Origin of the sequence: Paraburkholderia rhizosphaerae (assembly GCF_004366595.1) — a bacterium.
In the GTDB taxonomy this organism is placed as follows: domain Bacteria; phylum Pseudomonadota; class Gammaproteobacteria; order Burkholderiales; family Burkholderiaceae; genus Paraburkholderia; species Paraburkholderia rhizosphaerae.
Map to the genome: position 1 here is coordinate 1 of NZ_SORE01000010.1, position 57,671 is coordinate 57,671.

Consider the following 57,671-nt stretch of genomic DNA (forward strand, 5'->3'; position numbering starts at 1 on the left):
AAATCGACGCCGAACGGGCTGGCTGCGTGGAGCCGCTATCCGTTGCAGGTGAAGGCTGCCACCGAGCCGGTAAACGGCCGCCTGCTGATCCTGCCGCGCACACAGCTGGATGGACTCGACGGCGATGTTCGTGCAATCGACGACCACGGCGTGCGCTGGTGGCGAGTGCAGGCGATACCGGCCAACGGCGAGTACCAATCGGGCTGGGTCTGTGAAAAGGATCATCCGGGCACGCAGTGGGAGAGCCCGTGGGCGTGGCCCGGTTTCGAACTGGTGGATGCGACCGGTATCCAGTTGACCGATGCGTTCCTGCGCAATCTGTCGGTGACCGATTCGGCGAACTCCGAGGAGAAGCGCAAATTCGCACCTTCGACGGAAGCGGTAAATAACAGTGTGCTGCTGCGCCGACTCGAAGAGATCGTCGCGCGTTCGCCGGTGCCGGGCGGAGGCACTCAGCCACCCGACGAGGACGGTCGCATCGCGGTGACGGCGGTGAAGCTGCAGCGGGCGACCAGCCAGCCGGGCCTTGGCAGCGAACTTGCGCATCTCGTCTTGCGCTACGAAAGCGAGTGGGGCGGCAACATGGCGCGTTGGGAAGCGATCACGCCGCTGATGCGCAATGCGCGTGAGAACTGGGAGTGCGAACTTCAGCGGATCAAAAAGCTGCAGTGGTGGGATGACGTGAAGGGCAAGGTCGATGGCTTTCCGGATAGTCCGGTGGTGCATCACATTCATCCGGTTGCGCTGGTGGCGAATTTTTCGAGAAGGCCGACCGTCACCACAACAATGCTCAGAAAGATATGGACCAACTCCGACGTGCCAGTTGAAACGCTGTCCGAGCTCGCAGGCGAGATCAATTCCAACATGTCGGGTTATCGCCTGGATACTGAATTCCGGCTTGCACACTTTTTCGCGCAGGTAAGGGAGGAAACAGGCTCTTTGTTCCGGCTAGAAGAAGTGCTGGACTATGTGCCCAATGCTTTGAAAAGCAATTTCTCTTACTTTCGCAATCATCCGTCCGAGTCAGAAATGTATGGCCGAACGTCGCTTCACGCAGCGGATCAACAAGAGATAGCAAACCGTGCTTATAACGGAATAAGTGGTGTCACCAGTCTGGGAAACGGCTCCATTGAAAGCCGAGATGGATGGCGATATAGAGGCCGTGGGTTAAAGCAAACGACTGGAAGATATAACTATACAGCATTCAATGCCGCTTATCCGGACATATGGCCGGGCGAAAATGTCGATTTTGTAAAAAACCCCGAGCTTCTCAGTCAGATGAAATACGCCGTTCGAGCGGGCGTATTTTTCTGGTTGAACGCAAAGCTTTATGAGATCGCCGACGAGACGGATATGAGCAGCTTGGATGGAAAGGTTGATGACATTACTCGGGTGATAAATAAATCGACGAGTAGTTACGCGGCGCGTCGAAGCCACTTCCGTAACATATTGAATAACATGATTTTCTCGGAATTTGCGGAATGAAGCTAGTTTTCCTTGCCTTGACGTTCCTCTGTGTTAGTCGATGTGCACTTGCTTGTGGTGAACATGCGGAAGAAATCGCAATTGCTTTGAAGGAGAATATTCAAGCCGCTAAAAACAGCGTTAATTTTGTCAGGGATTTTGGTCCGGCGTATGTTTGCAAAACATGGCCACAAAGATCGGATTTGACCATTATTGCCGTCCCGTATAGACATGCTGTTTCAGAAAAATTTGGCAATATGGAATATTTTGGACTTATGTTGGCTGTTGTTAATGAAAGGCGAAATATCGTACTCGGCAAGCTCGATGAACCCAGGCTCGAAGTGGTAGACGCAATCATACCAACCGGCGTAAAGATCGATACTGCCGACTACAAGGTCAGCCCATCTTTGATCGCGTTTGGTATCGAAGTGATGCACCAAAATTATTCTGTAGCGGCGCCGTTTTACGGTGGATTTATGAATCTGTATGTATTGGATGGAAGAAATCTGAGAAAGATCGTTAATGGAATGCGCTCGTATCAACGCAATAGTGAGGGCGATGACCATTGCTATCCCAACGAGATTGCCGCGAAGACTATTGTGTCGATCGGAAAATCAAAATCACATGGATATTTTGATTTAAATGTGAGAAATACGAGGAGTTTTTTTAGTAGAAAATGGGATCATATTTCCTGTAAAGATGTCGAAGAAAAAATAGATTCGAGGCGGTTTGTTGTGAAATATGACGGCAGAATATATAACGTCCCGGAGCCTTTGAAAGCGATTTTGGACTGAGGATTCGATTAGGACGTGCTTGATCAAATAGAGTGCGCGGAAAAATTCGCGAAAATTCTCAAGTGGTGTATATGAGGACGCTCTTGTGTGTGCTGCTCGTTACTTATGCCTTGTTGGCAAGTGCGAGCGTCTACTGCGATCTTCGAAACCGTGATTGCAATCTATATCTTGGACGCAATGGCGCGCTTCAAGATCGATTTCGAGCGGATAAGGTTGTTGTAACCAAAATCGGTGATGAAGGAACGCCGGCTAACGTATCAATCATCAAGTACCAGAACAGCTATGCAATTATTCGTGAAAGTTTCACAAATGATCGCTCGACGTTGGTCGTTCCGCTAAAGCGGAATGGCGGAGATTGGATGTATGACACATGCGTACATGTTTGCGCTTTCAGTCATGGATTCGTCGAATGCAATTGGGAAACGATGGTATGGGACGAAAATAAGACTTCCCATGTCGCGGATCGACGACAAAAGTTACGCATCACGCTCAATGGGTCGCGCCGTGGACCTTACGACAAGGAAGTCGCGGAGAGTTTGAAAATTGAGATTCTTGAATTGCATTATTTCGATCTTCATACTTGGCTTTTCGCCATCTCACGTGTTGGCGGAGTCCTCGCTTCCAAGATTTGTCGAGGAAAGGATTCCGACTGCCATTTCATCCGAAACTGGCTTCATCGTTATCAATCGCGGTCGTTCCGAGCCACAGCGAATGACAGTGAGCTTTGCTTCGTCGCATGGCGGTAGGTGCGAAATTGCCGAATTTAAGCAAGAGGGATCAGCATTGCCGGAGATTGTCAGCGTATTTGCGGCTCACTTCAGGTCGCGCGCATTTCTGTTTCTCATTGTGAAGTGGCATTATTATCTTCCTGGCGTTGAGACGGAGGGGGATTATTACGAGGTTAAAGCATACGCCACGTCGTATAGTCCAAGTGGCACACTAACATTTAAAGTCGACGGCCACTTGTCCGAAACGTTTGGCTCCGGAATCGATGGAAGGCAGGAGGGTGCACGCGTGCGTTTTAAATATAAGGATGCGATATCCATTAAAAAAAGGCTGTCTAAATTAGACCGAGCTGCAACCGGAGAAAATGGGTGGCAATGAAACGCCTATTGTTTTTGAGCTATCTCTTAGTGTCATCTGCAGTATACGCTGGCCCTACACCTTCTCCGCCGAGCATTGAGGCAGATCGTCTGCAGAGGCGTTGTTCTATCAATTTCTCTAACGAACCATATCCCCGTGAAAATGGCGCGTTGGGTTCGCCCGTGCGCGATATCAAGGTAACGTGGCAATGTATGAATGGCGAACGTGAAGTAATCGATCAATATTCTGTGGAAGGTGGCAGTCCGGAAGTCGTTACGGTTTTGTTTTGGAAAAAGCAAAGCTTTCTAGTGCTCGTCAAATGGACGACAAATAGTCACGCGTCCGATTTTCAAGGGGATTTTTATAGGCTTTATATTTATAAATTCTCAAAAACCGCACCTCATAAAAAATTCACGCCAAATGAGACTTTGATGAGCGAGTTCGGTGAGGGTTGGGACGGCGTAATGAATGGTGTCGTGAAAGAGTACCAGTTCAAGGATGCCGCTTCCATCAGACGGAAGCTTCAGGAACTGGGGCCACGTTTGTATGACGGGAAAAAATATTTTCCCAATTTTTCGGGTTAAGCAAAAATGCCTCTATGTTTCTCGAAAACTCGGGACCGTACAGAAGTAAGTCCAAATACGGTGTCTGAAAAAAGGAATTCTTGAATTTCTCCACATCGAACTGACTCTCTTCCAGAGACCAAATTGAAGCCAATATCAACCCACAACAGCAATCAACACTTCCGGTACTTTTCAGAAATCCCAGCCTACGTCCTCGCCCGCCCCTGGGAGAACGGCAGGTTGCAAATCGCCAGCAACCAAAGCGCCATCGCCTGTTACGTATCTCCAATCCACGCTTTGATCGAAACCGAATACACCGCGATGATCGGCCGGCGCTTTGACGTGGCGCACGCGGGGGTGGATCGATCCCAAAGTATTTCTAACAGCGGATGGAGGATGGCTAGCAGTTGACGTTCCTCTCGGGTGGCCGCTGCGTGATGGGAAGATTCTTTTGCGACCCGACCGTGGTCTAGGCGCATTCGGACGCCAGATGGTTCACCGCACAAATACTTCGAATCCGCCGCCGTGTTTTGAAATCGACAGGGTGCGCTCGACCTGATCGATGGGCTTTACGAACACGCGGGATTGTTCGCATGGCGCGAGGCGAACTACAACGTGACGAAATGGAGTTCTGCACGCGTGACAGACGTAGTGACGCGTGCGGTGGCGTCGATGAAGGTTACCGAAGAAGCGCCCTCGCTACCGATAGAAGTCACGCTCTTTGATCCCGAGTTCGAACAGTGGCATGTCGTGCCCGTCGCGGGCTACATGAATCGAACATCTACTGACACATAGCAACAGGAGATCAACATCCGCCACGACATCTGCAACGGCGACACCACGACGGCCGGCGGCCTCGTCATCGCCACATGCATCCACGATTTGCTTCTAGGCCGCGCAGTCGCCTATGAAGGCGATCTCGTGTGCTGCCGGAAATGCAACAGCACAGGCAAGATCGTCTGCACCGGCGCCGGTCCGCGCGAACGAGGCCCGGACGGTCGGATGTCCGCACTCTCCGGCGATTGGTGCGTATGCAAATGCGCGGAGCCACCGAGACTGATCGCGTTACAGGATCGGTCAGGCGCACGCGCTTGAGTGGCTGCAGACGCGGAGCCCGCACACAGAAATAATGACAGGGGATACGAACCCGATGAATACCCGTACAGAAAGCGAGCGCTTAAGCACTGTCCCCACAACAACGCGGTGAAGCCGGTACAGACGAACGCTTCGCCCCAGCAAAATTGTTATGCTGTTGTACTGCTTCTAGCAAAGAAGGAAACCCCCGTGCGAGTCGGCCGCCCCGTCAAAGCTGTTCCCCAACCGCATTGCGACTACTGCGGCGCGCGTGCGCAGCTCGCGCAATTCGGCGACGCGGCCTACCCGTACCGCGACGACCACGGCGCAGTGTGGACGTGCACACCATGCGGCGCGTGGATCGGTGTGCGTCCGCGCAGCAAGCACAACGTGCCGCTTGGCCGCCTTGCCAATGCACCCCTACGCGACGCGAAAAGCCGCTTGCACGATATGCTCGAACCGTTAGCGGAAGCGAAGACACGGCGCGACGGCATCAGTGTTTTCGAGGCTCGCGCCAAAGCGATCCGGTGGGTCGCGGCGGAGCTGGGTTTCGATCCGTTGCCGTCGAGTCTTCATGCGTTGACGCTTGATCAGTGTGAGCAGGCGTTGCGGTACGTGGAAGTATGGAAGGCACATCGGCACTCGGGTTAAAACAGAGTCAGCGCGCAGGAACACCACTATGACGGTCACCATCCCACCAGAACTGATCGCTGCGCTACACGTCGCAAAGAAAGTTGTCTTCCTAACAGGCGCAGGCGTTTCCGCGGAAAGCGGCATCCCCACCTTCCGCGACGCGATGACCGGCCTCTGGGAGCGCTACAGCGCAGAGCAACTGGCGACCGCCGACGCCTTTACGCGCGATCGCGAACTGGTCTGGGGCTGGTACGAATGGCGGCGCATGCAAGTGATGAAGGCCGAACCGAATGCAGCGCATCGGGCGATCGCGGCTATTGCGTCGCAAGTCGCCAGCGTCGACGTGATCACGCAAAACGTCGACGACCTGCACGAGCGCGCGGGCAGCCACAACGTGCTGCATCTTCACGGCCAATTGAATCGACCATTTTGTTTTGCATGCCGACAGCCCCATGCACTTCAGCCTGGAACACCCGACGAGCCCGAGGGCGGCCGACGCCTCGCACCGCCCCAATGCAACCGCTGCAATGGGTACATACGTCCCGGCGTCGTCTGGTTCGGCGAGATGCTGCCTGAGGCGGAATGGAATGCAGCCGTCGAAGCATGTGACGCATGTGACGTGCTGTTCAGCGTCGGCACCTCGTCGCTCGTTCAACCAGCAGCGGGTCTACCCCTTCTAGCCGCACGACGCCGCGTGACGGTGGTCCAGGTCAACCCGAATTCAACCTCCCTCGACAGTCACGCGCGGTTCAATCTTGTTGGTGCTGCCGGCGTGATCATGCCCGCGCTTTTCGATGCGGTATGGCCCGCATCGAGTTGATGCGGAGTGCCCGCCGCTAACAAGGCATACCCGTCCACATCAGCCCTTCGCGCCAGCGCAGCGCGACATCCACTACAGCCATCGCTTGACCGAAACGGCCGCGCCGCGCAATCCGACGCGTAGCGACTCTTCACCGGCATAACGCACACCACCGTCCCTGCCACGCGTAGCAGCACCGCCAACGACCCGCCTGGCAACAAACCTGGCCACCCCTGTCAAACGCCTCCTTTATCGCGCTCCAAAGCATGCGCGATGAATCACACGCCTGTCACATAGCCTTCCTAAACTCCCGTCCTCATTACGCATTACTTTCATCATTTAAACAATGAGCTTTCGGTAATCAGACGACCTTGACGCCATGTCCCTTAAGAGCCTCATCAGAACGCTTGTCGCTTCCCTGATCGCGGCCGCCACGCTCGCCGCGTGCGGTGGCAGCGATTCGCCGACGAACACGCCCGCGACGTCGGACGCCGAACAACCTGCCCCGGTCAAGCGCTGCGCGCCTTGAGCCACGACCCCGCCTGCACAGAACCGTCAATGACATCACGCCGCAATTTTCTAAAAACCGCGAGTGGCGTCGGCTTTGCCGCTGCCACGCTGGCCAGCTTCCCGCTTAGCATCCGACGCGCGCTGGCGATTCCCGCCAACAACGCCACCGGCACGATCAAAGACGTCGAGCATGTGATTATCCTGATGCAGGAGAATCGCTCGTTCGACCATTATTTCGGCACGCTCAAGGGCGTGCGCGGCTTCGGCGACCGCTTCACCATTCCAATGGCCAACGGCCGCAAGGTCTGGCAGCAGCAACGCAGCAATGGCGCGGTGCTCACCCCGTATCACCTGGACGGCACCGCGAACAATGCGCAGCGCGCATCGGGCGCCAACCACTCGTGGGTGGATAGCCAGAACGCGTGGGACAGCGGCCGGATGTCGAACTGGCCCACCTACAAGGCCGATGTCTCAATGGGCTACTTCAAAGAGAAGGAAATCCCGTTCCAGTTCGCGTTGGCCAACGCCTTCACGTTGTGCGATGCGTATCACTGTTCGATGCATACGGGTACCGACGCGAACCGCTCGTTCCACATCACCGGCACCAACGGCCCCACCGCCGCCGGCGTGGCGTTCGTCAACAACGAGTGGGATTACATGGATGGTCTTCCGGCGTCGGTCAATACCGGCTACACGTGGAAGACCTATGCAGAGCGTCTCGAAGAAGCGGGCGTAAGCTGGATCTCGTACCAGAACATGCCGGACGAGTGGGGCGACAACATGCTGGGCGCCTTCCAGCAATTCCGCCGCGCCAATCTCGCCTCGGGCTTCCCCGTGGCCAGTGGCGGATCGCCGGGCGCGCCCTATGCCAATACCGGACAGCCGCTGCCTTATCACGCGTACGATGCCGCCGCGGACAACGCCGCGAACCCGCTGTATAAGGGCATCGCGAACACGCTGCCCGGCACCACGCCGGAAACCTACCTCGATGCGTTCAAGCGCGATATTCGTGAAGGCAGGCTGCCGCAGGTCAGCTGGATCAATGCGCCGTCCATCTATTGCGAACACCCGGGTCCGTCGAGTCCGGTTCAGGGCGCGTGGTTCCTGCAGGAGGTTCTGGATGCGCTGACGGCGGTGCCCGAGGTATGGAGCAAAACCGTGCTGCTGGTGAACTTCGACGAGAACGACGGTTACTTCGACCATATGCCTTCGCCGTCGGCGCCGTCGCGCAATGCTGACCAGTCGCTGGCAGGCAAAAGCACGCTGTCCGATGACGACATGCGCTTCGAGTACCATGCGTTTCCGCCGCCGCCGGGCAGCTCCGGTCAGCCGGCGCAGGACGGCCGCGTGTACGGGCCCGGCCCGCGTGTGCCGCTGTATGCAATCTCGCCGTGGAGTCGCGGTGGCTGGGTCAATTCGCAGGTGTTCGACCACACGTCGGTGCTGCGCTTTCTTGAAGAGCGCTTTGGCGTGAAGGAGCCCAACATCAGCCCGTTCCGTCGCGCGGTGTGCGGAGACTTGACCAGCGTGTTCAACTTCAAGACACCGAACAACGAGTCGTTGCCGACGTTGAACGGTCGCAGCACACGAGCCGAGGCCGACCAGTTGCGCAAGTCGCAGCAGGCGCTGCCCGCTGTGCCGCTGCCGGTCGATATGCAGTTGCCGATCCAGGCAAGCGGTACGCGGCCCTCTCGCGCGTTGCCGTATGAGTTGCACACGAGTGCGCGCTGCGCGGCTAACGGCACGGTCGAGTTGTTGTTCTCGAATACCGGTACCCAGGCGGCGGTGTTTCATGTCTATGACCGTTACAAGCTGAATCGCGTGCCGCGTCGGTATGTGGTCGAAGCCGGGAAGACGCTGAGCGGTAGCTGGAACGCGCAGCAGGACAACCTCGGCATGTATGACCTCTGGGTGTTAGGCCCGAACGGTTATCACCGGCATTTCAAGGGCAATCTCGGTCGTCTGGCCGACAGCGGGGTTACGCCGGAAATTCGTGTCTGCTATGACATCGCTAACGGCGATGTGTATGCCGACCTGATGAATACCGGTAAGGCTCCGTGCACGTTCACGATTACGCCGCTCGCGTATCGGACGGACGGTCCGTGGCAGGTCAAACTGGCTGGCGCGGGGATGGACACGCAGCATTGGTCACTGGCGTCGTCGGGGCAGTGGTACGACTTTGCTGTGACCTGCGATAGCGATCCGGCTTTTTACCGCCGATTTGCCGGGCGGGTGGAGACCGGTAAGCACACGGTTAGCGATCCGGCGATGGGGATGAGTGGCAACGTGCCGGTTTAAACGTAGGGACGCTTGATTGGGGTCGATCGATCCAGCTGCGGTTAAACCAGCGCTCTTGGGGTGAAGGGCGCTGGTTGTAGCGTGCTAGCAGGGGTACTTGTCCCGAATATGGTCGTTGTAATAGCTGCCCTTGGACCGCGCTTCCAGCAACTCACGATAGACATGCTCGGGAACACGACAAAAGTCGTAGCTGTGCCCCTGTTGAAAAAGGATTCGCATATGCATGCGTTGGGGATCGTAACCGACCGCGCGAATCGCGCTCGACATCACCAGGACCATTTCCATACGCGCCTCCTTTTTTCAACTCACTGCACCGCCACGTAATGATCCTCCGCCACCGCATCAAACACGGGCTTCGGCGGCAAATACCCTTCCGGATAAACCGGATTTCTCCGCTCGATATCCTTAAGCAAACTTCGAAAATCCCGCTTGAAGTCGACATCGGGAATCGGCACAGCGTCGAGCAATCGACGCGTATAAGGGTGCTGCGGATGCTTCAGCACGCGATCACGCCTGCCGATCTCAACAATGCGCCCACCGTACATCACGGCAACCCGATGGCACACGCGCTCGATCACCGACATATCATGCGACACGAACACATAGCTGATCTGGTGCTCGCGTTGCAACTGCTCGAAGATCTCCAGCACTTGTGCGCGAATGGACACATCAAGCGCAGCCACCGATTCATCCGCGACAATAATCTTCGGGTTCAAGCTCAACGCACGCGCAATACAAATCCGCTGTCTCTGCCCACCTGAAAACTGATGCGGATACCGCTTCATCACATCCGCGCTCAGCCCAACCTGTTCCAACAGCGCAGCCACCCGTTCAGTCCGTTGCCCCAGCGGCATCTGCTGATGTATCAGCAGCGGCTCACCGACCAGATCAAGCACTGTCTTCCTAGGATTCAGCGACGCATACGGGTCTTGAAAAATCATCTGCACATCCCGCCGCGCCTCCTGCAACGCTGCACGGTCGCACCCGTTCAACTCGCGCCCAAACAGCTGAATACTTCCTTCATAGGGCACCATGTTGATCAGTGCCTTACCAGTCGTCGACTTCCCGCACCCACTTTCCCCGACCAGCCCGAGCGTCTCACCGCGCCGCAATTCAAAGCTGACGTCTTCTACCGCATGCAGATACTGCTGCGCGCCCCAACCTTCCTTGCGCATCGGAAAGCGCACCGCGAGGTGTTCAACGCGCAACACCACCGGCTCTTCAGCACGCGACTCCGGCGCCGGCTGCGTCCCCGGCATCGGCACAGCCGCCAGCAGCGCCTTCGTATAGTCATGCTTCGGCTCCCGAAACAACTTCCGTGCCGTTGCAATCTCCCGAAGCTCACCCTGTTGCATGATCGCAATCTCATCGGCCATTTCCGCGACGACGCCCATGTCATGGGTGATCATCACCATCGCGGTCCCGAATTCACGCTGCAACTCCCGCATCAACTCAAGAATCTGCGCTTGCACGGTGACATCAAGCGCCGTAGTCGGCTCATCAGCGATCAACACCCTTGGCTTGCACAGCATCGCCATCGCGATCATCACCCGCTGCCGCATCCCGCCAGATAGTTCATGCGGATACTGATCCAACCGCCTCGCCGCCTCCGTCATATGCACCGCCTCAAGCATCGCCAGACTCGCCGCGCGCGCCGCACGCTTATCCGCATGCTCATGCCGCCGCAGCGTCTCCGCGAGTTGCTGCCCCACCGTCATCAGCGGGTTGAGCGACGTCATCGGCTCCTGGAAGATCATCGCGATCTGCTTGCCGCGTATCGCTTCCATCTGTGACTGCTTCAGGGTCGTGAGGTCGCTGCCGCCGAAGCGGACCACGCCGGCCGCGACGCGCGCCGCGCGAGGCAGCAGCCCCATGATCGCGAGCGACGTGATCGACTTGCCGCTCCCCGATTCGCCCGCGATGCAAAGCGTCTTGCCCGCTTCGACGGCAAAGCTGATATCGCGCACGAGGTAGCGGCTCGCCGCCCCCGTGCCCACTTCGACGGTCAACCGCTCGACCTTCAACGCGGCCTCTGGCGCCACCTGTTCCACATCTGTCAGCGCGGACATCGACGCCCTCATGCAAATACAATCTTCGGGAAGTAGAACGACACCACCCAGTTCGGCGCGTCCACAATTTCGCTGATCCGCAGATCGCCGCACACCGAACACAGCATGTACGCGTCCTCCGCCGGCATCTGATGCGTCGCGCAAAGCCAGTCAACGGTACGGCTCACGGCGTCACGCGCGGCCTGCATCAGATCGTTGCCGATGCCGGTGCACACTTCGTAGCCCATTCCGTCAAGATGCCGTGTCACCGGCCCCGGCGTGCTGAAGCGCGGTGTCGCGAGCTTTTCGTTCTTGATCAGATCGAGTTTGAGCGTCACGCTCATCGCGCTTTCGATGGCGGTCCCGCACACTTCCCCATCGCCCTGCGCCGCATGCGTATCGCCAATCGAAAACAGCGCGCCTTCCACTTCCACCGGCAAATACAGCACCGTGCCCGCCGCGAGATCGCGTATGTCGAGGTTGCCGCCTACGCGCCGCGGTGGCACCACCGAATGCCGTCCCGCTTCCGCGGGCGCGACACCGATCGTCCCCGCAAACGGCTTGAGCGGCACCCTCGCGTACTCGCCGAACGCCGCCGGCGTGAGCGCGGCGCTGTCGTACTGCCACAGTTGCAGCGCGGGTTCGGTGAACTGGTCGGCTAGCAGGCCGAAGCCCGGGATGTTCGCAGTCCAGCCGAAGCCGCTCGGCTTGAAGCTGTCGATCGTCACCTTCAGCACGTCGCCCGGTTGCGCGCCCTCCACATAAACCGGGCCGCTGACCGGATTGATCTTGTCGAACGGCATCGCGCTCACATCGGCGGCTACCGAATCGTGCTTGAAATAGCCGTTGCTCGAATCGTGGCAGTCGAATTCGAGCCAGTCACCCGGTGTGGCTCGCAGCACCGGCGCGATGCTGTTGTCCCAGCCGAAATGGTGCTGCAACGCGTGAATCGTGCGGATATCGCATTGCTTGCACATCACTTCACCCAGATGTTTTCGTAGTTGACCGGATAGTGAACCGGGTCCGTGTACAGCGCGTCCGCGCCGCCCATCCGCGGCGAGCGCACCGTGATGCGCGCTTCGTTGAACACCGGTACCCACGGCGCGTCGGCCATCACCTGACGGTAGATGCCGGTCCATTTCGCGGCGCGCTCGGCCGCCTGATCGGGCTTCACGAGCGAGTCGGCCTGGGTGGCCGCGGTATCGAGTGCCTTGTTGCAATAGAGCGCCCAGTTCCAGCCGCCGGGCGTCGCGCTCGAGCAGCTCAGGATCGGGCCGTAGAAGTCGGACGGATCCGGAAAGTCGGCAAGCCACCCCATGCCGCCCGACCAGATCATCGGCGCCTTGTCGCGCGTGCCGCCCGCCGCGATGATGTTGCTCTGCTCGAGCGACTTGATCTCCACCTTGATGCCGACTTGCGCGAGGTCCTGCTGGATCGCCTGGGCGATGCGCGGCTGCGGATCAGTGTTCATCACGTACAGCTCCGTGTTGAAGCCCTTCGCGTAGCCGGCCTCGGCCAACAGTTTCTTCGCGCCGGCCGGATCGTACGAATAGCCCTTGAATGCAGGGTCGAACGCGGTCATGCCCGGCGGCAGAATCTGATTCGCGACCTTGGCGCGGCCGTTGATGATGCGAATCACGTGGTCCTTGTTGATCGCCATGTTCACCGCCTGGCGAACCTTCAGGTTGTCGAACGGCGGCAGCGTCGTCTTCAGCGTCAGGTAGCTCGTCTCCAGTTGCGAGCCGACGACCAGCAGGCCCTTGTAGCGCGGATCGGCGCGGAATTGCAGGTATTGCGCGGGCGGCACACCGTCGCCGGCAATATCCACTTCGCCGCGCTCGAGGCGCAGCAACGCGACCGACGGGTCCTGGCCAATCTGGAACGTCATCCCGTCGACGCGCGGAAGGCCCTTCTGGAAGTAGTTCGGGTTCTTCTTGAACACGATCTCGTGCCCGAGCTGCCAGCTCGCGAGGCTGAACGCGCCGCTGCCCACCGGATGATGGCCGAAGTCGCCCTTCGCCTGTTCGACCGCTTCCTTCGGCACCACCGACGCGAAGTTCAGCGCCAGCACTTGCAGGAACGTCGCGTCAGGGCGTGTCAGCGTGAGCTGCACCGTGTAGTCGTCGAGTGCTTTCACGCCGGCAAGGTTCGTCGTCTTGCCGTCCGCGACCTCCTGGTAGCCTTTGATCGACGCGAAGAAGCTCGCACCGGGGCTCTGCGTCTTCGGATTGACCGTGCGCTCCAGCGAATATTTGACGTCGCTGGCCTTCATTTCGCGGCCGTTCGTGAACTGCACGCCGTGGCGCAGCTTGAACGTATAGACCGTGCCGTCGGGCGACACCGTATAGCTCTCGGCCAGCGACGGCACGAGGTCCGTCGTGCCCGGCTTGTAATCCATCAGGCGGTCGAACACGCTCTTGATCAGCGACCAGTTTTGCCAGTCGTAGCCGATCGCGGGATCGAGCGTGCTCACGTCGTTCTGGTACGTGATCGTGATCGTGCCGCCGTTTTTAGGCGTATCGGCGGCGCACGCGAAACCGGCATGCAGTGCGACGAGCGCCGCGACGGTCTGGGACAAAAGCAGCTTTTTCATGGGACGAGCCTTCTTGTTGTCGATGGATTGGACTGCGCGTAGTGACAGTGACAGGGTTAGCGATGCGAGAGCTTGATGCGTGGATCGATATACGGAATCACGAGATCGGCGGCGAAGTTGCCGAGCAGCACCGCGATCGCGGACAGCGTCGTCATGCCGACGATGATCGGCGTGTCGACTTGCTGGATTGCCTGCCAGGTGAGCTGACCGACGCCCGGCCAGCCGAACACCGACTCGACGACGACCAGACCGCCCATGAAATAGCCGATGTCCATGCCGATCATCGGCACGATGGGGAGTACCGCGTTGGGCAGCACATGGCGCATGATCACGCGCCAGCGCGTGAGGCCCTTCGCGCGCGCGGTGCGGATGAAGTCCTGATGCAACACTTCGATCATCGACGAACGCATCATCCGCGAGTACCAGCCACTGCCGAGCACGCCGAGCGTGAGCGCGGGCAGTACAAGATGCGCTGCGCCGCCATAGCCACCGATCGGAAACCACTCGAGCCGGATCGCGAACAGATAGAGCACGAGCAGCGCGGCGATAAACTGCGGCGCCGATACGCCGACAAACGCGAACATCATCGTCGCGCGGTCGACTGAGGTGCCGCGTCTGAGCGCGGAGATCATGCCGATCGTCACGCCGAGCGCGATCTCACAGGCGATGCCCCAGAACATCAGCTGCAGCGACGGCCACAGGCGCGACAGCACAAGCGCGCTGACATCGGTGCGTTGCACATACGAGTGCCCGAGGTCGCCGTGCAGCAGCCGCACGACGTAATGCACGTATTGCAGCCAGAACGGTTCGTCGAGTCCGAGTTGATGCCGGATGCTCGCGAGCATGCCGGGTGTCGCGTTGCGGCCGGCAATCTGCTGCACCGGGTCGGCGGGCAGCAGGTAGAGCAGCGCGTAGGTGATGAACGTGATGCCCAGCAGGATCGCCAGCGCGTGCGCGAGGCGACGGATCAGAAAGCGCGCCATTTAGTGGGCCTCCTTCAGCGTGGGATCGAGCTCATCGCGCAACGCGTCGCCGAGCAGATTGAACGACAGCGACAGCAGCACGATGCCGAGGCCCGGGAACATCACAAGCCAGGGCGCGGTGCTGAAATAGGTCTGGCTTTCGAAGATGATGTTTCCCCAACTGGGCATCGGCGGTTGCACGCCGACGCCGAGATAGGACAGCGTGGCTTCGAGCAGCACCGTCGTTGAAATGCCGAGCGTCGCCCACACGAGGATCGTCGGCACCAGATGCGGCAACAGGTGCGAGAACAGAATGCGCATCGGGCCGGCACCGAGTGCACGCTCGACCACGATGAACTCGCGTGCGCTCAGCGACAGCGTTTCCGTATAGATCACGCGCGCAATCTGCACCCAGTTCACCATCGCGATCACGAGTGCGACGATCCAGATGCCGGGCCGGAACACCGCGGCTAACGTGATCGCGAGCAGCAAAGCGGGAAAGGCCATCATCAGATCGGCGAAGCGCATCAGCAGCGAGCCGAACCAGCCGCGCGCGAATCCGGAGATAAGTCCGACCAGCGTGCCGACCAGCACCGCCATGCCGTTTGCCACGACGCCGATCAGCAGCGACGTACGCGCGCCGTAAATCAGGCGCGAAAAGAGGTCGCGTCCGAGCAGATCGGTGCCCAGCCAGTACGTGTGGTCGGGCGGCAGCGGCGCGCCTTCGACGGTGAGGCCGTCGGGCAGTTGCAGCATCGGATCGAACCGCGCGATCCAAGGCGCGAAAACCGCGACTCCGACGAGCACGACGATAAACGCCAGCGAAAGACACGCGGACGGACGGCGCAGAATGCGCAGCAGAAGGTTCATGAAGAGGCTCGACGTGACGCGGCGGTTTGGCGAAGCACTTCGTCGCTAACTTCGACGAGGCTCCGGTGCGTGGCCATCGCGCGGGAACGTAGCCGCTCATAGGCTTCGTCTTCGCTGAGATCCAGTTCCACGATCAGGCGGGCAATTGCCTGCGCGACGAGCGGGTAGCTTTCGAGCTTCTTCTGTAGCGACGCGTTGCGTGCATTCAATGCGCCGATCTGGTGACTGAGCGCGAACGCCATCATTAATGCGGTATAGACGGTGCCTTGCGTGATCGGCTGATGCAGCATCGCGGTGGCGCCGAGCGCGACGCCGCGCTGGATCTGCGACAGCGTTTCCTGGCGCGTGAGCGCGCAGATCGGCATCCCGCGCGCACGCAATTGCTCGACGACGTCCGGGCTGTTGAACGTATCGAGCTCGACGATCGCGGCAAAGCAATCGTCGAGTGGCGTCATCGCGTTGTCGCGCACGACAAGCCAGCGGATGCCGAGCCGCTGAAGGCTCTTTTCGAGGCTCGCCTGATGTCGCTCGCTGCAATCGATCAGCGCGACGCGTTGATCGCGCAGGTCGGGGGCGGTAGTGGTCGGATTCACTTCACGATCCTTAGATGACGGCTGGCGGCATCACCCGTATGGTTTTGAAAAGTCCGTAGATCGGTTTGGGTCAGATACGGATCGGCCTCGACCGCACGCGGCTCGCTATGCACGATGCGAAAGCGGTCCCCTGCAAGCTCGGCAATATGACAAGGCAGCGCGCCGTGGTTGTTGTGCGAGCACAGCCGGATCGTGCCGATCGATGTAATGACAGGCGTCTGATGCAGATACGCGAGCAACTGCGCCGGGTCGTCGGTGCCGCACTCCGCGCGTGCTTGTGCGAAGAGTTCGATCGACACGTGAGCGCCGGTGTAGAAATGCGAAAGGCGCACTTGCCCGTATTCGTGGTACTGCCTGCGTGTGAACTCGGGCACGAGCTCTTCGAAGTACGGACCGGCGGTGATAAGCCGCAGTGCCTGTAGCGGTCCGATCTTGTCGAGCTCTGCTTCGGTGAGGTCGTAGCTGAGGACGGGCAGACGTTGTCCGGCGCGTGCGCTGGCTCGATCGAGCGCTTTCAGGAACGAATACGACGACTCGCCGACGAGGTTGTTGAGCACGAATGCTGGTGCAGAGGCGAGCAGTTCATCGACCAGATTGTCGATACCTTCGGTTGCGCCGAGATCAAGGTAGTGCTCGCCGAGCACTTCGCCGCCGGCAAACTGCAGCACTTCGCGCGTAATGCGGTTGCTTTCCCAGCCCCACACATAATCGGAGCCGATCAGAAAGGCGGTCTTGCCGAATGCATCGAGTGCATGACGCAACAGCGGCAGCAACGCCTGATTAGGCGTTGCGCCCAGATAGACGACGTTTTCGTCGCTCTCGAAGCCCTCATACGAGCACGAATACCACAGCAATGCGTGATGCTGCTGCAGGTCGGGCGCGATGTCTTTGCGGCTCGCCGATGTGGTCGCACCGAAGATATGCCGTGCGCCACCGCCAAGCAGCCTGGCCGCGCCGTCTCGATAGCGCTCCGCCTCGCCGTGCGGATCGTAGTGAATTGCGCGCAACTGGAATCCGTATAGGCCCAGGCGGTTGATGCGATCGATCGCATGGCTAGCCCCGGCGAGCGAACTGCGGCCGAGGCGTTCATAAGTGCCGTGGGTCGACCAGAGCAATCCAATGGGGACGTCTTCGCGCTTCAAGGTTTTTGTTCTCGCGATAAAAAAGCCTGAACCGCCACGCGTGGCGAGTTCAGGCTTCGGTGCCTTTAGCAGCAGGGCAAAGTCTTAAAGGCGAGGGCGCGCCATGCTTTGCAATTGTTTTAAATCAGCAAATTTAATGCCAAGTTGCTTCGATAGGAATTTGGGTTAATTCGTGTCCGTTTGGTGCAAGGCAAGCGCGATTGACTATTGACGATTGCACTCTTTCTGGATGCGGCGCACAGGATTTGTGCGTCATGCGTATTCGTGTTTGTGACACAGCGGCGAAATCTGGGTGGGAAGCACTATAGCAGGTCGAGCGCGTATAACAGCATGATTGCACTGCATGCATGCTGGAGCGCGATATCAGAAAGCGTCATCAAGCACCTGGCCGGTCATAAGTATCCTGGGGACGGTGCCTGTTTCCGCGTCATGGCCGGAGTCGGCTTTACCGGAACAGCACCACTATCCACAGGAGAGATCAAATGTCGACCTTCACAGGCGAAGTTTCTTCAAAGACGGTCATTGGCTGGATTCAAGGCGTGCTGGTTCATCACCAGCAAGACATCCCGACGTACTACATGACCAAAGGCGGGTGGGAGCAGATGCTCAGGAACTGGGTCGCTCAGGCATTGCGCACGCTACCGGGTGAGCCATCGGTGCAGACGGAGCAGCACATCTACACGGACACAAACAAGGCGGTCGACGTGCTGGTTACGTCGAGAAATCAGCAATACATCTGCATCGAGTTAAAAGCGGAATCGCTTTTCCGATCATCCGATCAGGGGCGGTCGACCATTGACCATAAATTCTTCGAGGAATTCGAGGAGGATATTGCCAAATTGGGTACCGTCAAGCCTCCGTTTTCTCAAGGCCTGAAATTGGCAGTTGCGGTTTGTCTCAGTATAGAAGCGGCTCAACCGCTAATCGATCGCCAGTACCAGCACGATACGTTCAATTTGTCGTTTGGTCACGACACCTGGCGTGTCTGGATTGTCTGGCATTGAGGCTCCGGCAATTGCCGTCGGACGGTTGAGTGGTTGGGCATGGGACAGCACAATCCGCCCCAGCCTCCACCACCCGCTGCGTATCTCTAAACCAGAACGGCCCGACGCGCGCGTTACGAAGTTTTATGCGCCGGGCAGATCGAACTACTCACCATACCGACTCAATCGAAGCCTTTCCCACCGCGGCGATCGCTGAACGCTCAATAGCCAGTCGAGCGCCGCGCGCCCGCGTGACGTAACGGCGAACAGGCGCAGATGTTCGCCGTCGACACTGCAGGCAGGCGGCTCACAGTCGGCCGATCGCCTGCAACCGCAATCGACGAATTCCCGCCGCATCAACTCATCGAGAACCAACGGGCGAACATTCATATCGGGTTGGCGAACGTATATCGCGCGAAGCGCTTCGAGCACGTCCGCATGGGATGGCGCATCGGACATGGCTGGCAAAGATAGGTTAGCGCGAAGCGAAGCAATCGCGGGGCACCACATGGCGCCCCGCAATTCCGCTCGCTAACAAATCCCCTTCCGCAACGGAAACCGCTCATTCATCACGCGCGATCCGATATAGAACTTCTGCATCTTCTCGCAATGCTCGACGAGGTCTTGCCTTTGCGTCATCTTTGCGACCTTCGTCAGATTCTTATAGATATCGCTAACCGGCGACTCAAACCGCAGATGCACCTTCGACAGCTTGACCAGAATATGCTCCGCATCGTCCTTATCGTTGAACGACGTCGACAGTTGCTCGAGGTAGTCATGCAAATCTTCCGGCTCAAGCTGCGTGCGCGACACCAGTGCCGGGGGAATCGCTTCATCGCGTATCGAATGGTCCTTGAAGATCAGCGAGTAATGCGGCGCCGGTATATCCGCATACTGAAAATCCAGACTCAGAATGCGCCGGTTATCGGAAGCAAAGTTCAGCGCGCCATGCGGCAGCGTCGACTCAAGGATCCAGATATCCCCTTTCCGCATCCGGAACACGCCAAACTTTTCCTCCGTGTGATACGAGTCGATGCAGGTTTCAAGCGGAATCAGAATGCGCACATATCGGTCTTTTTCTTCGGAAAGCTCGAGGAAGTCCGTATGCGGAATCACCAGTCCATTGACGAGGTTGCGCACGCGCGCCATCCGCAGATGGTCGACATCGAAGCATTCTTCGATAATCTTGCTGAGGTACGTCGTGGTGGCGCCAACCTGCGTGCGAATGGCGGGATAGTTGTAGTCGGAATACTGCGTGTCGGTCCATTCGCCGCTTCGGTTCCAAAGCGAATGATTGATCCACGTTCCTGAGCCGAACTCGTCGTACTGTTCTCTTAAAAGCGGCAGTTCGGATAACACCTTCAGGTCTTTCCGGAGCAACGTGTCATCGAACTTGATGCGTCCTACGAGGCGGGTCGCCGTCACCATGGTTATGTCCTCCCTAGTAAGGTCCAAAACAATGTTTCCGTGATTCACCAACTCGGTGTCGCAGTGGTCCGCTGTGGGCGACGTGCAAAGGCGCCCCCAGCGCTCAACAATCAGATTTACGTTCCATATTCGGCCGGCCCAATGCGACGGCGGTAGCGCCGCAACGCGCAAAGGTCATAGAGACGCGGAACTGTTCAGGTGCGCTCTTTTTCGACAACAGCCGTGGCCGTTCCCCCAGGCGCCTTGATGGGAACCGCAGCACGCTTCTTCGAAAGAACGAGCGAGAACACGACACCTGCAACGAGTCCCCACAGCGCGGACCCCAGCCCGAGAAACGACATACCGGAGACCGTCACCACAAAAGTGATCACCGACGATTCCCGATGCGTTTCATCCGAGAGCGCGGACGCGAGGCTCGACACGAGCGTGCCAAGTAGAGCGAGACCCGCAAGCGTGCTTGTCAGCCCGTCGGGCAAGCGGGCAAAGAGCGCGACCACCGATGCGCCAAACGCACCGATGCACAGATAGCCGATCCCGCAGACCACGCCCGAGATATACCGGCGTTGCGGATTTTCGTGGCACTCCGGGCTCGCACACATCGCACCGACGATAGCCGCCGGATTGATGCCGGAATTCCCGAACAGCGACAACGGAATGGACATCAACCCGCTGGCTCCGACCACCGAGCGCGGTGAAATTGCGTACCCCGCGCTGCGAAGAATATGGATCGATGTCGCGTACTGCGTGAGCGCGAGCAGAAGCAACGGCAGGCCCAGGCCAATTAACGACTCCGCGGAAAAGCCCGGCACGGTGAGCTCTGGCGTGACGATACTGAGATCGAGCCCATGTCCGCTGAGCTTGGCATCCGGAAGCGCGACGACGACGCCAGCCAGAAGCGCCAGCGCGACGGCATAACGCGGAATAACACGCCGACATACGACGTACACAACGACGACAGGCAACACGACAACCGGCGTCGATTCAAGCGATCGAAATATGCCCGCGCAGAATTCGAAAAGCACACCCGCAATCATCGCGGACAGCAGATGAGCCGGCAGATGCTGGATCATTCGCGTAAAGAGCCCCGACAACCCCAGAACCGCGACAATAATCGACACCACGAGATAGCAGCCGATCACATCGCTGAACGGATAGTGCGCAAGCCCGGTGATCAACAACGCGACGCCGGGCGTCGACCACGCGCCGATCACAGGCATTTTGTGCCGCAAGCTGAGCCACAGACCGACCGCGCCGGCGCCAATGGAGACGGCCCAGATCCAGGTGGACAGCAGATCATGCGACAGATGCCCTGCTTGCGCTGCTTGCACAACAATCAGGACGGGGCCGCTATACGTTGCAACAAGTGCGATCAGTCCCGCGATGGCGGCGGACATCGAGAAGTCTGCGCGTATCCTGGCGAACATCGTATTCCCTCCGACAGGGCGCGGCGGCGACGCCGTCAGACGATGACGGCGCCGGTTAATCCGGGCCTTGCTCATTTGTATGGATGCAAGCGATTCGATGCCGGAATCGATCAGGTCCGAAAGACCCGCGACTGGCGCCGACATCCTCAACGCGACACGGAAGCCTTGTAGGGTTCCGTATTGATAGCGACTGAGATCGCCATTCCGTCTTCGTCAGTCGTGACGAAGACCGGGGTCAAAGTTGAGGCTGCGAGGATTAGACCCGAGATGCTTTTTGACGGATATGTCGCAACCGGGTAGGTTGTTAAGAGATATCGATGTGGTAACGAACGAGACGCGGAAACGATCTATCCGAATGCGGCAAGCAGCCCGCTCGCGCGCTGCACCTTCGCCGTTACCGCTTCTTCCAGCACCGGCTTCCCTTCGGGAACAACGAGCGTTAAAAACGCACGCGCCCGTGTTACCCCGGTGTACACAAGCTCACGCGTCAAGATCGGGCTAAACGAATCCGGCAACACCAGTGCCGCATGTACAAACTCCGAGCCTTGCGACTTGTGCACCGTGAGTGCAAAGACCGTCTCGACTGCCTGCAACCGGCTCGGCAGTACCCATTTGATTCCGCCGGCCCCGTCGCCCGACGGAAAAGCAACTCGCAACGCGCCGCGCCCGTCCGCCGCGCCCGGTACTGCGAGCGTGATGCCGATATCCCCGTTCATCAGCCCGAGTTCATAGTCGTTACGCGTGACGAGCACCGGTCTGCCCGGGTACCACTCGCTGCGTGCGTCGATCAAGCCTTCTTCGTGCAGCAGCCGCGCGATCCGTTTATTGAGTCCATCGACGCCCCAAGGGCCGCGGCGTACCGCGCACAGCAACTGGAATGCGTCGTGGGCCTCGAGAACCTCCGCCGCCCACGTCGCGAATGTTGCAGCATCAGCGTCGCGCGCAGGCTCGCCTTTGTGCATCGTCTCGAGATAGTGGCGATACCCGCGCCGCGGCCGCGCGCCATGAGCGGATGCGCGAGCCGCCATAGTCGCATCCAAAGCGCTATCGCGGTCCACATTCCCATCGACAACCAGCGCCTTGAACGCCGCATCGTGACCTGCGGAGCAAGCCAGCAACGCAAGATCCGCGCGTGCCTCACCCAACACGCGCACGACGCCCGTCGCGTCCCCTTCATTCACGCGCTGCGCCAATTCGCCAATGCCGCTCGCTGACGAGAACCGGTGACTTTGACGCAGCATCGCAATCGCCTGATCAAGCGCGGTGCCGTGTTCATCCAGCATCGCGTCATCGATGCGCTCACCCGTGGCTGCCTGCAACCAGTCGCGTGTGTCCGGTGTGTAGTGCCCACGCGCCGCACGCTCACACAACTCGCCAAGCACCGCGCCTGCTTCGACGGACGCGAGCTGATCCTTATCGCCGAGCAGAATCAGACGCGCGGTCGACGGCAACGCTGCGAGTACCGCGGCCATCATCTCGAGATCGACCATCGATGCTTCGTCGATGACCAGTACGTCGATGGGCAGCGGATTGCTCGCGTCATGTCGAAAGCGCCGCGTATCCGGGCGCGTGCCTAGCACGCGATGCAGCGTGGTCACGACAGTGGGAATCGCGTCACGCACTTCCGCACCGTGTGCAAGGCCGCCGACGGGCAGGCTCGCAACCGCGCCCGCGATCGATTCGTTCAACCTTGCGGCGGCTTTTCCGGTCGGCGCAGCGAGTTTGATCCGCAACGGACGTACGTGCTGCGGGGTCGTCGTGCGTCCAGCGTCAGCGCGACTTAAGGCGACCGCCTGCAACAACGCAAGCAACCGGACGACAGTCGTCGTTTTCCCGGTCCCAGGTCCGCCGGTAATAATGCTGAACGCACTGCGCGCAGCCAGCGCGCACGCGAGCTTCTGCCAATCCGCGGGCCGCTTTTGAGCGCCCGGCTGCGACGGAAACAACACATCGAGCGTCGCGCGCACCGAATCGAGTTCGAGCACGGCCGACTGCGCCGCCGATGCCTGCAGCCGCTGTGCGATACCGGCGCTGACGTCCTGTTCGTATTGCCAATACCGCCGCAGGTACAAACGCGTACCGACGAGCACAAGCGGCGTATTTCCCGCACCCGCGCCGACCAGCGCAGCATGAGCAAGCGCCGCAAGCCATTGCGCGAGCGTCACGCCGGCAAGCAGATCAGCAGGCGCATGCGTCGGTGCATCGACGAATCGCTCGATTGCATCATCCGGTGGTAGCGACAATACAAACGCAGGATCGTCGAGCGCCGCTTGCAGGTCGAGACACGCATGTCCGCGCCCTAGCTGATGACTCGCGAGCGCTGCTGCAAGGATCAGAAGCGGCTCCGCACTCGATGCTTCGCGGGACAGAAACCGTGCAAACGCCGAATCGAGTGGTCGCAGCCAGCCGCGCTCCACCCATTCGTCGAGCACGCCAAGCATTTGCTGCGCGTTGGGAATGGCGTCGATGCGGGGCGTGGTCACCCTCACGTGCGCATCCGCATCCGCGTTGATGTTGACGTTCACGTTCGTCTCAGCGAACAGGTCACCGGTCGCGTCGTCACGGTTTCGTCGGGAGCCGGTGCCACGGGTCCTTGTCATGCGAAATCTCCTGCCAGTTCCGTCCCGCTCACACGTTTCGCAAACAGTGCATCCAGTTGTTCGATCAACTCGCGCGGCGGACGCTCGACATGCAGCCCCTGGCTTTCCGCATGACTACCGCGCAGAAACAGATACACCGCGCCGCCGACATGCCGGTCGTAGTCGTAATCCGGCAAACGCGTCTTCAACAACCGATGCAGCGCGAACAGATACAACACGTATTGCAACTCGTAGCGCGAATGCAGGATCTGCGCGCGCATCCTCGCCGGTGTGTACGCCGCGTTATCGGGTCCGAGCCAGTTCGACTTATAGTCCGCGACGTAGAACCGGCCATCGTGCTCGAACACCAGATCGATAAATCCTTTGAGCATGCCGTTCAACTGAGCCGCCTCTAAAGCAGGACGCGCCGCGCCATCGAGCGTCATATCGCACACCATCCGATCAAGCGCCTGTGCCTCGACGTTATGCGCGGCCACCCAGAATTCCATCTCAGGCACGTACGTTTTCAATGCGGACAGCGTGACGGGCGCGACCGGTTTCCCGCCGACCGTCGATAACATCGACGTCGGGATCCGCAGCGGCTCTCGCAACAACCTGAGCAACCACGAAGTCAGCGGATCGATCCATCGTTCCCAGCCGCGCACGCTGCAGCGGCGCGCAACCATGTCGCGGACGAAATCGGGCCGGTCGACGATTTCGGCAAAGCCTTCCGTTGCCGCCCACTCCATCAGTTCGTGAATGAACGTACCCGCATCAGCACCGCGCGGCAGCCCGTGTAGCGTTTGATCCGCGGCGGCAAGCGCACTGGCGCTGCCCGAAGCCTGCGCGCCTGGCCACGCCGCTTCAGACGACTCATCAGGCGTTTTCGCGCCCGCCAGTTCCTGATACACGTCCTGTCCACGCGTATCCGGCGCGGGATGCGGTTCACCGGTGCCCGCGGCAGCCAATGGGCTAATGGACTCATGAGCGGCCACGCCGCCGATGACCCCGTCGACCTTCCGCAAGCTCGAATAACTCGCGATCCACCAGTGTTCACGCACGACGCGCGACAACGTTCGCGCGGTGCCGCGCGGCGCCTGCGAGTCACGCGACGCGAACACTTCACCGCTCGGCGCAGGGGCCTCGACCACGCTGATGTCCGTATGAGCGTCGCGTAACTGCGACAGCAATTCGCCCAATGCGCCTGGCACGATCGCTTCACCACCGGACAGCAAATAGCCGAACGCACTCAACTCGATGCTAGCGATAGGCGCAATCCCCACCCACGTCGCGTATCGCGCGCGCGTCAGCGCGACATACAGCTTGCGCAAGTCTTCGCCAAGCCGTTCGCGGTCGACCTGCGGCAGAACGCTCGCGTCTTTTAGCGTGACATGCAATTGGCCTGCGTCATCGTGCCATTTGAGCGGCATGTCGTCAGGTTTGGCGGGCCGGTAGTTGCCGGCAAACGGCAGAAACACCAGCGGATACTCAAGCCCTTTCGACTTGTGAATCGTCACCACCTGCACGAGCCCTGCATCGCTTTCGAGCCGGATCTGCCGTGCATCGCCGCCCACGCCGCCGGCTTGATCCGCGAGCTCTTCGTCGACGTAGCGAATCAGCGCGTGTTCACCGTCGAGTTGCGTGCTCGCCTGCTGCAACAGTTCAGCGAGGTGCAGCAGATTCGTCAGTACGCGTTCGCCATTCACCGGCGCGCCGGCCGCGCGCCCGATCAATCGCTGCGGTACGTGGAAATCGTGCAGCAATTGACGCAGCATCGGCAGGACGCCCTTCGTGCGCCACGCATCGCGGTAGCCACGGAATTGCAGCACGCGCGTTTCCCACGCGATTTCGTCGTGTGTCAGCGCGTCGAGTTCGGCCCAGTCGAGCCCGAGCGTCGCGGTCGCTAGCGCGGCGCGCACGAGGCGTCCGTCGTCCGGCTCCGCGCATGCGGCAAGCCAATGACGCAACTCGCCCGCCTGCTCGGTCTGGAACACCGAATCGCGATCGGACAGATAAACGCTGCGTACGCCGCGCTCCGCGAGCGCCGTGCGGATCGCACGCGCCTCGTCGCCATTATTGACGAGCACCGCGATATGCGCCGGTTGCAGCGGCGTAAAGCCACGCGCGCCGGCGAAGCCTGCCTCGTCGGCCTGACCGAGGTTTAGCAGGCGCACCATCTCGGATGCGCAGCTGGCGGCCATGCCGCGCATATACACATCTTTGGATAGCGCCGCGCCGCTTTCGGCGGGCGGCATCCACCAGGCGGTCAACGCGGGCAACGCGCGACCTTCCGCTTGAAGCGCTTCTTTGCGTCCTTGCGCATCGGCGGCAACGAACGGCAGCGGGTTGTCTCCGTTACGCGCATCGCGAAACAGGAACGCGCCGGGGCTATCCGTTCGCGCTTCGGCCGCTTCAAAGCATCGATTGACCGCGCTCACCATCGCGACCGTCGACCGGAAGTTCTTCTTCAGCGTGAATAGCCGACCCGCACAGGCGCGGCGCGCCGCAAGATACGTGTAGATATCCGCGCCGCGAAACGCGTAGATCGCCTGTTTGGGGTCTCCGATCAGAATGATCGCCGTGTCCTGATCGTTCTGTTTGATCCGATAAACCGCGTCGAAAATCGCGTACTGCACCGGGTCTGTGTCCTGGAACTCGTCGATCAGTGCGACCGGGTACTGCTTGCGAATAATGTCGGCGAGACGCTCGCCGTTCGGCGAGTGCAGCGCGTCGCGAAGGCGCGTTAGCAGGTCGTCGAAGCCCATCTGCGAGCGCTTCGTTTCCTCGGCGGAAAACCGTTGCGCGACCCAGTGCGCCGCGTGACAGAGCAGGTCGTGGTAGGCGGTCGGCTGATCGTCGAGCGCTTTTTTCAACTCCGCCATTGCATCAAGTGCAGCATGCTTCGGCGGTTCACCGATCTTCCAGATTTCCGCGAGCCCGGTCGGCGTCAGACGTTCCCAGACAGCGGCCTTGTCATCGAACGCGGGTCTCGCCATCGATGGATCCGCAGCCCATGCGCGCAGCTTCTCGAACCACATCTGACAATTTGCGCGATTCAGGCGCTGCGCGTTGAACTGCCTTTTCTCGCGCGCTTCTTCGAGAATCCGTTGCAGTTCGTCGCACCACGTGCTCCAGTTTTGCTTCAGTCGAGCAAGGTGCGCGCGGCGCTTTTCGCGAGCGTTCTTCAGCGTGATTTCAGGCGGCTGCGGTTGCGGCAGCAGGTCCGCGTGACCAACCAGCCGGCCCACGGTCGATTGCAGCTGATGCGGGCCTTTGAACCATTCGCGCACTTCGCTAGCCGATGCCGCATCGAGTGGCGACAGGAACGTTCGCCAATAGTCGCGCACCACTTCCGCGTGCAGTGTGCTCTGATCGGTTTCGAGCGTCTGCGAGAACAGGCTGTCGCTATCGAAAGCGTGCTCGCTCAGCATCCGGTTACACCAGCCGTGGATCGTCGATACGGCCGCTTCGTCCATCCACTCAGCCGCCAGTTGCAGGCGTCGTGCGCATCCGGGCCAGTCTTCGGGTTCGTATTCGGCTCGCAGGTCGTGCAGCAGGTCTTCGCCAGGCGGACGCTGTGCGGCGATGACGTCGTCCGGCGCCGCGCGGAAATAGTCGGCTGCTTCGACAAGGCGCGCGCGAATCCGCTCGCGCAGTTCCTTCGTCGCCGCATCGGTAAACGTAACGACGAGGATTTCCGGTGGCGTCAACGCGCGTGCACCGTTCTCGTCGCTGCCGCTGTGCCCCAGCACGAGGCGCACATATAGCATTGCGATCGTGAAAGTCTTGCCGGTGCCCGCGCTTGCCTCGATCAGGCTGCTGCCGCGCAACGGAAACCGCAGCGGATCGAGCGGCGCCGCCGCGTCTGCGGTGGATGTCGTCAGGTCGTCGCTCATTGCGCGTCTCCGTCATCTTTGGCGCCGTTTTTTTGCCTCGTCGACGCGGGAATCGCGAGATGCAGCGGCAGCAACAATTCGACTGCGAGCCGCTCGAATTCACCACTCGCGGCAAGCGCATCGAAGTCCGCGTACACGCGACCGAGATAGGCGTTCATATCGCGCTCGCCCGCTTGCCATGACGTGCCGTCATAGGCTGCACGAGCGGCCTCGCGTGCATCCGGCTGATCGGCAGGCGCGTCGGGCGCGCGCTTGCCGAGCCACGCAAACGCGGTATTGACCGCGAGCGGCAGCGGCCGACGCATACCGTCATCCCACGCACGCAGCAACGCGAGCAAATGCGTGTGGGCGTCGTCGCCGGTCAGCGGCGCCAGTTCGACGCTGCCGATCTTGCTGACCACGACGGTCGTCATCGGTCCCACCGCGATCTGCGCAGCCAGATGCGCGACCCAGTGCGCGATCAGCTTGTCGCGCCGATACTTGTTGTCCTTGATAAGCGAACTGGCCTCGAGCACGACGCGACCCAGTTTGCCGTCCGCATGGGTTCGCACATTGCCGATCCAGTCGTCGACCGAGCGCACGCGTCCGTCGATCGTCTGTTCGATACGCAGTTCATGCTGCTGGTCGTCGAGCATCTGCGGCCACCGCGCGAGCGCGGCGCGGTAACGCTCGAACAGATCGGGCATTGGCTCCATCAGTTCGTCGCCGAGCAGCTGGCCGAATCCGCCCGTTGCGAGATCGCCGCTGCGATGCATGCGTTCTAGCCGCGCGCGCGCCGCGGGCAGCAAATCGTCGTCGCCGCGCTCGAGCGCCGCCGTCTGCGCATGGATCAGTTCGCTTTGCAGTTGCCAGGACTTGAGACCGTCGAGATCGAAGGGTTCATCGTTTTCGCTCGCTAGCACATCGGTTTCGAACGCCACGCGTAGACGCTGCCGGAAGAAACTTTTGACCGGGTCCCGCAAAAAGTCCGCGAGTTCGCGGACGGTCAGCGGTTCATCGCGTTCGAGCGCGGGCAATACCGCGTCCGCGGAATGAAGCTTTCCGGCGTCGGCATTGGCGGCAGCCGTTGCCCGCCATTCGTCAGCGAAGGTGAACAGCTTCGACGTGTCCGGATCAACCGGGAAATAATCGGCGCTGAACGGCTGTAACCGGTGGACAACGGTCAGTTCATCGATCAGCGCTTGCGGGTCCCCGCTTTCGTCACCGGCCAGACGCCAGCCGGCCGATAGATGCTCGCGCAACTGTCCCACCAGCACCGACGGTGGCCGGGGCGTGTTATCCGTGACGCTGCGCCCGACCCACGATACATGCAAATGCTCGCGCGCCGACAGCAGTGCTTCGAGGAACAGGTAGCGATCATCCTCGCGGCGCGACCGGTCGCCGGGGCGATAGTTTTGCCGCATCAGGTCGAAATCGAGCGGTGTACGCGTGCGCGGATAATCGCCGTCGTTCATGCCGAGCAGACACACGCGACGAAACGGAATCGCGCGCATCGGCATCAGCGTCGCGAACGTGACGGCTCCCGCGAAAAAGCGCTGCGACAGGCTGCCTTCCTCGAGTTGCGACAGCCAGTAGTCGGCGACGATCGACAGCGGCAGTTCACCGGTTAGCGCCGCGTCGTCGCATGCGTCGCGCCACGCTTCGAGTGCGGTGTCGAGGCGGCCGAGCGTGTATGCATCATCGCTGTCGACGGGCGCGAAGAACGTATTTTTCAGGTCGCGCAGACGGGTACACCATTCGTCGACGGTCGCCGGGGTGCGCAAGGTTTTCCATGTGTGGTCGAGCGCGTCGATCAGGTGCGTCAGCGGGCCGAGCAGCGCCGCGTCGAGTCCGCCGATTTCCGCGTACGGCTCGATCTCGCTCCACGCGTCCGACTTATCGCCGACCGCGTAGCCGAGCATCATCCGGCGCAAGCCGAATGCCCAGGTATTCGGCGCGTCGTCGTTGCCCATTTGCGGCAAGTCGAGACTTGCGCGCTGCTCGCCATGCAGCCCCCAGCGGATATTCGCACCGCCAATCCAGTTGTGCAGCTTCGGCAAATCGTCTTCGGTGATGTCGAAGCGCGCGCGCAATGCCGGCACTTCGAGCAGATCGAGCACATCGCTGACCGTCACGCGCGATTGCGGCAGCGCGAGTAGCGTCTCGACCGCACCGATTAGCGGATCGAAATCGCGTTGCCCGCGGTCGGCGACGCTGAACGGTATGTAGCGCGGATCGGCTGTATCGAGCAGGCCGAATACCGCCTGAATATGCGGCGCGTACGCTTCGATATCCGGCACCATCACGATCACGTCGCGCGGACGCAGTGTGTTGTCAGCGGCGAAAGCGGCCAGCAACTGATCGTGCAGAATCTCGACTTCGCGCTGTGTGCTGTGCGCGACGTGAAAACGGATCGATTGGTCGATCAGCGGGTCTACATCAGGCCATAGGTCGCGCGATTCCTTGATCGGCCGCAAGTCGCGGATGTCATCCTGCAACTGCTGCAGCATGGTGTCCGTGAGCTCGTTTTCGAACAGGTCGATGCGCTGGCCGATATTTGCGAAACGGGAGGCGTACGCGTCGCGCGCGGAATCGCTGTCGAACTCATCGAGCAGGCCGATAAAGTCGCGACCCTGCTTGCCCCACGCGGCGAGCAGCGGATGCGCATACAGATGCAGCTCCGCTTCGTTGACGATAGCGGGCACGCCCTCGCGACGGCGCTGACGCGAGCGCTCGGCCCGCAACAGATCCTGATCCGCGACGATATCCGCCCAATAGTGCGCGCAAGGGTTATGCACGCACATTAACACCTGCGTGAAGCGCGCGAGCGCGGCCAGCACTTCGAGGGATTGTCGCGGCAGACTCGAGATGCCGAACACGATGACCCGCTGCGGCAGGCCGTTCGGCCGCTTGCCGTCGGGCAGATCGGCCGCACGCTGGATAAACGCTTCATGTACCGCGGCGCGGCCGGCCGTCGACGCGTCGATATCGCCGTTGCCATTACCGTGCGTGCGGACATCGTCGAGCAGCGCGCGCCACAACGCCGCCTGCCAGCGATGTTCGTCGGGCATCGGAATGCGCGCGTCGCGCGCATCGATCAGTACGTCGTCGCCGGCTGCCCATTTCGCGAGCCAGTCCGCGCGATAGACCTGGTACTGGTCGAACAGGTCCGCGACGCGTTGCGCGAGCTGAAACCGTTTGCGCTGGTTGTCGTCGTGCGCCATGAAGCGCTTGAGCGGCGCGTAGTCGGGCAGATCAAGCAGTGCTGGCAGCAGGCGCGTAAGGCGCCAGACGAGGCGCGATTTGTCGAACGGCGAGACGGCCGGTACCGCGTCTGTGCCGAGCACCGCGCGATAGACCTGCCACAGAAAGCGCGCGGGCAACGAAAGGTCCAGTGCGGCGGAAATGCCGCAACCGCCGTCTTCTGTGTCGGCCGCGAATGCGAGCTTCAGCCATTGCGCGATCCCGTTGCTCTGCACGAGGATCACTTCGTTTTCCAGCGGCGCCAGCGGGTACTGCTTGATCCATTGGATCATCAGGTCGCGTAGACGCTCGGGCTGGTTGCCGTGCACCAGCATCAGCCCGGCGGGAAGCGGTTGGTTCGTCAAGCGAAGCTCCATCGATGATGCAGAACCTGGACCATCGCGAATCGGTTCGGTGAAAAGGGTTCGGTACGGTCGCGCTTGTTGGGGTGGTACGCGGGAAAAGCGGGGATTGAGCGCGTCCGATGGCTTATGGGCAATGATACAAGCGCGTCCTCAATTTCTTCCAATCCTTGCACCGGGCACTGCGTGACCATCGTGGCTTTCCCTTCCAGGCAGCCCGACCGTGAAAAACGAGATCTCCGTCTTCTGGCCGCGCAACAGAACTCATACTGTCAGTACCTTGACGCTCGACCTGGGTGCCTCGGGTGTGACTGGAGAAATGGCGAGACATATCGCCGCCATTTTAAAGCTGACGCAAGCAATGCGTGGCCTGCAGCCAATGACGGATCCTGCGCTGAGGGCTGTGTCAGATCGAATTTCCCGGCAAATAGCCGATGAGCTGGAGCATCTGGCGAAAATCATCAAGGCTGCTGACAGCGCACGTGGACTCGTCCTTCGGGCTCAGATACTACGAGGCGGCGAAAAACGGCAGCTAGCCACCGAAGTTGCGTCCTTGAACGAGCAACAACTTATCGGCTTTTGTGGTGACCTTACCACCTGGCTCGGCAAGTCCAGGCAGACTTACTTTTCTGCTTTCTTTGCGGTGCCCGACACACACCATCAGGGGATCGCGGATGAGGCGCATGCACTATTGCCCGACGCGTTTGCCAATCTCTGTGACATGGTCGATGAACGGCTCTAGCTCAGGTGGCGATGCGCGAGACAACCAACCATTTGCACATCCAATATCAACGAGCTTATCTGGGTCGATGTAGAGCGAAATGAATTCGCTGTCGCCTGCGCTTGAATCGAAGCTCGAAGACTGCATCGCTTCGGGGTTGTAGACCGTAACCATGCGCTTGGTGACCCGCAGCTTATGACCGTCGACGCAGACAGATTCACAGCCCGACAGATTCGCACTGACGACATACTCCGCATGGGTGTGCAGCGGGAACGACGCGTGACCGTTGGCGCGAATTCGTGCGAGCTCGATACCATCGAAGCGATAGAACTCGTTAACTTCAGGCGTCATCGTTCGCTCCGTTTGGTTGCCACCGGCGCGGCGCCGAAAGCGGACTCAAGAGCATACCAACGGATTTTTTTAAGACGGGAAGCTTGCTCACGCGCGACCAACGTCGGTCCAATGGCCACGTCTACCGGCTACGCCGTGCCCGCACAACGACAAAACCGCGCATTAGAAATCCCCCACCACACCACCGCCAATTGCCAATCATTTCTGTTTACACAAGTCAAATGCAATTTCAATAAAAACCATTCCGGATTGGTTCAATTTACCCAGCATATTTAAAAGAAATAAGCGTAATATTTGTAACCGATCATTGACACGCCAACGTTTGCCCTACTAATCTAGCGCATCGTAAGCTGACAGTTATCAGAAGAAAGGGCGTTTGCACCCCCCCGGCGCCCTTAGCCAGCCTACGATTCTGTTCGCGTGCGGCGGTCTGTTGCACGCTGGTTTGTCTCGTCGTTGCAATTCTTTGGTTACGCGTTTAAAGGCACAGTATCGGCAATAAGGGCCGAGGCCCGTGTGCGCCTTTTTAATTGCCTTTTATTCATTCGCTTTAGGCGCGTGAGGGAAATTATTTTCCCTTTAAACCAATAACAACGTGGGTGCTTAACCGAATATTGGGTCAAGGCTGATTTATCCGACAAGGACGAACAATGAGCACATATTCCGGGTTAAAGATGCAGTGCCTGGTGTTAGCGGGCGCGCTAGCGCTGAGCGCCTGCGGTGGAGGCGACGATGCGGGCATCGCGTCGAACAAGTCATCACAGCTAGGCGCGGCGGCACCCGCCGCCAGCGCGTCGCAGCCGGCACTGCCGGCGCCGGCCGCGCCCGTCGCCGCCGACAAAACCATCAAGAAGACGGTGAAGCCCGTCGAACTGCCCGACACCGTGCAGCCGGTCAACTACCGGTTATGGTTCCGCCCGAATGCCGACCTGTCGGCCTTCGACGGCCGTGCGGACGTCGAGATTCAGGTGAAGAAGAACGTCAACCAGATCGAAATCGCCGGGCATCGGATCAAATTCCTGAGCGGCAAGATCACGCTTCAGCCCGGCAATATCCAGCTGATCGCGACGCCGGAAGACCAGGGCGACTTCTATCAGCTGCGTCCGCCTAGCGGGAACATTCCGGCCGGTAACTACTCGCTGCACATGGAATGGACCGGCATCATCAACTTCAAGACCTACGACGACCCGGCAACCCAAACCGGTGGCAGCTGCGGCGACGATCCGTACCCCGGCTGCTCCGCGGCCGAAGGCGTGTTCCGCGTCGACCTGAAATCGACCGACGGCACGACCAGCGGCGCGATCCTCACGCAAGGCGAAAGCAACCTCGCGCGGCAATGGTTCCCCGGCTGGGATGAACCGGCATTCCGCCCGACGTACGAAGTGCAGGCGGAAGTGCCGCAGAACTGGCGCGTCGTGTCGAATGCGGCGGAACTGCCGCCTGTCAACGTCGATAGCGGCTATAAGCGCGTGTCGTTCGAAAAGACGCCGCCGATGCCGTCGTATCTGCTGTTCTTCGGCGGCGGCATGTTCGACACGCTTGAAGATGACTTCGTGAGCCCGCTGAAGGACCACAAGAACCTGCACCTGCGCATCTTCACGCCGCCTGGCATGCGCGACTGGGCCGTGCCGGCGATGCAGCAGACCAAGCAGGCGCTTGACTACTACTACCGCTATACGGGTATCTCGCTGCCGTTGACCAAGTTCGACACGGTTGCCGCGAACGACGCGTTCAAGGCGCAGAAGGACCTGAACTTCGGCGGGATGGAGAACTGGGGCGCCATTCTCGAATTCGCCGACGATATCCTTCCGGCACCGGGCACGACGATGTCCGACTACGGCGTGACCGTGCTGACGCACGAAGCCGCGCACCAGTGGTTCGGCGATCTGGTCACGCTCGACTGGTGGGACGACGTGTGGATGAACGAATCGTTCGCAACGTTCTTCGAGAACAAGACGAAGATTCTGTTCTTCCCGGATCGCTTCAACTGGGTCGACGAGGTGTCGACGAAGTACGCGGTGATGACGCGCGATTTGCGCAACACGTCGTTCCCGATTCAGCCGAACTTCAACGACTGGGCGTCGAACGACTTCGTGATTCACGCGAGCCCGTTCACGTACGACAAGGGCGGCATCGTGCTGAAGATGATCGAGACGTATCTCGGCGAAGACGTGATGCGCAAGGGCCTGCAGTCGTATCTGACCGACTACTCGTTCGGCAACACAACGCCGAAGCGTCTGTGGAAGGAGCTGTCGAAGGCGAGCGGCCAGCCGATGGAAGCGATCGGCGACAGCTACGTGCGTCAGACCGGCGTTCCGCTGATCACGCTCGATACGCAATGCGATCTGACCAGCAACCAGACCATCGTCACGTTGAAGCAGCAGCCGTATCCGAACCAGAACACGTACCCGGGCATTCAATGGACGGTTCCGCTGACGCTCGCATTCGGTGACGGCCTGAAGAAGCGCAAGACGGTCGCGATGAGCGACACGCAGATGCAGGTGCGGGTGAATGGTTGTTCAGGCGTCGTCGCGGACCCGAGCGGGCTCGACTACTACGTCGTCAACTACGGCGATAACGCGTGGAGTCAGCTGCTTGCGCAAAGCAGCGCGCTCACCGACCCGGTGCTGCTGAAGAACCTGCAAATGGAGGCGAAGATGCTCGTGAACTCGGGTCTCGCGAACCCGACGCGCGCGACGACGATCGGCTCGATCACGCCGCCGGTGACCGCGCTGGGTCTGCGTCAGATGATGAAGACGCCGACGCCGCAGACGGAGGAACGTCCGCAACTGCGCTACCAGGGCAAGCTGAAGCCGCGTACGCAGTCGGAGTAAAAGTGTAGGGAGGTTCGACCGTCCCGGTCATGCACGCAGGTGTGGATCGGGACGGTTTTTTGTTTGCATGGCCATGAGTGCGATCAACGGGCTTTTCGCGGGCGCGAATTGCGCTTTTGCTGCCGACCCGGCTCCGAACGCGTTTGAGTCTGCGCAAACACCGGCAACCGCTCCTCAATCCATCGGATCAACTCAAGTGGCCCCGCCGCGAGCGGCCGTCCGTCCTTGATGACCAGCCTTGCGTGTGTTCCCTGGAACAACGGATGGCTGATTGGCACGGTAGTCAGCTCACCGCTTGCTACTTCCCGATACGCGGCAAATTCGCCGATCAGCGTGACGAACTCGCCGCTCATGACCACGCGCTTCAACGCGGTCAGCGAATTGGTGGCCAGCGTCGGCCGAAGTTCGATGTTCTCCGCCACTTCTAGCATCTTCACCACGTGGCCAATGCCGAACGTAGACGGCATCAACGCAAGCGGCCACGCGCGCAGATCGTCGACGGTGGCCGCGCGCTTTTGCCGCGCGAGCGGATGATCGCTGCGTAACAGCAGCACCACCGGCTGCGCCGAACTGGCCCGATACGCAATCTGCGGATGCGGCGGCGGGTTGTACGCGAGCCCGATATGCGCGCGGCTCTCCGCGACTTCTTCGAGAATCGCATCGACGGCAAGCATATTCATGCCGATATCGAGCTTCGGATACCTCGCGCAGAACGGACCCAGCACTTCGTCGACCAGCGTATCGACAAACCCTTCGCTGACGACCACCTCGATGTGACCGGTCTGCAGCCCGGTCAGCGCATGAAGCTGATCTTCGAGCTTCTCCTGTTGCGCCCGATACCCGTGCCAGAACTCGAGCAGATGGGTAGCCGCCTCGGTCGGCCGCACGCCGCGCGCTTGCCGCTCAAAAAGCAGCGTGCCGAGCTCTTCCTCGAGCAGCCTGATTTGCCGCGTAATGACGGACGGCGACGTGTTCAGGTGATCCGCGGCGCCGCGAATTGTGCCGTGCGTCAGCACCTGATGGAAATACCGCAGCCGCTGCTGGTTGATCTCGCGCATCGAATGTCTCCGGACCGGTGTCGCAATAGTGCTCGGTGCTGATTTAGTGTGTTGCCCATGAAGCAACGATATGTGAACTTTGTTGCTCTTGCTAGTGCTATCTGCAACTGCGAATATGAAGTCACCGCAGCGACGACAGGCACACTCCAATGAACATCCTGATTGCCGGCTTCCAGCACGAAACCAATACGTTCGCGCCGACCCGCGCGTCGTACCCGAGCTTTATCCAGGGCGAAGGCTTCCCGCCGATGGCGCGCGGCGCCGACGTGATGAAGTTGCGCGATGTGAACGTGCCGATCGGCGGCTTTATCCAGGTTGCGCAAGCACGCGGCCATACGCTGCTGCCGGTGATCTGGGCCGGCGCCAGCGCGTCGGCGCATGTGACGACCGATGCGTTCGAACGGATCGGCGGCGAGATTATCGACGCGGTGAAGGCCGGTGGCTTCGACGCGATCTATCTGGATCTGCACGGCGCAATGGTCACCGAGCAGTTCGACGATGGCGAAGGCGAACTGCTTGAGCGCGTGCGAAAGATCGTCGGCGACACGATGCCGGTGATCGTATCGCTCGATCTGCATGCGAACGTCACCGCGCGCATGGCCAAGCACGCTAGCGCGCTGGTCGCATATCGCACGTATCCGCACGTCGATATGGCGGCAACCGGCGCGCGCGCCGCGCAGATTCTCGAACACGTCGTTGCCGAAGGCCGGCCGTTGCACTGCGCGATGCGTCGCGTGCCGTTCCTGATTCCGGTGAACGGAATGTGCACGCTGGTCGATCCTGCTCGCGATACGTATCGGTTGCTCGAACAACTTGAGGCAGATGACGTTGTGTCGATGTCGTTTGCGCCAGGCTTTCCCGCGTCCGACTTTCCGGAGTGCGGACCAACAGTCTGGGCGCACGCGTTCGACAAGCAGGCGGCCGGGCACGCGGCGGATGCGCTGCTGGCAAAACTCGTCGACGAGGAATCGCGCTGGGATGTGCCGTTCCTGTCGCCCGACGATGCGGCAACGGAAGCGATCCGCTTGAGCCGCGGTGCCGCGAAGCCCGTAGTCATCGCGGACACGCAGGACAACCCCGGCGTCGGTGGCGATTCGAACACGATGGGCATGGTGCGCGCGTTGCTGCGCCACGGCGCGCAACAGGCGGCTGTCGGCGTAATCTGGGACCCGGAGGCCGCGGCCGCCGCGCACCGGGCGGGCGCGGGCGCGCGCGTCCGGTTGCGGGTCGGCGGCAGTGCGAGCGTGCCGGGCGATGCGCCGCTCGAAGGCGAATTCGAAGTCGAGCATCTGTCGGACGGGCACTTCCGTTTCGATGGTCCGATGCTCAACGGCATGCGAGGCGAGCTCGGGCCTGTCGCGTGTTTGCGGATCGAAGGCGTGAGGATCGCGGTCAGTACGATCAAGATGCAGGTCTTCGACCGGAACCTGTTCCGCGTTGCGGGCATTGAGCCCGAGCAGATGAAGATTCTCGTCAACAAGAGTTCGGTACACTTTCGCGCGGACTTCGAACCAATCGCGCAAGCGATCCTGGTTGCGAAATCACCCGGGCCGATGGCCGCCGATCCGGCGGACCTCGCGTGGACGCGTCTCGATCTGGACATGCGTGTGCGGCCGACCGGCCCGGCGTTCAGGTCTTTCCGCGAGACGACGGTCCAGTCCGGATCGCGGCGCTTCTCTAACAACTGATAAAAGGAATGATCATGTCCGATACCGTAAATGTCCGCCGACGGCGGCTGCTTGGCACGACCCTCGCAGGGCTTAGCCTGCTGGAACTGGGTCTCGGCGATCTCGCCGATGCGGCACAGCCGGCGGATGGCGCCGCGAAGCAGAAGCACGGTGTCGCAAGCCATACGTCATTCGATTCGATCCAGCAGATCGACGCCGGCACGCTGAACGTCGGCTACGCTGAAGCGGGTCCGAAGGACGGTCCGGTGGTCATTCTGCTGCACGGCTGGCCGTACGACATTTACAGCTATGTCGACGTCGCGCCGGTGCTCGCGTCCAACGGTTATCGCGTGATCATTCCGTATCTGCGCGGTTATGGCTCGACGCGCTTCCTGTCGGCGGATACGCCGCGCAACGGGCAGCAGGCGGTCGTCGCGGTCGACATCATCGCGTTGATGGATGCGTTGAAAATCGATCAGGCGGTATTCGGCGGCTACGACTGGGGAGGACGCACCGCGAACATTATCGCGGCGCTGTGGCCGGAACGCGTGAAGGCGCTGGTGTCGGTGAGCGGGTATCTGATCGGCAGCCAGGAGGCGAATCGCAAGCCGCTTCCGCCGAGCGCCGAACTGCAGTGGTGGTACCAGTTCTACTTCACGACCGAGCGTGGCGAAGCGGGCTATGCGGCGAATACGCGGGACTTCAACAAGCTGATCTGGCAACTCGCGTCACCGAAGTGGAAGTTCAGCGATGCGACGTACGATCGATCGGCTAAGGCGTTCGATAACCCGGATCATGTGGCGGTGGTGATTCACAACTATCGCTGGCGTTTGGGGCTCGCACAGGGCGAGTCGAAATACGACGACCTTGAAAAGCGCCTCGCGACGTTCCCGACCATTTCGGTGCCGACCATCACGATGGAAGGCGATGCGAACGGTGCGCCGCATCCGCAACCGGCTGCGTACGCGAAGAAGTTCACCGGCAAGTATCAGCATCGCACGATCACCGGCGGGATCGGGCACAACCTGCCGCAGGAAGCGCCGAAGGCGTTTGCGGACGCGATTTTGCAGGTTCAGCATTTGTGAGGCGCGAATTTTTGGCGGTGGTGCTGGGCAGTGAGATGCGCTCGAGGTAGAGCAACTCCCACTGATACACCACGATTCCTTCGACCGGCTCCTGATCGCTCAAGCGATCAGCGAAGGTATTTTCCTGATGACGCACGATAACGCGATTGCGCAATATAGCGGTCCGATCAGGCAAGTGTAGCTTTCCTGAATGCACTGACGTCACGCATCATCCGCCGCCGCATTCCCTACCCTATTCACCAGATACGACGGCGGAAACCCCAGCGCATTCCTGAACATCGTCGTAAACGCCGGCGGATTCGCATAACCGACCTGCGTCGCGACCTCCGCGAGCGGCACGCCACGACCAATTAGATCGATTGCACGGGCGAGCCGCAACTGCCTGCGCCACAGTCCAAAGCTGGTCTGCAGTTCGGTTTCGAACAGCCGCGCGAGCGTGCGCGCGCTTGCCCCAACGAGCGGTGCCCAGTCGACAAGCGTTTTTTCCGAACCCGGGTCTTCCATCATCGCCACGCATAAGCCTCTGAGCCGCCGTTCGGTCGGCAAAGGCAAGCCGAGCGGCAACGAAGGCGCCGCGCGGATCTCTTCGACCAGCAGCGTCATCGCCGCATGACGCCTCTTCTCCTGACGCACCGCATGGTCCGCGAGCGTATTGACGAGTTCGCGCATCAGCGGGCTCACTTCGATGACTGTGCAGGCGTCGAGCGGCAACGATATTGCATGAGGTTCCACATACATCACGTGAAACTCGACTTCTCCGAGCATCACCACCTCATGCTCGATGCCCGGCGGAATCCACACAGCACGGTACCGTGGAACAATCCACATCATGCCCGGCACGCTCACACGGATGCTGCCTGTGCGCGGACACGCGAGCTGTCCCCAGACATGCCTGTGCCAGCGGATCACACCGTCCGCCGGGGGAACGCGTAGATGCACCCTGACTGGTTCGCGGGGCGTCGGCGTGTGCTTCGGGTACGGATCGTAGGCGGTACGCTGTCGTGGCATAAAAACGTAAGTTTTTGGCGCTGAAACGATTTGATGCCATTCTAATTCGGTCTACGATGCACGGTTCAAACATCAAAAGGAGACCTTTATGAGCGACGCGCCGAAGGCTGTGCTGGCGACGAGACGCGGGAGCGCGGAGCAGATCGGCACAGCCGCGCTACTTCTTTTGCTAGTCGCGGCGCTGGCGGCGTCGCGGCATGTATCGCCTGTTCCAGGCTTTACGCCCGCCACGTTTCGCGCCGCGATCCTCGTGGTCTTCACGGTTGTGAGCTGGGCGCTCGGCCTGTTCAAGGAACCGCTGACGACGCTGCTGTTCTTTCTGTTCGGCGTGCTATTTGCGGTCGCTCCGCCTGACACGCTTTTCAGCGGCTTTACGTCGCCTGCGTGGTGGCTGGTTTTCGGTGGCAGCATCACGGGCGTCGCGGTACGCACGACCGGCCTCGCGCAACGGCTGAGCGACAAGCTGCTGTCGATGCGCGCCGATACCTACCGGCACTACATCGCGATGGTCGTGATCGCTTCGGTGGGCCTCGCGTTCGTGATGCCATCGACCACCGGCCGCATCCTGATCCTGACGCCGATCGCGCTGGTGCTGGCCGACCGCCTCGGGTTGAGCGCTGGACGCCGCGGTCGCACCGGCGTCGTGATGGCGGTGGCTGCGGGAAGCTATATGCCGTCCACATCGGTTCTTCCCGCCAATGTGCCGAACTCGGTGCTGCTCGGCGCCGCTGAACAGCTCTATGGCGTCAAGCTTCACTACGCGCCATATCTGCTGCTTCATTTCCCGCTGCTCGGCGCGGTCAAAACCGTGTTGATCATCTTGCTGATCTGCTGGTTGTATCCGGACAAGATCGACAAGACGACACGCGCGGAACGACACGCGGAGCCGCTGTCGACGTCGGAAAAGATGCTGGTTGCGGTGCTCGCGCTGTCGCTGCTGTTCTATGCAACGGATTTCTGGCACGGGGTGTCGCCCGCGTGGGTCAGTCTGGCAGCGGGCGTTGCATGTCTGTTGCCGCAAGCTCGCATCATGTCGATCAAGGACTTCAATGAAGAGCTGCAAATTGCACCGTTGATCTACGTCGCGGGCTTTCTCGGGCTCGGCGCAGTGATTACGCAAAGCGGGTTAGGGCAGTGGGCCGCGCATTGGCTGCTCGATGCGACGCAGATGCAACCCGGCCGTCCGATCCTGAACGTCGCGCTGATCGTCGCGATCGGCATCGCGATCTCGATGCTGACCACATTGCCCGCCTTGCCTGCGGTGCTTACACCGTTGGCTGGCCAGCTCGCGCATGCGAGCGGCCTGTCGCTATACACGGTGCTAATGCTGCAAGTGCCCGCATTCTCGACGGTGATCCTGCCTTACCAATCGCCGCCGATGATGATCGCAATGCATATGGGCAACGTGTCGATCAAGGACGGCACCCGCCTGTGTCTGACACTCGCCGTTATCACTATCGTTGTGGTTCTGCCGCTCGATCTTCTGTGGTGGCGCGTGCTGGGTGCGCTGCCGTAATACACAACCTCGCGGCTTTCAGTTTGAAAGCGCATGCACGGTAGGTGCATGCACGCTTTATGCGACACGCGTTGTGCTCACGTTTTCCCGCATGAAGTACTCACTCACCCTTCTAACGTAAGCGTTCAAAGTGTAGTCTCCTCCTTAATACACGCAATTGCATTCCCACTCGATCCCAATTCGGAGGAGACACCGATGGATCTTGAAGCTCGCACCATGAAGCGCGTGATGTCCCGGCTCGTGCCGTTCCTGATCGTCTGTTATTTCGTTGCGTATCTGGATCGCGTCAATGTCGGGTTTGCAGCCCTGCAGATGAACAAGGATCTGGGTTTCTCCGCGTCGCAATTCGGCTTTGGCGCAGGTGTTTTCTTTATCGCTTACTTTTTCTTCGAAGTCCCATCGAATCTGCTGCTCGAGCGTTTCGGCGCGCGGCGATGGATTGCGCGAATCATGTTTACGTGGGGCATTGTTGCAGCCGCGATGGCCTTCATTCCGCACATCTCCCAATATACGGGCATCTCGCACACCGGCGTCTTTTACGGGCTCCGTGTTTTACTGGGGATCGCTGAAGCGGGCTTCTTCCCCGGCATTATTTTCCTGCTGACGCTGTGGTTTCCCGCAGTCTATCGAGGCCGCGTCGTCGGTTACTTTATGGCGGCCATTCCGCTTTCAACCGTGATCGGTGCGCCGATCTCCGGTGCGCTGCTGTCGCTGGATGGGCGCGCGGGTCTCGCGGGCTGGCAATGGTTGTATCTGCTTGAAGCGATGCCGGCGCTGGTGCTCGCGTTTGTCGTTTACTTCTACCTGACCGACAAGCCTGCCGACGCACACTGGCTCGCCGCGGATGAGCGGGAATGGCTGGTCGCGCGCCAGGCCGACGAACGCAGGCATCGCGAAGCGGTGCGAGCGTTCAGCGTGAAGGAGGCGTTGTTCAATCCGCGCGTGCTGGCGATCGCGCTGATTTATTTTGGTGCCAATGCAACCAACTATGGCCTGAGCTTCTTCCTGCCGCAGATCGTCAAGTCGTTCGGCCTGACTAACCTGCAGACCGGCTTCGTGACATCGCTGCCGTATATCGTCGGCGTGATCAGCATGATCGCGTGGGGGCGCCGTTCGGACCGCAAGCTCGAACGCAAGCGTCACGTAGGCTTTGCGCTGCTGGTCGCATCCGCTGGCATCGCGGCGTCTGCAGGGCTCGACAACCCAGTGCTGAAAATGATCGCGTTGTCGATCGCCGGTTTCGGCATCTTCGGCTGCCTGCCGGTGATCTGGACGCTGCCCGCAGCGTTTCTGTCCGGCGCGGCGGCTGCGGGGGGCATCGCCGCAATCAATTCATTGGGCAATCTGGCTGGGTTTTTCGGACCTTATGCAATGGGCTGGATCAAGGACAGCACCGGCGGATTCGGTGCAGGCCTGCTTTGCCTCGCGGGCGCGGGGCTGATCGGTATGGCGGCCGCGTTACTGCTGCATCACGATCGCTCGCTGGAGACCGCGTCGAGCCGCGAACTCGAGACAAACGAGGAAGCAAGCGCCGTGCGATCCTGACTCAGCGTGCTGCGGCCTCGAGCGGAACTAGCCGTTGCGCTTTCGCTCGGGCCGCAGCGTGTAATGCAGATAATCGGTGCGCACAACGGCGTTACTGCAGCGGCACATAGATCTCAGTCAGCAACTCAGCCGGCGCCGTCTGCTTTGGATCGTTCAGATATTCCTCGATCTGCATGTAGTCCCCGACGTGTTCGACCGGCAAGCTGGAACAGGCGTCGGAGCGCAATCCGTTTTTCTCGTCGTGCAACTACTACACGTATATCGCGCAGCGGGCCGATTAGCGCGCTAGCGTGGGAAGAGCCGGTACGAAGACGGTGCGTGTCGTAACATCGACGATGCGCCGTGGAAGACGTTGCTGTTGCATGCCGCGCGCGCCACTTCCCTTACGAACCGCGTTCGATCCCATGATCCCAGATACCGTCCGTTCTGCATTTGCGCCGCAAGGAAAGTTGCGCGCGTCGATCAACCTCGGCAATCCGATTCTCGCGAATCGCCATCCGCAAACCGGAGCGCCCGGCGGGGTTTCCGTCGATCTCGCTCACGCGCTCGCGCAGCGGTTGGGCGTCGGGCTCGAACTGGTCGTGTTCGAGACCGCCGGCAAGTCCGTCGAAGCCGTTGCCGACGAACGCGCCGATGTCGGCTTCTTCGCGATCGACCCGCTGCGCGGCGCGAGCATCGCGTTCACCGCGCCGTATGTGTTGATCGAAGGCTTCTATCTTGTGCGCGATGACTCGCCGGTGCGCCGCAACGAGGATGTCGATGTGTCGGCCCATCGCGTCGCGGTCGGTCTCGGCAGCGCGTACGATCTGTTTCTTACGCGCGAACTGCGTCACGCGACGATCGTGCGCGCGCCGAGTTCGCCGGCTGTCGTGCAAACTTTCGTCGATCAGGGTCTTGAGGTGGCGGCGGGTGTCAAACAACAACTTGAGGCCGATGCCGCGCGCACGTCAGGACTGCGTTTGCTCAGCGAACGATTTATGGTGATCCAGCAGGCGATGGGCGTGCCAAAGAGTCGTGGGGACGCTGCTGCCGAATTTTTGCGTGCGTTTGTCGAAGACCAGAAGCGCACCGGCTTCGTCGCACAGGCGCTTGCGCGTCACGGCATTTCCGGCGCGTCGGTCGCGCCTGCTGCGCAAACGTAGACCGCGCGCGACACCGCGCATGAAATCGCGGCCGAAAACTGCAGAATTGCCGATTTTCGATAACACCGGGATTTGTGGCTGCCTAGCATCCGCTGATGGGTGTCCGTTGGCGGTTCGCCGATCGAACCGCGGCGGGCGCCTATCTCAGGGAGCCCATGATGAACTACGAGTCGAAACCGCAGCAGGTCGGCACCGTCCCGCATCGCGAGCACCACGAACTGAAGCAGACGTTAGGCACATGGCAGTTATGGGGCATTGCAGTGGGCCTCGTTATCTCCGGTGAATACTTCGGCTGGAGCTACGGGTGGGCAAGCGCCGGCACGCTGGGCTTCGTGATTACCGCGCTCTTTATCGCGGCGATGTACACGACGTTCATCTTCAGCTTTACCGAACTCACCACATCCATTCCGCATGCGGGCGGTCCGTTTGCATATGCGCGGCAGGCATTCGGCCCCGCCGGCGGGTTTCTCGCCGGCATGGCGACGCTCGTTGAATTCGTGTTTGCACCGCCGGCCATTGCACTAGCAATCGGTGCGTATCTGCATGTCCAGTTTCCCGAACTAAATCCGAAGCATGCTGCGATGGGCGCGTATCTGGTGTTTATGGCGCTAAACATTCTCGGTGTACAAGTTGCGGCGACGTTCGAACTGTGCGTTACGCTGCTCGCGATCTTCGAATTGCTGGTGTTTATGGGCGTCGTATCGCCGGGCTTTCAGTGGTCTAACTTTATGAGGAACGGCTGGGCCGGCGCCGATCAATTCTCGCTTGGCGCATTCCACGGGATGTTCGCGGCGATACCGTTCGCGATCTGGTTTTTTCTGGCAATCGAGGGCGTGGCAATGGCCGCGGAAGAAGCGAAGAATCCGAAGCGGTCGATTCCGATTGCTTATGTAACCGGCATTCTGACGCTGGTTGCGTTAGCGGTCGGCGTGATGGTTTTTGCAGGCGCGGCCGGCGACTGGACCAAACTCGCTAATATCAACGACCCGCTGCCGCAAGCGATGAAATATATCGTCGGCGAGCATAGCGGATGGCTGCATATGCTGGTGTGGCTCGGGCTGTTCGGCCTGGTCGCGTCGTTTCACGGCATCATCATCGGCTATTCGCGGCAGATCTTCGCGCTGGCGCGCGCCGGATATCTGCCGGAATGGCTCGCGAAAGTACATCCGCGTTTCAGGACGCCGCATCGCGCGATTCTCGCGGGCGGCGTAGTCGGCATCGCGGCGATCTATAGCGATGAGCTGATCCAGTTCGGCGGTCAGACGTTGACGGCGAACATTGTGACGATGTCCGTGTTCGGCGCGATTGTGATGTACATCGTCAGCATGCTTGCGCTGTTCAAGCTGCGGCGCTCCCATCCGCAGATGGAGCGACCGTTCCGCGCTCCTCTGTTTCCGTATTTCCCGGCATTCGCGCTGATTGCCGCGGTGATCTCGCTGGCGACGATGGTGTATTTCAATGTGCTCGTCGCGGTGGTGTTCGCGGGATTCCTGTTGATTGGCTATGGATACTTTCTCATGACACGAGATCAGCGGGAGGCGGCGCTGGCGAATGGATTGCTGGAAGAGTGATTGAGACCACGAAACCGCCGCGGTAGCGCGCTGAAGTAGCCACCGCCGTCAATCATTGCGCCTGCATCCTGCGCACGCGCTGCGAGCCGTGGCAACGCCGACCACGGCAGCGTCGGATGCAGATGATGCAGGCAATGCAGATGGTGGTTCATCACGACGGTCCGCCACGCGCGCGCGAGCTTGAAATTGCGCGCGCGGCCCGGCCGATCGGGTTCCACGCCGTAGTGCGGCATGTTGTCGGCAAACGAGATCCATACGTCGCGCAAATAGCCGGTCAGCAGACACACGTCTGTCCCAGGCGGCAGGGCCGCCATTCCGGAAGATAACAAAGGAAACCCGGCGGACCGTATTCCGGTTCGTGAATGACCTCTCTCGAAGCGACGCTGCGGTCCGGGTGGCCTGGAAACGCTGACCCGGACATTTGCCGATTTTCGATAACGCCGATTTCCGATTGACCGTAGTATCTGCTTGCGTAAGCTCGATTCACGCAATCGGTAAGCCGGGTGACGGAGCTCGCGTTTGGCGCTATTGTGATCGCCTGGCCGGCACGTATAGGCCGCTTTGGGCCGCGCGGCCAGATAGGGAGTAGCCATGAGCTTTACGGAGACGATCGGCCCCCGCACATACCGCTTCGCGGATCTGAAGACGCTGCTCGCGAAAGCCAGCCCGTTGCGCTCCGGCGATCAGCTCGCCGGCGTGGCCGCGGCAAGCGAGGAAGAGCGGGTCGCCGCGAAAATGGCGCTCGCCGGCGTGCCGCTGCGTACGTTCCTGAACGAAGTGCTGGTGCCCTACGAAGACGACGAAGTCACCCGCCTGATCGTCGATTCGCATTCGCCCACAGCCTTCGGCGAGATTTCACATCTGACGGTCGGCGACTTCCGCAACTGGCTGCTCGCGACCAGCACCGATACCGCCGCACTCGAACGCGTGAGCAAGGGCTTAACGCCGGAGATGGTCGCCGCGGTATCGAAGCTGATGCGCAACCAGGATCTGATCGCCGCCGCGCGCAAGCGTCCGGTCGTCACGCGTTTTCGCAATACGATCGGCTTGCCGGGGCACATGTCGGTGCGCCTGCAACCGAACCATCCGATCGACGACGTCAAAGGCATTGCCGCTTCGATGCTCGATGGCCTGATGTACGGCTGCGGCGACGCGGTGATCGGCATCAACCCGGCGTCGGACAGTCTTGCGGCAATCACGAAGCTGCTGCAGATGATCGACGGCTTTCGCCAGCGCTATGAGGTGCCGACGCAATCGTGCGTGCTGACACATGTGACAAACACGCTCGCGGCGATCGAAAAGGGCGCGCCGGTGGACCTCGTTTTCCAGTCGATCGCAGGCACCGAAAAAGCCAATGCGAGCTTCGGCATTTCGCTCGCGCTGTTGCGCGAAGCGCGTGACGCGGCGCTGTCGCTCAAGCGCGGCACGGTCGGCGACAACGTGATGTATTTCGAAACCGGTCAAGGCAGCGCGCTATCGGCCAATGCACATCATGGTGTCGATCAGCAAACCTGCGAAGTGCGCGCGTATGCGGTCGCACGCGAATTCAAACCGCTGTTGACGAACACCGTAGTCGGCTTTATCGGCCCGGAGTATCTGTACGACGGTAAGCAGATCACACGCGCGGGTCTCGAAGATCACTTTTGCGGCAAGCTGCTTGGCGTGCCGATGGGCTGCGACATCTGCTATACGAACCACGCGGAAGCCGACCAGGACGATATGGACAACCTGCTGACGCTGCTCGGTGCCGCGGGCATCAACTTCATCATGGGCATTCCGGGCGCGGACGATGTGATGCTGAACTACCAGAGCACGTCGTTTCACGATTCGCTGTATTTGCGCGAGGTGCTGGGCCTGCGCCGCGCGCCCGAGTTTGAAGAGTGGCTCGAGTCGATGCATATCACCGACGTACGCGGCGCGTTGCTGAACAGCGCAGCGGCGCGGCAGCCGCTGCTCGAAAGCGCGCGTGAATGGGTCGGAGCGGCATCATGAGCGATTCCGTCGAAAAAAATCCGTGGGACGGGCTGCGCGCGTTCACGAATGCGCGCATCGCATTGGGCCGTGCCGGTAATAGCTTGCCGACCGCGCCGTTGCTTGCGTTCAACCTGTCGCACGCGCAGGCGCGCGACGCGGTGCATCATCCGCTGGATGCGCACGCGCTGCACGAGCAATTGCATGCGCATGGCTTTGCGATGACGCTCGATGTTCATAGTGCGGCGCCTGATCGCGAGCACTATTTGCGCCGGCCCGATCTCGGGCGCAGGTTATCGGACGAGAGCCGCAGCGTGTTGTCGAACGCGGTTTCCGGTGAACCGGATGTCGTATTCGTGGTTGCCGATGGCTTGTCCGCATTCGCAGCTTCCAGGCAGTCAATCCCGATGCTCGAAGCGATTCACGCGAAACTGCAAGACTGGAAGATCGGTCCGATCGTCGTTGCGCGTCAGTCGAGAGTGGCACTTGGCGATGAGATCGGCGAGATTCTGCGCGCGCGGATGGTCGTAATGCTGATCGGCGAGCGCCCCGGACTCAGTTCGCCGGACAGTCTCGGCATCTATCTGACCTACGCGCCGAAGGTCGGTTGCAGCGATGCGCAACGCAATTGCATCTCCAACGTGCGCGCCGAAGGCTTGAGCTTCGAAGCGGCCGCGCACAAGCTGCACTATCTGTTGACGCATGCGCGTCGCCTCGGATTAACCGGCGTGGGCCTCAAGGACGAAAGCGACGCACTGCTGGAAGCCGCGCCGGCCGCAGCCTCCGCAACACTCACTGATCGTTGATACGCCAGGCGCTCGCCGGACGAATCAGGCGTCCGCGCGTTCGACCGGATGCGCGGCAAGCCATTCGCTTTGCGCATCATCAAAAAGCCGCGAACGGGTCAGGAATCGCAAACCCGTCGGCCGTTCGAGCGAAAACATCCCGCCATTGCCGGGCACGACATCGATGATCAACTGCGTGTGCTGCCAGTACGCGAACTGCGATTCGCTCATATAGAACGGCACACCGGCAATCACACCGAGTTTCACATCCGACCCGCCGACCATAAATTCGCTCGACGGAAAACACATCGGCGCACTGCCGTCGCAGCAACCGCCCGATTGATGGAACAGAATCGAGCCATGCTCGGCAGCCAGCTTTTGAATCAGCGAAATGGCGGCATCCGTCGCGACTACGCGTTCAACGGCCATGCGTTTCACCTCTAAAAAAGGGCAGGCCGCGCCCGCGGCCCACCCTACTGGAGAACTTGCGTTTAGAAGAAGCCAAGCGGCTTATCGCTATAGCTGACCAGCAGGTTCTTGGTTTGCTGATAGTGATCGAGCATCATCTTGTGCGTCTCGCGGCCGATGCCCGATTGCTTGTAGCCGCCGAATGCCGCATGCGCCGGATACGCGTGATAACAATTCGTCCACACGCGCCCGGCCTGAATTTGCCGGCCAAAGCGATACGCGCGTGTGCCGTCGCGCGTCCACACGCCGGCGCCGAGGCCGTACAGCGTGTCGTTCGCAATCTCCAGCGCTTCATCTTCGTTCCTGAATGTCGTGACGGAGACGACCGGCCCGAAAATCTCCTCCTGGAAGATGCGCATTGTGTTGTTGCCGCGGAACACGGTCGGCTTCACGTAGTAGCCCTTCTTCAACTCGCCGTCGAGCGCGTTGCGCTCGCCGCCGATCAGGCATTGCGCGCCTTCCTGCTTGCCGAGGTCGATATACGACAGGATCTTCTCGAGCTGTTCCTGTGACGCCTGCGCGCCGATCATCGTCTTTGTGTCGAGCGGGTGCCCTTGCGCGATCGCGTCGACGCGCTTGAGCGCGCGCTCGATAAACCGGTCGTAGATCTTCTCGTCGATCAGCACACGCGACGGGCACGTGCAGACTTCGCCCTGATTCAGCGCAAACATCGTGAAGCCTTCGAGCGCTTTGTCGAAGTAGCTGTCGTCGCGATCCATCACGTCGGCGAAGAAGATATTCGGGCTCTTGCCGCCAAGCTCGAGCGTGACCGGAATGATGTTCTGGCTCGCGTACTGCATGATCAGGCGGCCTGTCGTCGTCTCGCCGGTGAACGCGATCTTCGCGATGCGCTTGTTCGACGCGAGCGGTTTGCCGGCTTCGAGTCCGAAACCGTTCACCACATTCACGACGCCGGGCGGCAGCAAGTCCTGAATCAGTTCCATCAGCACGAGTATCGACGCCGGTGTCTGTTCGGCGGGCTTCAGCACCACGCAATTGCCGGCTGCGAGCGCGGGTGCGAGCTTCCACACTGCCATCAGGATCGGGAAATTCCACGGAATGATCTGGCCGACCACACCGAGCGGCTCATGGAAGTGATACGCGACGGTGTCTTCGTCGATCTGCGAGATCGAGCCTTCCTGCGCGCGAATGCAGCTGGCGAAATAGCGGAAGTGATCGATCGCGAGCGGAATATCGGCCGCGGTCGATTCGCGTAGCGGCTTGCCGTTATCGATGGTCTCCGCGACGGCGAGGCGCGACAGATTTGCTTCCATCCGGTCGGCAATCTTGCTGAGGATGTTCGCGCGATCCGCCGCGGAAGTTTTACCCCACGCTGCTTTTGCGCGATGCGCGGCATCGAGCGCGAGTTCGATATCGGCTTCTCGTGAACGCGGAATCGATGTAAATCCTTCGCCGGTGATCGGCGAGATATTGTCAAAGTACTCGCCGCCCGCCGGCTTGACCCAGGCACCGCCAATGAAGTTCGCATACTGCTTCTTGTATGGGTAGTCGGTGCTCAGAAATTGCATCTCCGCGTGATTCATCTGGTTGCTCCTCACAGGGTTCGGTCGTTAAGGTCGACTGCGGTACCGCGTTAGCCGCGCGTCCATTACGCCAGAACCATGCCAGTCATCACGAAAGGTGCTTGATGTCGGTGCATTCGGCACTGTGTCGATGCATGTGCGGTTCGCATGGTTGATCTGTGCATCGCACGGGCGCGTCGATACTGAGCACCGTCCCGGCGGTTGTTCATGAATTGAACAGCGCGGTGCACATGCGAACTGCGATGGCCACAGCCCTTTTTTGAATCGCTAAAGTGGTGAAAGCTTTCATGCGCGACATTCTGTTTCGGGCGACCTTTCGATGACGACCGACTCCGCCTTTTTTCAAGCCGCCGATAGCGACCGCGCCGTGCCGACGTCATTGCAACGGCACGAGCGCTACCGCGTGCAGACCCGCATCGCGCATGACGCGGATGAACAGGCGCGCAATCTGTACGGCTGGCGACAGACCTACGATCAGCTGACGTCCGGTCGCTTTACCGGTGAGCTGACGGGCCTGCATGTCGACGATATGCACGTGTTCCGCGAGGCGACCAGTCAGACGTTGCGCCAGATCTGCGAGGTGCGATCGGATGCTTGCTGGTTTGGCATTCCGGTGCGCCGCGAGGGCGTGACGGGACAGATCGACGGCAATGTGATTGATGCCGACGCGTTTGCGTTGAAACCGGGCGGCGTCGAGTTCGAACTTATGACGCCTGCCGGCTACGAAATCTTCGGTGTCGTCGTGAGCGGCGATGTGTTGCGGCGTCATGCAGCATTGGACGAGCGCGCCGGCCGTGCGCTGCTCGATCACGGGCCGCCAACCGGCGTTATGCCGATCGATGCGGCAAGCAAGACGCAGCTTGGCGTACGCCTGATGCAGATCCTTGGCGAAGAGCGCGCGGCGCTTGATCATCGTGCGCGGCATCAGTTGCATGCGTCGGTGCTCGATTTGCTGCTCGATGCATGCGGCGGCGGTGCCAGTTCGCCAGGTAGCGAGCGCGTTGCGATTTCAAGGCAGCCGCGCCGTCGCGGCATCGTCAGCGACGCGCGCGACTATGTGCTTGCGAATCGCGATCGTCCGGTGAGCGTGCCCGAACTCTGCGAGCATCTGCACGTGAGCCGGCGCACGTTGCAGTATTGCTTCGAAGACGTGCTCGGCATGGCGCCCGCCAGCTATCTGCGTGTGATCCGCCTGAACGGCGCGCGACGCGATCTTTGCGATGCGTCGCGCGGCAGTAGCGCGCGTTCGGTGCAGGATGTCGCGGCTGCGTGGGGCTTCTGGCATCTGAGCCAGTTTGCGACGGACTATCGGAAGTTGTTTGGGATCCGGCCGTCGGATACGCTAAGAGCGACGCGTTCCGGGCTTTCCTGATCAGCTAAAATGGTGGCTCGTTGCGATCGCATCGCGACCCTTGGCCGACCCCGGCCCGACCCCGACCCCACCCAGAGTATCCATGTCGTTCACCTGCCGAAACCAGTCCTGCGGCGCACAGTGGGAACTATCCGACGTCGTCATCAAGAACGAAGGACAAGGCCTGCTATTCCGCTGCCCGATGTGTGGCGCGCGCAACTACGTCGAGCGATTCGAGTCGGACGACGGCACCGTCGTCTATGAGCAGCTCGAAGGCCGTCCGTTCCAGTGAACCGCGCTCGCCCAACCGACATGACTAACCCCGCCGCCGACACCTCGTTCAGCACGCTGCCGCTTTCGCCCGCCGCGCTCGCCAACCTCACCCAGCTCGGCTACGTGCAGATGACGCCGATCCAGGCCGCGAGCCTGCCGCTTGCGCTCGCCGGCCAGGATCTGATCGCGCAGGCCAAGACCGGCAGCGGCAAAACGGCGGCGTTTTCGTTGCCGCTGCTCGCGAGACTCGACCCGCGCAAATTCGACGTGCAGGCGATGGTGCTGTGCCCCACGCGCGAACTGGCCGACCAGGTCACGCAGGAAATCCGGCGCCTCGCGCGCGCCGAAGAAAACATCAAGGTGCTGACGCTATGCGGCGGCACGCCGATGCGTCCGCAAACCGCGAGCCTCGAGCATGGTGCGCATGTTGTCGTCGGCACGCCCGGGCGCATCATGGACCATCTCGAACGCGGCAGCCTCGCATTGCAGGCGCTCAATACGCTCGTGCTCGACGAAGCGGACCGCATGCTCGACATGGGCTTCTTCGACGATATCGCGACCGTCGCGCGCCAATGCCCGAAGGAGCGTCTGACGCTGCTGTTTTCCGCGACGTTCCCCGATGGCATCGCGAAGCTGAGCCAGCAGTTTCTGCGCAACCCGAAGCAGGTGACGCTCGAAGAGCGCCACGACGACAGCAAGATCCGCCAGCGCTTCTACGAAGTCACCGAAGACGAGCGGCTGCACGCGGTCGGCATGCTGCTCGATCATTACCGGCCGGTCAGCACGCTCGCGTTCTGCAACACGAAGCAGCAGTGCCGCGATCTGCTCGACGTGCTGCGCGCGCAGGGCTTTCATGCGCTCGCGTTGCATGGCGAGCTCGATCAGCGAGAACGCGATCAGGTGCTGATCCAGTTTGCAAACCGCAGCTGCTCGGTGCTCGTTGCAACCGATGTTGCCGCGCGCGGGCTCGATATCGCGCAGCTCGAGGCGGTGATCAACGTCGACGTCACCCCCGATCCGGAAGTGCACGTGCACCGGATCGGCCGCACCGGCCGTGCGGATCAGGACGGCTGGGCGCTCAGCCTCGCGAGCATGGACGAAATGGGCCGCGTCGGCGGCATCGAACAGGCGCAGGGGCGCGACGTCGAATGGCGGCCGCTCGCGGAACTCAAGCCAACCGGCGACGCGCGTCTGCTGCCGCCGATGGAAACGTTGCAGATTCTCGGCGGCCGCAAGGACAAGATTCGTCCCGGCGACGTGCTTGGCGCATTGACCGGCGATGCCGGCTTCGATGGCGCGCAGATCGGCAAGATCAACGTGACCGAGTTTTCGACGTATGTCGCGGTCGAGCGCGGCGTCGCGCGCGACGCGCTGCGCAAACTGAACGCCGGCAAGGTGAAGGGCAAGAAGGTCAAAGTCCGGTTGATGGACGAATAAGCGGGACGAATAAGCGGGACGAATAAGCGGACGCGCGCCGCGACGACAGCGCAACCGTGCGGCCGCATCACTCCCGCTCATACCCCCGGGATTTCCCGTACGTCGGTCCACCTCCGCGCTCAACGCGCTCCGTCGAACCCGGTCCGCCGCGAGCGTCAACCCCGCAAATCATCAACCGCATGACAAAAACGCATGCGCCGCATGACAAACTTTCGATTGTCGCCGCCCGCGGCTTGATGCCTAATCGCTGAATCCGGGCGGAACCGCGTGCTTTTCGTGCTCATCGCGGCCATCGCCGACCGCCCGCCGCGAACCGGAGGACCTCCATGCAGAGCGCGATGCAGACCCGCTCGAAGCTGCCCGATGTCGGCACAACCATCTTCACCGTGATCGGCCAGCTGGCCGCCCAGCACAACGCGCTGAACCTGTCGCAGGGCGCGCCGAACTTCATGCCGGACGCGACGTTGATCGAAGACGTCGCGCAGGCGATGCGCGACGGCCACAACCAGTACGCGCCGATGGCCGGTATCTGCGCATTGCGCGAAGCGCTCGCGCACAAGATCGAGACGCTCTACGGCGCGCGGTACGACGCTTCGTCGGAAGTCACCGTGATCGCGAGCGCGAGCGAAGGCCTGTACTCGACAATCAGCGCACTCGTGCATCCCGGCGATGAAGTGATCTACTTTGAACCGTCGTTCGATAGCTACGCGCCGATTGTCCGCCTGCAAGGCGCGAAACCGGTGCCGATCAAGCTGTCGCTGCCCGCGTTCCGCGTGAACTGGGACGAGGTATCCGCGGCGATCACGCCGAAGACGCGGATGATCATCGTCAACACGCCGCACAATCCGACCGCGACTGTCTTCAGCGAACACGACATCGAGCGGTTGAAGGCGGTTACCCGCAACACAGACATCGTGATCCTGTCGGACGAGGTGTATGAGCACGTCGTGTTCGACGGCGCGAAGCATCACAGCATGGCGTGCCATCAGGAACTGGCGGAGCGCAGCGTGATCGTGTCGTCGTTCGGCAAGTCGTATCACGTGACGGGCTGGCGCGTCGGCTATTGCGTCGCGCCCGCGGCGCTGATGGACGAAATCCGCAAGGTGCATCAGTTCATGGTGTTTTCCGCCGACACGCCGATGCAGGTCGCGTTTGCCGCCGCGCTTGCGCAGCCCGCCAGTTATCTCAGCCTGTCCGCGTTCTACGAGAAGAAGCGCGACCTGCTCGCGCATGCGCTACGCGAGTCACGTTTCGAGCTGCTGCCGACCGAAGGCAGCTTCTTTATGCTCGCGCGCTTTCGCGATTTCTCGGACGAAAGCGACAGCGATTTCGTGCTGCGGCTGATTCGCGATGCGCAAGTCGCGACCATTCCACTGTCCGCGTTCTACACGGATGGCACCGATTCAGGCGTGATCCGCCTGAGCTTCTCGAAGGACGACGCGACGCTGCTCGAAGGCGCGCGCCGCCTGAGCGCGATCTGACAAGGGGACCACGCGATGAGCCAGATGCAGCAACCGCTATTGGCCGCGGCCGTGCAGATGAGCAGCACGCCGGACGTCACGCAGAATCTCGCCGAGGCACGCCGCTGGGTGCTCGAAGCGGCTCGCGCGGGCGCGACGCTGATCAGTCTGCCTGAATACTTCTGCTGGATCGGCGACGACGAGAAAAAACGGGTCGCGCTGGCCGAACCGTTCGGCGATGGCCCGATCCAGCACGCGTTGGCCACCCTCGCGCGCGACACCGGCGCATGGCTGATCGGCGGCACGGTGCCGATCAGGCCGTCGCAAGGCCCGCAGGCCGGCACGCACGCGTACAACACGTCGCTGCTATTCGACCCGAACGGCCAGTGCACCGCACGTTACGACAAGATTCACTTGTTCAGCTTTAATCAGGGAGCCGAACAACATGCGGAAGGCGACACGATGGTCGGCGGCGATAGCGTCGGTACCGCACAGGGTCCGTTCGGCACGCTGCGTCTGTCGGTCTGCTACGACCTGCGTTTTCCCGAACTCTATCGCGTGGGACCGGCGGCCGATGTGATCGCCGTGCCGGCCGCGTTTACGCACACCACCGGTCTCGCGCATTGGGAACTGTTGCTACGCGCCCGCGCAGTCGAAAACCAGGCGTTTGTGCTCGCTGCCGGACAGTGCGGCACGCATTCGAATGGTTGGCGGACTTTTGGCCACAGTATGATCGTCGGGCCTTGGGGTGAAGTGCTCGCACGTCACGACGACGGTCCGGGTATCGCGATCGCGACGCTCGACCCGGCACGGCTCGACGAAGCGCGCGGCCGCTTGCCGGTGCTCGAGCACCGCCGCATCGCGACCCCGTCAACGCTCACGCCGCTGTGATCCGCGCGGTCGCCGCGACCGCGGGCCGCGCCAACGCAAACAGGTAGCACTGAGCAGGTCGCGGGACCACGGGCGATCCATCGACAGATGCCCGTTCAGACAAAGTCATACCAATAGGGAAGGAGATCGAAATGAAGCTGCTCAGGAATGGATTGATGTTCGCGTGCGCATGGGCATCGCTTGCGGCGTTCGCGCCGCTTTCCGCGCAGGCCGCCGACGCGACCACACTGCGCTACGGCCTCGAAGCGCAATATCCGCCGTTTGAATCGAAGGGCGCGAACGGCGAACTGCAGGGCTTCGATATCGACATCGGCGATGCGGTCTGCAAGGCCGCGAAACTCAAATGCAGCTATGTCGAGACGTCGTTTGACGGTCTGATTCCGGCGCTGCAGGGCCGCAAGTTCGACGCGATCAATTCGGCGATGAACGCGACCGACAAGCGCCGCGAGGCGATCGACTTCACCAGCGTGATCTACCGCGTGCCGACGCAGCTGATCGCGCGCAAGGACAGCGGCCTGCTGCCGACGCCCGAATCGCTGAAAGGCAAGCGCGTCGGCGTGCTGCAGGCGTCGATCCAGGAGACTTACGCGAAGGCGCACTGGGAAAACGCCGGTGTCACGATCGTGCCGTATCAGGATCAGAACCAGGTCTACGCGGACCTCGGTTCGGGGCGCCTCGACGGGACACTCGTGCTGGCGCCGGCCGGCCAGAGCGGTTTCCTGTCGCGGCACGAGGGCAAAGAGTTCGCGTTCGTCGGCCAGCCGGTTCGCGACGACAAGATTCTCGGCACCGGCATCGCGTTCGGTATCCGTAAAGGCGACACCGCATTGCGCGACCAGCTGAACACGGCGATCGCGAAGGTGCAGGCGGACGGTACGGTGAAGTCGCTCGCGCGGAAATACTTCGGCAATATCGACGTGTCCGCGAAGTAGGTTACGCCGCGGCGCGCGCCGGGGCAGGCGAGCCGCTCTGCCCCGGCGGATGCAACGTGCGCCATTTGCCATCTTTCGCAAATCGAAAAAACGGCACGCATGCATTGTCAGGATTGGGAATAAAGCGGGGCGCAACGCTGTTTGCGGGGGTAAGACGCACTTTTCCCCTGTAGACAAAATGGCGCACAGTGATTCCACCATCGACCCGCCGCTCACCGAAGCGGACATCCAGGCGTTTGCCGATGGGTCGCTGTCGCCCGAGCGCTCGGCCCGGGTGCAGCGCTACCTTGGCTCGATGCCGGGTGAAGCGAGCCGGATCGCATTCTATCGCCGGTTGAACGGGCAGATGCAGCGCTCGTTCATCCCCCAGGGTTCTTCCGCCCCGGGTGATTCGACACTTATCCGGCGCAGCCTGTCGCACGGCTGGCGGGCGCACGCGCAGCGGGCGTGGCACGCGCTGTCGGGGTCCGTCGCGCAGCGCATTGCGTTGCTGGTGCTCGCACTAGCCGGTTGGGCCGCTACCGCCTTCGTCTCCGATCATCAGTTCAATGCCACCGCGGTGATGAGCTACGCGCAGTGGGCCGGTGCGCCGACACAAATGGCTGCCACGCCGGTTCCCGCGAGCCGCGATCCGTTTTCGACCGAGTTCGCGCAGTTGGGCTGGAAGCTGGTGTCGGTGAAAACCCTGCGGCTGGGCCTGATCTCGGATGCACAGGAATTCGATTACCGGAATGCGGACGG

The 57,671-nt window shown here is 60.9% G+C and carries 46 protein-coding genes (1 of these 46 running past the window's edge); 26 read left to right on the top strand and 20 right to left on the bottom strand.

Annotated elements, in window-relative coordinates; all coding sequences use genetic code 11:
• From BX592_RS33815 to BX592_RS14515, 8 genes are all read left to right on the top strand, one after another.
• Positions 1–1,485, top strand: a 1,485-nt coding sequence (locus BX592_RS33815; RefSeq protein WP_425021714.1) for a glycoside hydrolase family 19 protein, incomplete at its 5' end; no start/stop codon positions are given.
• Positions 1,482–2,258 carry a PA3715 family protein gene (locus BX592_RS14485; protein ID WP_134192484.1) on the top strand — a complete coding sequence of 259 codons (777 nt, stop codon included), beginning with the start codon at positions 1,482–1,484 and terminating at the stop codon, positions 2,256–2,258. The genes BX592_RS33815 and BX592_RS14485, both read left to right, overlap by 4 nt.
• 89 nt (positions 2,259–2,347) lie before the next feature.
• Positions 2,348–3,004 (top strand): hypothetical protein, encoded by a 657-nt coding sequence (locus BX592_RS14490; protein WP_134192485.1) that lies wholly within the window; start codon positions 2,348–2,350, stop codon positions 3,002–3,004.
• A gap of 354 nt (positions 3,005–3,358) precedes the next feature.
• Positions 3,359–3,925 (top strand): hypothetical protein, encoded by a 567-nt coding sequence (locus BX592_RS14495; RefSeq protein WP_134192486.1) that lies wholly within the window; start codon positions 3,359–3,361, stop codon positions 3,923–3,925.
• An 801-nt stretch (positions 3,926–4,726) separates the two neighbouring features.
• Positions 4,727–4,999 (top strand): PAAR domain-containing protein, encoded by a 273-nt coding sequence (locus BX592_RS34405; protein ID WP_341804369.1) that lies wholly within the window; start codon positions 4,727–4,729, stop codon positions 4,997–4,999.
• A 189-nt stretch (positions 5,000–5,188) separates the two neighbouring features.
• On the top strand, positions 5,189–5,629 hold the full coding sequence (locus BX592_RS14505; RefSeq protein ID WP_134192487.1) for a zinc-finger-containing protein: 441 nt from the start codon (positions 5,189–5,191) through the stop codon (positions 5,627–5,629).
• Positions 5,574–6,431, top strand: a complete 858-nt coding sequence (locus BX592_RS14510; RefSeq protein WP_243849554.1) for an SIR2 family NAD-dependent protein deacylase — start codon at positions 5,574–5,576, stop codon at positions 6,429–6,431. The genes BX592_RS14505 and BX592_RS14510 overlap by 56 nt, the downstream gene beginning before the upstream one ends.
• 537 nt (positions 6,432–6,968) lie before the next feature.
• On the top strand, positions 6,969–9,218 hold the full coding sequence (locus BX592_RS14515; protein ID WP_134192488.1) for a phosphocholine-specific phospholipase C: 2,250 nt from the start codon (positions 6,969–6,971) through the stop codon (positions 9,216–9,218).
• Between the two features lie 84 nt (positions 9,219–9,302).
• On the opposite strand, the gene BX592_RS14520 is transcribed toward BX592_RS14515, so the two are convergent.
• The 8 genes from BX592_RS14520 to BX592_RS14555 are packed head-to-tail and all read right to left on the bottom strand — an operon-like array spanning position 9,303 to position 17,426.
• On the bottom strand, positions 9,303–9,503 hold the full coding sequence (locus BX592_RS14520; protein ID WP_134192489.1) for a KTSC domain-containing protein: 201 nt from the start codon (positions 9,501–9,503) through the stop codon (positions 9,303–9,305).
• Between the two features lie 20 nt (positions 9,504–9,523).
• The gene (locus BX592_RS14525) at positions 9,524–11,287 is read right to left on the bottom strand and encodes an ABC transporter ATP-binding protein (RefSeq protein WP_134192490.1); all 1,764 of its coding nucleotides are present in this window, start codon (positions 11,285–11,287) and stop codon (positions 9,524–9,526) included.
• Between the two features lie 8 nt (positions 11,288–11,295).
• Positions 11,296–12,243, bottom strand: a complete 948-nt coding sequence (locus tag BX592_RS14530; protein WP_134192491.1) for an acetamidase/formamidase family protein — start codon at positions 12,241–12,243, stop codon at positions 11,296–11,298.
• The gene (locus BX592_RS14535; protein ID WP_134192492.1) at positions 12,243–13,859 is read right to left on the bottom strand and encodes an ABC transporter substrate-binding protein; all 1,617 of its coding nucleotides are present in this window, start codon (positions 13,857–13,859) and stop codon (positions 12,243–12,245) included. The genes BX592_RS14530 and BX592_RS14535 overlap by 1 nt, the downstream gene beginning before the upstream one ends.
• Before the next feature lie 56 nt (positions 13,860–13,915).
• Positions 13,916–14,842, bottom strand: a complete 927-nt coding sequence (locus tag BX592_RS14540) for an ABC transporter permease (protein WP_134192494.1) — start codon at positions 14,840–14,842, stop codon at positions 13,916–13,918.
• The gene (locus BX592_RS14545; RefSeq protein ID WP_134192496.1) at positions 14,843–15,691 is read right to left on the bottom strand and encodes an ABC transporter permease; all 849 of its coding nucleotides are present in this window, start codon (positions 15,689–15,691) and stop codon (positions 14,843–14,845) included.
• Positions 15,688–16,284: an ANTAR domain-containing response regulator gene (locus tag BX592_RS14550; protein WP_134192498.1), complete on the bottom strand. Its 597-nt coding sequence runs from the start codon at positions 16,282–16,284 to the stop codon at positions 15,688–15,690. Before BX592_RS14550 ends, BX592_RS14545 begins: the two co-directional genes overlap by 4 nt.
• Positions 16,281–17,426: a transporter substrate-binding protein gene (locus tag BX592_RS14555; RefSeq protein WP_134192499.1), complete on the bottom strand. Its 1,146-nt coding sequence runs from the start codon at positions 17,424–17,426 to the stop codon at positions 16,281–16,283. Before BX592_RS14555 ends, BX592_RS14550 begins: the two co-directional genes overlap by 4 nt.
• A gap of 482 nt (positions 17,427–17,908) precedes the next feature.
• Here BX592_RS14555 and BX592_RS14560 point away from each other — a divergent pair, with 482 nt between their 5' ends.
• Positions 17,909–18,430 (top strand): hypothetical protein, encoded by a 522-nt coding sequence (locus BX592_RS14560; RefSeq protein WP_134192501.1) that lies wholly within the window; start codon positions 17,909–17,911, stop codon positions 18,428–18,430.
• A gap of 510 nt (positions 18,431–18,940) precedes the next feature.
• Here BX592_RS14560 and BX592_RS14565 read toward each other — a convergent pair.
• From BX592_RS14565 to recC, 5 genes are all read right to left on the bottom strand, one after another.
• Entirely contained in the window at positions 18,941–19,837 is an 897-nt protein-coding gene (locus BX592_RS14565; protein ID WP_134192503.1) for an aspartyl/asparaginyl beta-hydroxylase domain-containing protein, read from the bottom strand.
• 194 nt (positions 19,838–20,031) lie between these two features.
• The gene (locus tag BX592_RS14570) at positions 20,032–21,261 is read right to left on the bottom strand and encodes a benzoate/H(+) symporter BenE family transporter (RefSeq protein ID WP_134192505.1); all 1,230 of its coding nucleotides are present in this window, start codon (positions 21,259–21,261) and stop codon (positions 20,032–20,034) included.
• A 347-nt stretch (positions 21,262–21,608) separates the two neighbouring features.
• On the bottom strand, positions 21,609–23,861 hold the full coding sequence (recD, locus tag BX592_RS14575; protein ID WP_134192506.1) for an exodeoxyribonuclease V subunit alpha: 2,253 nt from the start codon (positions 23,859–23,861) through the stop codon (positions 21,609–21,611).
• Positions 23,858–27,736, bottom strand: a complete 3,879-nt coding sequence (gene recB / locus BX592_RS14580; protein ID WP_134192509.1) for an exodeoxyribonuclease V subunit beta — start codon at positions 27,734–27,736, stop codon at positions 23,858–23,860. The genes recD and recB overlap by 4 nt, the downstream gene beginning before the upstream one ends.
• Positions 27,733–31,323, bottom strand: coding sequence for an exodeoxyribonuclease V subunit gamma (recC, locus tag BX592_RS14585; RefSeq protein WP_243849545.1), 3,591 nt, complete (start codon positions 31,321–31,323; stop codon positions 27,733–27,735). The genes recB and recC overlap by 4 nt, the downstream gene beginning before the upstream one ends.
• Before the next feature lie 220 nt (positions 31,324–31,543).
• On the opposite strand from recC, the gene BX592_RS14590 reads away from it, so the two are divergent.
• Positions 31,544–32,062 carry a hypothetical protein gene (locus BX592_RS14590; protein WP_134192512.1) on the top strand — a complete coding sequence of 173 codons (519 nt, stop codon included), beginning with the start codon at positions 31,544–31,546 and terminating at the stop codon, positions 32,060–32,062.
• Here BX592_RS14590 and BX592_RS14595 read toward each other — a convergent pair.
• Positions 32,009–32,392, bottom strand: coding sequence for an AraC family ligand binding domain-containing protein (locus BX592_RS14595; protein ID WP_134192514.1), 384 nt, complete (start codon positions 32,390–32,392; stop codon positions 32,009–32,011). The two genes, BX592_RS14590 and BX592_RS14595, sit on opposite strands and share 54 nt — an antisense overlap.
• A 650-nt stretch (positions 32,393–33,042) precedes the next feature.
• Between BX592_RS14595 and BX592_RS14600 the strand changes: the two genes are divergently transcribed.
• A complete protein-coding gene (locus BX592_RS14600) occupies positions 33,043–35,226 on the top strand; it encodes a M1 family metallopeptidase (RefSeq protein WP_134192516.1) in 2,184 nt (727 codons plus the stop codon).
• An 83-nt stretch (positions 35,227–35,309) separates the two neighbouring features.
• Here the strand turns inward: BX592_RS14600 and BX592_RS14605 are convergent, their stop codons facing one another.
• The gene (locus BX592_RS14605) at positions 35,310–36,284 is read right to left on the bottom strand and encodes a LysR family transcriptional regulator (RefSeq protein ID WP_134192518.1); all 975 of its coding nucleotides are present in this window, start codon (positions 36,282–36,284) and stop codon (positions 35,310–35,312) included.
• Positions 36,285–36,433: 149 nt separating this feature from the next.
• Between BX592_RS14605 and BX592_RS14610 the strand changes: the two genes are divergently transcribed.
• Positions 36,434–37,972 (top strand): M81 family metallopeptidase, encoded by a 1,539-nt coding sequence (locus BX592_RS14610; RefSeq protein WP_134192520.1) that lies wholly within the window; start codon positions 36,434–36,436, stop codon positions 37,970–37,972.
• A 14-nt stretch (positions 37,973–37,986) separates the two neighbouring features.
• A complete protein-coding gene (locus BX592_RS14615) occupies positions 37,987–39,036 on the top strand; it encodes an alpha/beta fold hydrolase (RefSeq protein WP_134192522.1) in 1,050 nt (349 codons plus the stop codon).
• A gap of 201 nt (positions 39,037–39,237) precedes the next feature.
• On the opposite strand, the gene BX592_RS14625 is transcribed toward BX592_RS14615, so the two are convergent.
• Complete coding sequence (locus tag BX592_RS14625) at positions 39,238–39,867, bottom strand: AraC family transcriptional regulator (RefSeq protein ID WP_243849546.1); 630 nt, start codon at positions 39,865–39,867, stop codon at positions 39,238–39,240.
• A gap of 265 nt (positions 39,868–40,132) precedes the next feature.
• On the opposite strand from BX592_RS14625, the gene BX592_RS14630 reads away from it, so the two are divergent.
• Together BX592_RS14630 and BX592_RS14635 are read left to right on the top strand one after the other, a co-directional pair.
• Entirely contained in the window at positions 40,133–41,560 is a 1,428-nt protein-coding gene (locus BX592_RS14630; protein WP_134192525.1) for an SLC13 family permease, read from the top strand.
• 195 nt (positions 41,561–41,755) lie between these two features.
• Positions 41,756–43,105: an MFS transporter gene (locus tag BX592_RS14635; protein ID WP_134192708.1), complete on the top strand. Its 1,350-nt coding sequence runs from the start codon at positions 41,756–41,758 to the stop codon at positions 43,103–43,105.
• A 91-nt stretch (positions 43,106–43,196) separates the two neighbouring features.
• Here BX592_RS14635 and BX592_RS14640 read toward each other — a convergent pair whose 3' ends face one another.
• Positions 43,197–43,352, bottom strand: coding sequence for a GyrI-like domain-containing protein (locus tag BX592_RS14640; protein WP_134192527.1), 156 nt, complete (start codon positions 43,350–43,352; stop codon positions 43,197–43,199).
• Between the two features lie 157 nt (positions 43,353–43,509).
• On the opposite strand from BX592_RS14640, the gene BX592_RS14645 reads away from it, so the two are divergent.
• Both BX592_RS14645 and eat read left to right on the top strand, forming a co-directional pair.
• Positions 43,510–44,247 (top strand): ABC transporter substrate-binding protein, encoded by a 738-nt coding sequence (locus BX592_RS14645; protein WP_134192529.1) that lies wholly within the window; start codon positions 43,510–43,512, stop codon positions 44,245–44,247.
• A gap of 158 nt (positions 44,248–44,405) precedes the next feature.
• Positions 44,406–45,818 carry an ethanolamine permease gene (eat, locus tag BX592_RS14650; protein WP_134192709.1) on the top strand — a complete coding sequence of 471 codons (1,413 nt, stop codon included), beginning with the start codon at positions 44,406–44,408 and terminating at the stop codon, positions 45,816–45,818.
• Here the strand turns inward: eat and BX592_RS35365 are convergent.
• Entirely contained in the window at positions 45,776–46,411 is a 636-nt protein-coding gene (locus tag BX592_RS35365) for a fatty acid desaturase (RefSeq protein ID WP_134192710.1), read from the bottom strand. The two genes, eat and BX592_RS35365, sit on opposite strands and share 43 nt — an antisense overlap.
• On the opposite strand from BX592_RS35365, the gene BX592_RS14660 reads away from it, so the two are divergent.
• Both BX592_RS14660 and eutC read left to right on the top strand, forming a co-directional pair.
• Complete coding sequence (locus tag BX592_RS14660) at positions 46,410–47,810, top strand: ethanolamine ammonia-lyase subunit EutB (protein WP_134192530.1); 1,401 nt, start codon at positions 46,410–46,412, stop codon at positions 47,808–47,810. The two genes, BX592_RS35365 and BX592_RS14660, sit on opposite strands and share 2 nt — an antisense overlap.
• Positions 47,807–48,595, top strand: a complete 789-nt coding sequence (eutC, locus tag BX592_RS14665) for an ethanolamine ammonia-lyase subunit EutC (protein ID WP_134192532.1) — start codon at positions 47,807–47,809, stop codon at positions 48,593–48,595. The genes BX592_RS14660 and eutC overlap by 4 nt, the downstream gene beginning before the upstream one ends.
• A gap of 24 nt (positions 48,596–48,619) precedes the next feature.
• Here the strand turns inward: eutC and BX592_RS14670 are convergent, their stop codons facing one another.
• Both BX592_RS14670 and adh read right to left on the bottom strand, forming a co-directional pair.
• The gene (locus BX592_RS14670) at positions 48,620–49,003 is read right to left on the bottom strand and encodes a DUF779 domain-containing protein (protein WP_134192534.1); all 384 of its coding nucleotides are present in this window, start codon (positions 49,001–49,003) and stop codon (positions 48,620–48,622) included.
• 62 nt (positions 49,004–49,065) lie between these two features.
• A complete protein-coding gene (gene adh, locus BX592_RS14675) occupies positions 49,066–50,586 on the bottom strand; it encodes an aldehyde dehydrogenase (RefSeq protein ID WP_134192536.1) in 1,521 nt (506 codons plus the stop codon).
• A 319-nt stretch (positions 50,587–50,905) separates the two neighbouring features.
• Here adh and BX592_RS14680 point away from each other — a divergent pair, with 319 nt between their 5' ends.
• The 7 genes from BX592_RS14680 to BX592_RS14710 form a co-directional block, all read left to right on the top strand.
• Positions 50,906–51,958, top strand: coding sequence for a helix-turn-helix domain-containing protein (locus BX592_RS14680; protein WP_134192538.1), 1,053 nt, complete (start codon positions 50,906–50,908; stop codon positions 51,956–51,958).
• A gap of 82 nt (positions 51,959–52,040) precedes the next feature.
• Positions 52,041–52,229: a hypothetical protein gene (locus tag BX592_RS14685; RefSeq protein WP_134192540.1), complete on the top strand. Its 189-nt coding sequence runs from the start codon at positions 52,041–52,043 to the stop codon at positions 52,227–52,229.
• A gap of 20 nt (positions 52,230–52,249) precedes the next feature.
• Complete coding sequence (gene dbpA / locus BX592_RS14690) at positions 52,250–53,647, top strand: ATP-dependent RNA helicase DbpA (RefSeq protein WP_134192542.1); 1,398 nt, start codon at positions 52,250–52,252, stop codon at positions 53,645–53,647.
• Between the two features lie 326 nt (positions 53,648–53,973).
• Positions 53,974–55,128 (top strand): pyridoxal phosphate-dependent aminotransferase, encoded by a 1,155-nt coding sequence (locus BX592_RS14695; protein WP_134192544.1) that lies wholly within the window; start codon positions 53,974–53,976, stop codon positions 55,126–55,128.
• Positions 55,129–55,143: 15 nt separating this feature from the next.
• Positions 55,144–55,998 (top strand): carbon-nitrogen hydrolase family protein, encoded by an 855-nt coding sequence (locus BX592_RS14700; RefSeq protein WP_134192546.1) that lies wholly within the window; start codon positions 55,144–55,146, stop codon positions 55,996–55,998.
• A 131-nt stretch (positions 55,999–56,129) separates the two neighbouring features.
• The gene (locus BX592_RS14705) at positions 56,130–56,930 is read left to right on the top strand and encodes an ABC transporter substrate-binding protein (RefSeq protein ID WP_134192548.1); all 801 of its coding nucleotides are present in this window, start codon (positions 56,130–56,132) and stop codon (positions 56,928–56,930) included.
• Between the two features lie 178 nt (positions 56,931–57,108).
• Positions 57,109–57,671, top strand: partial view of an anti-sigma factor family protein gene (locus BX592_RS14710; RefSeq protein WP_134192550.1) — the 5' portion only. Its footprint extends 184 nt past the window's final position; the window shows 563 of its 747 coding nt (coding positions 1–563); the start codon lies at positions 57,109–57,111; the stop codon falls past the right edge of the window.

What these genes read in the sequence shown, in the direction of transcription:
- BX592_RS14540 (WP_134192494.1), bottom strand. Translation starts at nt 14,842, where the DNA reads ATGGCGCGCTTTCTGATCCGTCGCCTCGCGCACGCGCTGGCGATCCTG.
- adh (WP_134192536.1), bottom strand. Translation starts at nt 50,586, where the DNA reads ATGAATCACGCGGAGATGCAATTTCTGAGCACCGACTACCCATACAAG.
- BX592_RS14560 (WP_134192501.1), top strand. Translation starts at nt 17,909, where the DNA reads ATGTCGACCTTCACAGGCGAAGTTTCTTCAAAGACGGTCATTGGCTGG.
- eat (WP_134192709.1), top strand. Translation starts at nt 44,406, where the DNA reads ATGAACTACGAGTCGAAACCGCAGCAGGTCGGCACCGTCCCGCATCGC.
- eutC (WP_134192532.1), top strand. Translation starts at nt 47,807, where the DNA reads ATGAGCGATTCCGTCGAAAAAAATCCGTGGGACGGGCTGCGCGCGTTC.
- BX592_RS14645 (WP_134192529.1), top strand. Translation starts at nt 43,510, where the DNA reads ATGATCCCAGATACCGTCCGTTCTGCATTTGCGCCGCAAGGAAAGTTG.
- dbpA (WP_134192542.1), top strand. Translation starts at nt 52,250, where the DNA reads ATGACTAACCCCGCCGCCGACACCTCGTTCAGCACGCTGCCGCTTTCG.
- BX592_RS14545 (WP_134192496.1), bottom strand. Translation starts at nt 15,691, where the DNA reads ATGAACCTTCTGCTGCGCATTCTGCGCCGTCCGTCCGCGTGTCTTTCG.
- BX592_RS14520 (WP_134192489.1), bottom strand. Translation starts at nt 9,503, where the DNA reads ATGGAAATGGTCCTGGTGATGTCGAGCGCGATTCGCGCGGTCGGTTAC.
- BX592_RS14565 (WP_134192503.1), bottom strand. Translation starts at nt 19,837, where the DNA reads ATGGTGACGGCGACCCGCCTCGTAGGACGCATCAAGTTCGATGACACG.
- BX592_RS14535 (WP_134192492.1), bottom strand. Translation starts at nt 13,859, where the DNA reads ATGAAAAAGCTGCTTTTGTCCCAGACCGTCGCGGCGCTCGTCGCACTG.
- BX592_RS14685 (WP_134192540.1), top strand. Translation starts at nt 52,041, where the DNA reads ATGTCGTTCACCTGCCGAAACCAGTCCTGCGGCGCACAGTGGGAACTA.
- BX592_RS14635 (WP_134192708.1), top strand. Translation starts at nt 41,756, where the DNA reads ATGGATCTTGAAGCTCGCACCATGAAGCGCGTGATGTCCCGGCTCGTG.
- BX592_RS14625 (WP_243849546.1), bottom strand. Translation starts at nt 39,867, where the DNA reads ATGATGTGGATTGTTCCACGGTACCGTGCTGTGTGGATTCCGCCGGGC.
- BX592_RS14525 (WP_134192490.1), bottom strand. Translation starts at nt 11,287, where the DNA reads ATGTCCGCGCTGACAGATGTGGAACAGGTGGCGCCAGAGGCCGCGTTG.
- BX592_RS14660 (WP_134192530.1), top strand. Translation starts at nt 46,410, where the DNA reads ATGAGCTTTACGGAGACGATCGGCCCCCGCACATACCGCTTCGCGGAT.
- BX592_RS14605 (WP_134192518.1), bottom strand. Translation starts at nt 36,284, where the DNA reads ATGCGCGAGATCAACCAGCAGCGGCTGCGGTATTTCCATCAGGTGCTG.
- BX592_RS14610 (WP_134192520.1), top strand. Translation starts at nt 36,434, where the DNA reads ATGAACATCCTGATTGCCGGCTTCCAGCACGAAACCAATACGTTCGCG.
- BX592_RS35365 (WP_134192710.1), bottom strand. Translation starts at nt 46,411, where the DNA reads ATGGCTACTCCCTATCTGGCCGCGCGGCCCAAAGCGGCCTATACGTGC.
- BX592_RS14515 (WP_134192488.1), top strand. Translation starts at nt 6,969, where the DNA reads ATGACATCACGCCGCAATTTTCTAAAAACCGCGAGTGGCGTCGGCTTT.
- BX592_RS14705 (WP_134192548.1), top strand. Translation starts at nt 56,130, where the DNA reads ATGAAGCTGCTCAGGAATGGATTGATGTTCGCGTGCGCATGGGCATCG.
- BX592_RS14530 (WP_134192491.1), bottom strand. Translation starts at nt 12,243, where the DNA reads ATGTGCAAGCAATGCGATATCCGCACGATTCACGCGTTGCAGCACCAT.
- BX592_RS14700 (WP_134192546.1), top strand. Translation starts at nt 55,144, where the DNA reads ATGAGCCAGATGCAGCAACCGCTATTGGCCGCGGCCGTGCAGATGAGC.
- BX592_RS14570 (WP_134192505.1), bottom strand. Translation starts at nt 21,261, where the DNA reads ATGTTCGCCAGGATACGCGCAGACTTCTCGATGTCCGCCGCCATCGCG.
- BX592_RS14680 (WP_134192538.1), top strand. Translation starts at nt 50,906, where the DNA reads ATGACGACCGACTCCGCCTTTTTTCAAGCCGCCGATAGCGACCGCGCC.
- BX592_RS14595 (WP_134192514.1), bottom strand. Translation starts at nt 32,392, where the DNA reads ATGACGCCTGAAGTTAACGAGTTCTATCGCTTCGATGGTATCGAGCTC.
- BX592_RS14630 (WP_134192525.1), top strand. Translation starts at nt 40,133, where the DNA reads ATGAGCGACGCGCCGAAGGCTGTGCTGGCGACGAGACGCGGGAGCGCG.
- recD (WP_134192506.1), bottom strand. Translation starts at nt 23,861, where the DNA reads ATGACAAGGACCCGTGGCACCGGCTCCCGACGAAACCGTGACGACGCG.
- recB (WP_134192509.1), bottom strand. Translation starts at nt 27,736, where the DNA reads ATGAGCGACGACCTGACGACATCCACCGCAGACGCGGCGGCGCCGCTC.
- BX592_RS14695 (WP_134192544.1), top strand. Translation starts at nt 53,974, where the DNA reads ATGCAGAGCGCGATGCAGACCCGCTCGAAGCTGCCCGATGTCGGCACA.
- BX592_RS14600 (WP_134192516.1), top strand. Translation starts at nt 33,043, where the DNA reads ATGAGCACATATTCCGGGTTAAAGATGCAGTGCCTGGTGTTAGCGGGC.
- BX592_RS14485 (WP_134192484.1), top strand. Translation starts at nt 1,482, where the DNA reads ATGAAGCTAGTTTTCCTTGCCTTGACGTTCCTCTGTGTTAGTCGATGT.
- BX592_RS14615 (WP_134192522.1), top strand. Translation starts at nt 37,987, where the DNA reads ATGTCCGATACCGTAAATGTCCGCCGACGGCGGCTGCTTGGCACGACC.
- BX592_RS14670 (WP_134192534.1), bottom strand. Translation starts at nt 49,003, where the DNA reads ATGGCCGTTGAACGCGTAGTCGCGACGGATGCCGCCATTTCGCTGATT.
- BX592_RS14495 (WP_134192486.1), top strand. Translation starts at nt 3,359, where the DNA reads ATGAAACGCCTATTGTTTTTGAGCTATCTCTTAGTGTCATCTGCAGTA.